Annotated in this window: 59 protein-coding genes (1 of these 59 cut by a window edge); 33 read left to right on the top strand and 26 right to left on the bottom strand. The window is 67.7% G+C overall.

Annotated features, from left to right (window positions below; translation table 11 throughout):
* Positions 1-154, top strand: partial view of a hypothetical protein gene (locus PHQ87_RS00580; RefSeq protein ID WP_300230135.1) — the final stretch only. It extends 569 nt beyond the left edge of the window; 154 of the gene's 723 nt are visible here — the last part of the coding sequence; the start codon falls outside the window, past its left edge; its stop codon occupies positions 152-154.
* 4 nt (positions 155-158) lie between these two features.
* Here PHQ87_RS00580 and pdxH read toward each other — a convergent pair whose 3' ends face one another.
* Together pdxH and PHQ87_RS00570 are read right to left on the bottom strand one after the other, a co-directional pair.
* Entirely contained in the window at positions 159-794 is a 636-nt protein-coding gene (gene pdxH / locus PHQ87_RS00575; RefSeq protein ID WP_300230129.1) for a pyridoxamine 5'-phosphate oxidase, read from the bottom strand.
* A gap of 20 nt (positions 795-814) precedes the next feature.
* Positions 815-1375 carry a gamma-glutamylcyclotransferase gene (locus PHQ87_RS00570; protein ID WP_300230127.1) on the bottom strand — a complete coding sequence of 187 codons (561 nt, stop codon included), beginning with the start codon at positions 1373-1375 and terminating at the stop codon, positions 815-817.
* A 209-nt stretch (positions 1376-1584) separates the two neighbouring features.
* On the opposite strand from PHQ87_RS00570, the gene PHQ87_RS00565 reads away from it, so the two are divergent.
* From PHQ87_RS00565 to PHQ87_RS00555, 3 genes are all read left to right on the top strand, one after another.
* Positions 1585-2139 (top strand): OmpA family protein, encoded by a 555-nt coding sequence (locus tag PHQ87_RS00565; RefSeq protein ID WP_300230124.1) that lies wholly within the window; start codon positions 1585-1587, stop codon positions 2137-2139.
* A 69-nt stretch (positions 2140-2208) separates the two neighbouring features.
* Positions 2209-3870: a L,D-transpeptidase family protein gene (locus PHQ87_RS00560; RefSeq protein WP_300230122.1), complete on the top strand. Its 1662-nt coding sequence runs from the start codon at positions 2209-2211 to the stop codon at positions 3868-3870.
* An 89-nt stretch (positions 3871-3959) separates the two neighbouring features.
* Positions 3960-4418 carry a DUF882 domain-containing protein gene (locus PHQ87_RS00555; RefSeq protein ID WP_300230133.1) on the top strand — a complete coding sequence of 153 codons (459 nt, stop codon included), beginning with the start codon at positions 3960-3962 and terminating at the stop codon, positions 4416-4418.
* A 19-nt stretch (positions 4419-4437) separates the two neighbouring features.
* Here PHQ87_RS00555 and gloA read toward each other — a convergent pair whose 3' ends face one another.
* The 7 genes from gloA to PHQ87_RS00520 all read right to left on the bottom strand — a co-directional run bounded on the left by gloA (position 4438) and on the right by PHQ87_RS00520 (position 7681).
* A complete protein-coding gene (gloA, locus tag PHQ87_RS00550; protein WP_300230120.1) occupies positions 4438-4854 on the bottom strand; it encodes a lactoylglutathione lyase in 417 nt (138 codons plus the stop codon).
* Between the two features lie 125 nt (positions 4855-4979).
* Positions 4980-5354, bottom strand: coding sequence for a DUF1428 domain-containing protein (locus PHQ87_RS00545; protein WP_300230119.1), 375 nt, complete (start codon positions 5352-5354; stop codon positions 4980-4982).
* A 10-nt stretch (positions 5355-5364) separates the two neighbouring features.
* Positions 5365-5811 (bottom strand): SRPBCC family protein, encoded by a 447-nt coding sequence (locus tag PHQ87_RS00540; RefSeq protein ID WP_300230117.1) that lies wholly within the window; start codon positions 5809-5811, stop codon positions 5365-5367.
* Positions 5812-5856: 45 nt separating this feature from the next.
* Entirely contained in the window at positions 5857-6243 is a 387-nt protein-coding gene (locus PHQ87_RS00535) for a VOC family protein (protein ID WP_300230115.1), read from the bottom strand.
* Positions 6240-6707 carry an SRPBCC domain-containing protein gene (locus PHQ87_RS00530; RefSeq protein WP_300230113.1) on the bottom strand — a complete coding sequence of 156 codons (468 nt, stop codon included), beginning with the start codon at positions 6705-6707 and terminating at the stop codon, positions 6240-6242. The genes PHQ87_RS00535 and PHQ87_RS00530 overlap by 4 nt, the downstream gene beginning before the upstream one ends.
* Positions 6708-6726: 19 nt before the next feature.
* Positions 6727-7149 carry an SRPBCC family protein gene (locus PHQ87_RS00525; protein ID WP_300230111.1) on the bottom strand — a complete coding sequence of 141 codons (423 nt, stop codon included), beginning with the start codon at positions 7147-7149 and terminating at the stop codon, positions 6727-6729.
* Between the two features lie 28 nt (positions 7150-7177).
* Positions 7178-7681, bottom strand: a complete 504-nt coding sequence (locus PHQ87_RS00520; RefSeq protein WP_300230109.1) for a VOC family protein — start codon at positions 7679-7681, stop codon at positions 7178-7180.
* A 116-nt stretch (positions 7682-7797) separates the two neighbouring features.
* On the opposite strand from PHQ87_RS00520, the gene PHQ87_RS00515 reads away from it, so the two are divergent.
* Complete coding sequence (locus PHQ87_RS00515) at positions 7798-8442, top strand: TetR/AcrR family transcriptional regulator (RefSeq protein WP_300230108.1); 645 nt, start codon at positions 7798-7800, stop codon at positions 8440-8442.
* 14 nt (positions 8443-8456) lie between these two features.
* On the opposite strand, the gene PHQ87_RS00510 is transcribed toward PHQ87_RS00515, so the two are convergent.
* Positions 8457-9041, bottom strand: a complete 585-nt coding sequence (locus PHQ87_RS00510; RefSeq protein WP_300230106.1) for a thioredoxin fold domain-containing protein — start codon at positions 9039-9041, stop codon at positions 8457-8459.
* A gap of 80 nt (positions 9042-9121) precedes the next feature.
* Entirely contained in the window at positions 9122-9565 is a 444-nt protein-coding gene (locus PHQ87_RS00505; RefSeq protein WP_300230104.1) for an RcnB family protein, read from the bottom strand.
* Positions 9566-9701: 136 nt separating this feature from the next.
* Between PHQ87_RS00505 and PHQ87_RS00500 the strand changes: the two genes are divergently transcribed.
* Positions 9702-11003 (top strand): leucine-rich repeat-containing protein kinase family protein, encoded by a 1302-nt coding sequence (locus PHQ87_RS00500; protein WP_300230102.1) that lies wholly within the window; start codon positions 9702-9704, stop codon positions 11001-11003.
* Here PHQ87_RS00500 and PHQ87_RS00495 read toward each other — a convergent pair.
* From PHQ87_RS00495 to PHQ87_RS00485, 3 genes are all read right to left on the bottom strand, one after another.
* Positions 10987-11823 (bottom strand): hypothetical protein, encoded by an 837-nt coding sequence (locus PHQ87_RS00495; protein WP_300230100.1) that lies wholly within the window; start codon positions 11821-11823, stop codon positions 10987-10989. The genes PHQ87_RS00500 and PHQ87_RS00495 overlap by 17 nt on opposite strands.
* 251 nt (positions 11824-12074) lie before the next feature.
* On the bottom strand, positions 12075-12617 hold the full coding sequence (locus PHQ87_RS00490; RefSeq protein ID WP_300230098.1) for an outer membrane beta-barrel protein: 543 nt from the start codon (positions 12615-12617) through the stop codon (positions 12075-12077).
* Between the two features lie 147 nt (positions 12618-12764).
* Positions 12765-14279, bottom strand: a complete 1515-nt coding sequence (locus PHQ87_RS00485) for a protein adenylyltransferase SelO (protein WP_300230097.1) — start codon at positions 14277-14279, stop codon at positions 12765-12767.
* 93 nt (positions 14280-14372) lie between these two features.
* On the opposite strand from PHQ87_RS00485, the gene PHQ87_RS00480 reads away from it, so the two are divergent.
* Entirely contained in the window at positions 14373-15140 is a 768-nt protein-coding gene (locus tag PHQ87_RS00480; protein ID WP_300230095.1) for a DTW domain-containing protein, read from the top strand.
* A gap of 12 nt (positions 15141-15152) precedes the next feature.
* Here PHQ87_RS00480 and PHQ87_RS00475 read toward each other — a convergent pair whose 3' ends face one another.
* From PHQ87_RS00475 to PHQ87_RS00465, 3 genes are read right to left on the bottom strand one after another with little or no spacing between them, the layout of a single operon-like run.
* On the bottom strand, positions 15153-15788 hold the full coding sequence (locus tag PHQ87_RS00475) for an MSMEG_1061 family FMN-dependent PPOX-type flavoprotein (protein ID WP_300230093.1): 636 nt from the start codon (positions 15786-15788) through the stop codon (positions 15153-15155).
* Complete coding sequence (locus PHQ87_RS00470) at positions 15785-16108, bottom strand: DUF2322 family protein (RefSeq protein ID WP_300230091.1); 324 nt, start codon at positions 16106-16108, stop codon at positions 15785-15787. Before PHQ87_RS00470 ends, PHQ87_RS00475 begins: the two co-directional genes overlap by 4 nt.
* On the bottom strand, positions 16105-16512 hold the full coding sequence (locus PHQ87_RS00465; protein ID WP_300230089.1) for a DOPA 4,5-dioxygenase family protein: 408 nt from the start codon (positions 16510-16512) through the stop codon (positions 16105-16107). Before PHQ87_RS00465 ends, PHQ87_RS00470 begins: the two co-directional genes overlap by 4 nt.
* Before the next feature lie 69 nt (positions 16513-16581).
* Between PHQ87_RS00465 and PHQ87_RS00460 the strand changes: the two genes are divergently transcribed.
* From PHQ87_RS00460 to PHQ87_RS00450, 3 genes are all read left to right on the top strand, one after another.
* The gene (locus PHQ87_RS00460) at positions 16582-17484 is read left to right on the top strand and encodes a DUF3014 domain-containing protein (protein ID WP_300230087.1); all 903 of its coding nucleotides are present in this window, start codon (positions 16582-16584) and stop codon (positions 17482-17484) included.
* Positions 17485-17631: 147 nt separating this feature from the next.
* A complete protein-coding gene (locus PHQ87_RS00455) occupies positions 17632-17958 on the top strand; it encodes a BON domain-containing protein (RefSeq protein WP_300230085.1) in 327 nt (108 codons plus the stop codon).
* Between the two features lie 127 nt (positions 17959-18085).
* The gene (locus PHQ87_RS00450) at positions 18086-18469 is read left to right on the top strand and encodes a response regulator (RefSeq protein WP_300230083.1); all 384 of its coding nucleotides are present in this window, start codon (positions 18086-18088) and stop codon (positions 18467-18469) included.
* A gap of 46 nt (positions 18470-18515) precedes the next feature.
* On the opposite strand, the gene PHQ87_RS00445 is transcribed toward PHQ87_RS00450, so the two are convergent.
* Positions 18516-19148, bottom strand: a complete 633-nt coding sequence (locus PHQ87_RS00445; RefSeq protein WP_300230081.1) for a response regulator transcription factor — start codon at positions 19146-19148, stop codon at positions 18516-18518.
* Positions 19149-19199: 51 nt separating this feature from the next.
* On the opposite strand from PHQ87_RS00445, the gene PHQ87_RS00440 reads away from it, so the two are divergent.
* Positions 19200-20552 (top strand): CHASE3 domain-containing protein, encoded by a 1353-nt coding sequence (locus tag PHQ87_RS00440; protein WP_300230079.1) that lies wholly within the window; start codon positions 19200-19202, stop codon positions 20550-20552.
* Between the two features lie 157 nt (positions 20553-20709).
* Positions 20710-21114: a hypothetical protein gene (locus tag PHQ87_RS00435; protein ID WP_300230077.1), complete on the top strand. Its 405-nt coding sequence runs from the start codon at positions 20710-20712 to the stop codon at positions 21112-21114.
* A gap of 156 nt (positions 21115-21270) precedes the next feature.
* On the opposite strand, the gene PHQ87_RS00430 is transcribed toward PHQ87_RS00435, so the two are convergent.
* The gene (locus PHQ87_RS00430) at positions 21271-21483 is read right to left on the bottom strand and encodes a SlyX family protein (RefSeq protein WP_300230076.1); all 213 of its coding nucleotides are present in this window, start codon (positions 21481-21483) and stop codon (positions 21271-21273) included.
* Positions 21480-21890: a peptide-methionine (R)-S-oxide reductase MsrB gene (msrB, locus tag PHQ87_RS00425; protein ID WP_300230073.1), complete on the bottom strand. Its 411-nt coding sequence runs from the start codon at positions 21888-21890 to the stop codon at positions 21480-21482. The genes PHQ87_RS00430 and msrB overlap by 4 nt, the downstream gene beginning before the upstream one ends.
* A 231-nt stretch (positions 21891-22121) precedes the next feature.
* Between msrB and PHQ87_RS00420 the strand changes: the two genes are divergently transcribed.
* From PHQ87_RS00420 to PHQ87_RS00380, 9 genes are all read left to right on the top strand, one after another.
* Positions 22122-23765 (top strand): 3-(methylthio)propionyl-CoA ligase, encoded by a 1644-nt coding sequence (locus PHQ87_RS00420; RefSeq protein WP_300230071.1) that lies wholly within the window; start codon positions 22122-22124, stop codon positions 23763-23765.
* 16 nt (positions 23766-23781) lie between these two features.
* A complete protein-coding gene (locus tag PHQ87_RS00415; protein ID WP_300230069.1) occupies positions 23782-25023 on the top strand; it encodes an ABC transporter substrate-binding protein in 1242 nt (413 codons plus the stop codon).
* Between the two features lie 124 nt (positions 25024-25147).
* Positions 25148-26380 (top strand): branched-chain amino acid ABC transporter substrate-binding protein, encoded by a 1233-nt coding sequence (locus PHQ87_RS00410; RefSeq protein ID WP_300230067.1) that lies wholly within the window; start codon positions 25148-25150, stop codon positions 26378-26380.
* 112 nt (positions 26381-26492) lie between these two features.
* On the top strand, positions 26493-27512 hold the full coding sequence (locus tag PHQ87_RS00405) for a branched-chain amino acid ABC transporter permease (protein ID WP_300230065.1): 1020 nt from the start codon (positions 26493-26495) through the stop codon (positions 27510-27512).
* Between the two features lie 6 nt (positions 27513-27518).
* Entirely contained in the window at positions 27519-28814 is a 1296-nt protein-coding gene (locus tag PHQ87_RS00400) for a branched-chain amino acid ABC transporter permease (RefSeq protein WP_300230063.1), read from the top strand.
* Complete coding sequence (locus PHQ87_RS00395) at positions 28811-29656, top strand: ABC transporter ATP-binding protein (RefSeq protein ID WP_300230061.1); 846 nt, start codon at positions 28811-28813, stop codon at positions 29654-29656. Before PHQ87_RS00400 ends, PHQ87_RS00395 begins: the two co-directional genes overlap by 4 nt.
* A gap of 11 nt (positions 29657-29667) precedes the next feature.
* Positions 29668-30363, top strand: coding sequence for an ABC transporter ATP-binding protein (locus PHQ87_RS00390; RefSeq protein ID WP_300230059.1), 696 nt, complete (start codon positions 29668-29670; stop codon positions 30361-30363).
* Between the two features lie 126 nt (positions 30364-30489).
* A complete protein-coding gene (locus PHQ87_RS00385; RefSeq protein WP_300230057.1) occupies positions 30490-32601 on the top strand; it encodes a 3-hydroxyacyl-CoA dehydrogenase NAD-binding domain-containing protein in 2112 nt (703 codons plus the stop codon).
* A gap of 37 nt (positions 32602-32638) precedes the next feature.
* Entirely contained in the window at positions 32639-33814 is a 1176-nt protein-coding gene (locus PHQ87_RS00380; RefSeq protein WP_300230055.1) for an acetyl-CoA C-acyltransferase, read from the top strand.
* Positions 33815-33901: 87 nt separating this feature from the next.
* Here PHQ87_RS00380 and PHQ87_RS00375 read toward each other — a convergent pair whose 3' ends face one another.
* Positions 33902-35098: an MFS transporter gene (locus tag PHQ87_RS00375; RefSeq protein ID WP_300230053.1), complete on the bottom strand. Its 1197-nt coding sequence runs from the start codon at positions 35096-35098 to the stop codon at positions 33902-33904.
* A 90-nt stretch (positions 35099-35188) separates the two neighbouring features.
* A complete protein-coding gene (locus PHQ87_RS00370) occupies positions 35189-35644 on the bottom strand; it encodes a MarR family transcriptional regulator (RefSeq protein WP_300230051.1) in 456 nt (151 codons plus the stop codon).
* A 167-nt stretch (positions 35645-35811) separates the two neighbouring features.
* On the opposite strand from PHQ87_RS00370, the gene PHQ87_RS00365 reads away from it, so the two are divergent.
* The 8 genes from PHQ87_RS00365 to PHQ87_RS00330 all read left to right on the top strand — a co-directional run bounded on the left by PHQ87_RS00365 (position 35812) and on the right by PHQ87_RS00330 (position 44164).
* Positions 35812-37641: an acyl-CoA dehydrogenase gene (locus tag PHQ87_RS00365; protein WP_300230049.1), complete on the top strand. Its 1830-nt coding sequence runs from the start codon at positions 35812-35814 to the stop codon at positions 37639-37641.
* A 23-nt stretch (positions 37642-37664) separates the two neighbouring features.
* Positions 37665-38456 carry an SDR family oxidoreductase gene (locus tag PHQ87_RS00360; RefSeq protein WP_300230047.1) on the top strand — a complete coding sequence of 264 codons (792 nt, stop codon included), beginning with the start codon at positions 37665-37667 and terminating at the stop codon, positions 38454-38456.
* Positions 38457-38489: 33 nt separating this feature from the next.
* Complete coding sequence (locus PHQ87_RS00355) at positions 38490-38918, top strand: PaaI family thioesterase (RefSeq protein WP_300230045.1); 429 nt, start codon at positions 38490-38492, stop codon at positions 38916-38918.
* 30 nt (positions 38919-38948) lie between these two features.
* Positions 38949-39965, top strand: coding sequence for an NADP-dependent oxidoreductase (locus PHQ87_RS00350; protein ID WP_300230043.1), 1017 nt, complete (start codon positions 38949-38951; stop codon positions 39963-39965).
* A 124-nt stretch (positions 39966-40089) separates the two neighbouring features.
* A complete protein-coding gene (locus PHQ87_RS00345) occupies positions 40090-40515 on the top strand; it encodes a GNAT family N-acetyltransferase (RefSeq protein ID WP_300230041.1) in 426 nt (141 codons plus the stop codon).
* Positions 40516-40544: 29 nt separating this feature from the next.
* Positions 40545-41450, top strand: a complete 906-nt coding sequence (locus PHQ87_RS00340) for an SDR family oxidoreductase (protein ID WP_300230039.1) — start codon at positions 40545-40547, stop codon at positions 41448-41450.
* Between the two features lie 117 nt (positions 41451-41567).
* Complete coding sequence (locus tag PHQ87_RS00335) at positions 41568-42782, top strand: multidrug effflux MFS transporter (RefSeq protein WP_300230037.1); 1215 nt, start codon at positions 41568-41570, stop codon at positions 42780-42782.
* 53 nt (positions 42783-42835) lie between these two features.
* The gene (locus PHQ87_RS00330; protein WP_300230131.1) at positions 42836-44164 is read left to right on the top strand and encodes an MFS transporter; all 1329 of its coding nucleotides are present in this window, start codon (positions 42836-42838) and stop codon (positions 44162-44164) included.
* Between the two features lie 6 nt (positions 44165-44170).
* Here PHQ87_RS00330 and PHQ87_RS00325 read toward each other — a convergent pair whose 3' ends face one another.
* A complete protein-coding gene (locus PHQ87_RS00325) occupies positions 44171-45238 on the bottom strand; it encodes a DUF72 domain-containing protein (protein WP_300230035.1) in 1068 nt (355 codons plus the stop codon).
* A gap of 104 nt (positions 45239-45342) precedes the next feature.
* Here PHQ87_RS00325 and PHQ87_RS00320 point away from each other — a divergent pair, with 104 nt between their 5' ends.
* Both PHQ87_RS00320 and PHQ87_RS00315 read left to right on the top strand, forming a co-directional pair.
* Entirely contained in the window at positions 45343-47715 is a 2373-nt protein-coding gene (locus PHQ87_RS00320) for a Tex family protein (RefSeq protein ID WP_300230033.1), read from the top strand.
* Between the two features lie 25 nt (positions 47716-47740).
* Entirely contained in the window at positions 47741-48817 is a 1077-nt protein-coding gene (locus tag PHQ87_RS00315) for a phospholipase (RefSeq protein WP_300230031.1), read from the top strand.
* 31 nt (positions 48818-48848) lie between these two features.
* On the opposite strand, the gene PHQ87_RS00310 is transcribed toward PHQ87_RS00315, so the two are convergent.
* The 3 genes from PHQ87_RS00310 to PHQ87_RS00300 all read right to left on the bottom strand — a co-directional run bounded on the left by PHQ87_RS00310 (position 48849) and on the right by PHQ87_RS00300 (position 51133).
* Positions 48849-49463: a c-type cytochrome gene (locus PHQ87_RS00310; RefSeq protein ID WP_300230029.1), complete on the bottom strand. Its 615-nt coding sequence runs from the start codon at positions 49461-49463 to the stop codon at positions 48849-48851.
* Between the two features lie 66 nt (positions 49464-49529).
* A complete protein-coding gene (locus tag PHQ87_RS00305; RefSeq protein WP_300230027.1) occupies positions 49530-50810 on the bottom strand; it encodes an NAD(P)/FAD-dependent oxidoreductase in 1281 nt (426 codons plus the stop codon).
* Positions 50811-50827: 17 nt separating this feature from the next.
* Positions 50828-51133, bottom strand: coding sequence for a c-type cytochrome (locus PHQ87_RS00300; RefSeq protein ID WP_300230025.1), 306 nt, complete (start codon positions 51131-51133; stop codon positions 50828-50830).
* A gap of 329 nt (positions 51134-51462) precedes the next feature.
* Between PHQ87_RS00300 and soxC the strand changes: the two genes are divergently transcribed.
* The gene (gene soxC, locus PHQ87_RS00295) at positions 51463-52812 is read left to right on the top strand and encodes a sulfite dehydrogenase (protein ID WP_300230023.1); all 1350 of its coding nucleotides are present in this window, start codon (positions 51463-51465) and stop codon (positions 52810-52812) included.
* Positions 52813-52820: 8 nt separating this feature from the next.
* On the top strand, positions 52821-53909 hold the full coding sequence (locus PHQ87_RS00290; protein WP_300230021.1) for a c-type cytochrome: 1089 nt from the start codon (positions 52821-52823) through the stop codon (positions 53907-53909).
* Positions 53910-54040 lie beyond the last annotated feature (131 nt).

Here is a 54040-nt window from a genome sequence, read left to right as displayed (position 1 = left end):
CGAGTTCGGCAAGATCGTCGCCCGGCTCGACCTGCTGGCCGAGGTGACGTCCGAGAAGTACCGCCGCGCGGTGGTCAGCTACGTGCAGAGCTTCGTGGGCGGCACGCTGCTGCAGTTCCTGCCGGTGGAGGTGCTGACGAGCGCCGTGCCCTGAGCGATCACGGCGCCAGGCGCTCGCGCAGCCAACGGCCATCGGGCTGCAGGGCGTAGCGCAGTCGGTCGTGCAGGCGGCTCTTGCGGCCTTGCCAGAACTGCCAGTTGTCGGGCTTGAGGCGGTAGCCGCCCCAGTGCGGTGGGCGGGGAGGGTTGAGGAGGAACTGCGCGCCGTACTTGGCGGCATTGGCCACCAGCACCGCCCGGCTCTCGATCACCTCGCTCTGCGGGCTGGCCCAGGCGCCGATGCGGCTGTCCAATGGGCGGCTGTGGAAGTAGGCGTCGCTTTCCTCCGGGCTCACCTTTTCCACCAGTCCTTCGATGCGCACCACGCGCTCCAGCTCCACCCAGTGGAACTGCAGGGCGGCGTAGGGGTTGCCGGCCAACTGGCGGCCCTTCTGGCTCTGGTAGTTGGTGTACCAGACGATGCCGCGTTCGTCATAGCCCTTGATGAGCACCACGCGGGTGGTGGGTCTGAGGTCGGCACCGACGGTGGCCACGGTCATGGCATTGGGCTCGGGCACCTCGGACTGGATGGCTTCCTGCAGCCACTGGTCAAACTGCCGGAGCGGGTCGGCATGCGAGGCCGATTCGCTCAGTTCGGCCTTTTCGTAGCTCTTGCGGAGGTCGGCGATGTTCATCGTGTCAGTATAGGGGCGGGTCACAGATGATCGGCCAGGCGCAGCAGATGGGCCAGGGCGTGGTCTTCGATGCCGTGGGAGCGCAGCCCGTGCAAGGTCTGGCGGGCGTAGTCCAGCGTGCTGCCGTAGCGCCCCTTCGCGTGGGCGAAGATGTCGCGGTACTGCGCATCGCTCAGGGGGCCGGTGTAGTTGGGGCTGCGCCGGGACAGCGTGAACGCCAGCCCCCGCACCGGCCCTTGCGGTGTGTGGCACAGCAGCCATTTGGGGTCGTAGACCGGGTTGGGCATCTCGCGCTCCCACAGCGCGGGCATAGCGGCTTCGACCTGGTCGTGGGGCAGGCGCAGTGCCACGCCGTCGCAGCAGCCGCCATGCATGAGCGCGAACACCAGACCGGGGCGATCGGCGGTGCCACGGTTGACGCGGCTCCACATGTGCAGGCAGCGGTGGTAGCCGTGGACCCGGGCCGGGCGGTGTTCGGCCGCCTCAAACTCGGGCCGCCAGACCAGCGAGGCATAGCCGAACACCCACAGGTCGGCCTTGGGCCCGAAGGACCGCCATTGCGCCAGGGTCTGCGCCATCATGGCGGCGCCATTGCGTTCGGCAGGTTCCCACGAGGTGTAACGCAATGGGCGCGGGGCAGGTGGCGCAGGGACAGAATCAGGGCGGGCCATCTAAAATCAAGGATTGCATGTGCGGATCGCGCCATTCTTGCGCATCGCCCGCAGCGGCGCCAGCCGCCCGGTCATTGACCGGCAACACACCCGACACCACCCTCCGGAGCCATTCCACCATGTCTTCCCAAGATAACGATCAGGACACCCGCGCCGTTGCCGTCGTGCTGATTTCCGCCATTCTGCTGGCCATCGGTCTGGCCGTCGGTACAGGCATCCAGAAGTCGCGTGCCGGTGCCGGCCCATCCGCGGCCGCCACGCCGGCGCCTGCCGCCGAGGCCTCGGCGGCGCCCGCGACGGAGGCGGCGGTCGCTGCGCCGGTGGGCGCCGCCGCCGATGACGACGACGCCAGCATCGTCGTTGAAAACGGCGTGGTCAAGTTCTACTTTGCTTCCGGCAAGGCCGATCTGGCGCCGGGCGCTGCCGAGGCCCTGAGCGATGCCGTTGCCGCGGCCAAGGCGGGCAAGAAGCTGGTGCTGTCGGGCTTCCACGACGCCACCGGCAACCCGGCCATGAACGCCGAACTCGCCAAGAAGCGCGCCCTGGCCCTGCGCGATGCCCTGGTGGCGGTGGGGGTGGCCGAATCGTCGATCGTGATGAGCAAGCCCGAGCAGACCACCGGCTCCGGCGACGATGCCCAGGCCCGGCGCGTGGAAGTCGAGATCGTTGACTGAAGGGGGGCGCTTCCTGTCACACAGCCCGGCCCCACCGGGCTTCGTCGCGTTTGGCGGGCGTGAGGCCCGATGGGCCTCGCCGCAGCGGTGGTGTGGCCGGGTGCGGGGGTGCTGATGCGTCGGTGGCTGTGGTGCTGTGGCCTGTTGTGGTGCCTGGTGCCCGCGGGTGCCGCCCTGGCCGCCGCGGAGCCGGTATGGTTCGATGCGGGGCGCCCCACAGGCCAGGCGCTGGAGGCGGTTTCACTGCTGCGCGCTGCCGACACCCAAGGGCTGGATCCGGCGGAGTACGGTGCGGACAGCCTGGCGGCCGAGATCGGGCGGGCGGCGCAGGTGGCGGCGGGCCTGGATGATGAAGCCGTGTCCCGGCTGGACCAGCGCCTGTCCGACGCGATGGTGCGCTACCTGGAGCATCTTCGCCATGGCCGCGTGAACCCCCGGCAGGTCCAGGCCGCGTTCCGGCCGGCACGCCAGGCGGTGTTCGATGCGCCAGGCGCATTGCGCCAGGCGCTGGCCGCCGGCGATCTGGCACAGGCCGTGGCCAGGGCCGAGCCGGCCTTGCACCCGTATCAGCAGCTTCGCCAGGCGCTGCGGCACTACCGCAGCCTGCAGGGTCACGAGGCCTGGCAACAGGCCCTGCCGCCCCTGCCATCGCGCGGTACACGCGGTCCGGGCAAACTGGATCCGGGCGCGCGGTACGCGGGGGTCCCGCTGCTGGCCCGGCGGCTGGCGGCCCTGGGTGACCTGCCGGCGGCGCTGGCGTTGCGTTACCAGCCCGGGCACGCCACGGGCCAGGCCGACCGGTATGACGACGACCTGGTGGAGGCCGTGCGACGGTTCCAGCGCCGTCATGGTCTGGAGGTCGATGGGGTGGTGGGCCGCCAGACCCTGGCGCAACTGGCGGTGGCGCCCGACGAACGGGCCGTGCAGATCGGGCTGGCGCTTGAGCGCCTGCGCTGGCTTCCGCTGCAGCAGGCCCGCCGGATGGTGGTGGTGAACATCCCCGAATTCGTGTTGCGGGCCTACGAGCAGACCGGTCGTGACATCCAGGTCAGGGCGGAGATGCGGGTCATCGTCGGCAAGGCCATGCGCCATGACACGCCGCTGTTTGACGAGGACATGCGCTTCATCGAGTTCAGCCCCTACTGGAACGTGCCACGCTCCATTGCGGCGGCCGAGACCGTGCCCCGTCTGCGCCGCGACCCGGGCTATCTTGACCGCCTCGGGTTCGAGATCGTTCAGCGTGACGGTGCGGTGCACCGCAGCGTGAGCGATGCGCTGCTGGACGACGTGCTGGCCGGGCGTGCCTTGCTGCGTCAGCGTCCGGGGCCCGAGAATGCGCTGGGCGACATCAAGTTCGTGTTTCCCAACCGCGATCACATCTTCCTGCACCACACGCCCAGTGTCGGCCTGTTCCAGCGTGCCCAGCGCGATTTCAGCCACGGCTGTATCCGCGTGGAAGACCCCCTGGCCCTGGCCCTGTTCGTGATGCAGGAGATGCCCGACTGGACCGAGGAACGCATCGTCGCTGCCATGCGCAAGGGCCAGTCGCAGACCGTGCGCCTGAGCGAACCCTTGCCGGTGGTGATCACGTACATCACGACCCTGGTCAAAAATGGCGAGATCTATTTCTTTGACGATATCTACGGCCACGACCGTACGTTGCGGGCCGCCCTGGAGGCGCGCCGCGGCAAGGCCAGGGCCACGGATGGAGGGTCTTCATGGCGGGTCTGAAGCATGCGCGCATGTCCCGCCGGCGCTGGCTGTCGGCTGCCGCCGGGACGGTGGCCGCGGCAACCCTGCCGCCCTCGGTGGCACGGGCCATGGCCGCACCGTCGCCGCGCCGTCTGGCGCTCCATCACACCCACACGCACGAAGACATCGATCTGGTGTATGCCATCGGCCATGAGTACGACCCGTGGGCGCTGGGTGAGCTGGGCGGGTTTCTGCGCGATCACCGGAGCGGCGACATCGGCCGCATGGACCCGCGCCTGTACGACCTGTTGCACCAGATCCACCGTGTCCTGGGCAACACCCGTCCCTTCGAGATCATCTCGGGCTACCGTTCACCGGCCACCAACGAGATGCTGCGCGCCGCGCCCGGTGGTGGCGTGGCCAAACGCAGCCTGCACATGGACGGACGCGCCGTGGATGTGCGCCTGCCCGGCACGCGGCTGACCGATCTTCGCGCGGCGGCGCTGTCACTGCGCGCCGGCGGCGTCGGCTACTACCCGCGCGAGCAGTTCGTTCACATCGACACCGGGCCCGTGCGCAGTTGGTGAACCGGCAGGCCGGTGGGGGTCAGCGCAGGCCTTTGCCGCCCGCCTGATCGTCGTCGCGCTGGATGAGCTCGATCTTGTAGCCGTCCGGGTCCGTGACGAAGGCAATGACGGTCGAGCCGCCCTTGACCGGGCCGGCCTCGCGCGTGACGTTGCCACCCGCGGCCTTGATCTTCTCGCAGGCGGCGTAGGCGTCGGGCACGCCGATGGCGATGTGGCCGTAGGCGGTGCCCATCTCGTACTGCTCGGTGCCCCAGTTGTAGGTCAGCTCGATCTCGGCCTGGCCCGGGTTGCCGCCGTCGAAGCCCAGGAAGGCCAGCGAGTACTTGTACTCGGGGTTCTCGGAGGTGCGCAGCAACTGCATGCCCAGCACCTGGGTGTAGAAGTCGATCGAGCGCTGCAGGTTGCCCACGCGCAGCATGGTGTGAAGGAGTCGCATCGTGGTGAAGTCCTTGTGTGTCGAAGTGGAACGGAGGAATTATCCGCCGCCACCCCGGCTGCCTGCAGGCACATGGGTACTGCCGCAGGGCCGTGACGTCACCACGCCGGCTGTGGATGGGTGCGCTACGACGGGCTGCCCCAGCCCCATTCGACCATCCCGGTGAAACCACCCCAGAACATGCGCGAGCCATCGAAGGGCATGTCTTCGGGTTTGGTGCAGGTGATGCGCGGGTCCTGCATGACCAGCGCGTTGATGCGGTCGCGTTCGGCGCGCGAGGCGTAGACGATCCACGCGAACACGACCACCTCGTCGTCCTTGAGCTGCACGGACTGCGGGAACGAGGTGAGCTTGCCGGGCTGCACGTCGTTGGCCACGCATTCGAAATACTGCAGGGCGCCGTGTTCCAGCCAGACCTTGCCTGCGTTGTCCGCGATCGCGCGGTACTCATCGAGTCTGCCGCGGGGCACCGGCAAGACGAATCCATCGACGTAGTGCATGAGGGGCTCCTTATCCGGTGATGTCGGGTTCGACGAGGTGGGCAAGTTGCATGAGCGACTCCTGCCAGCCGAGGTAGCAGGCCTCGGTGGGGATGGGCTCGGGGATGCCGGACTGTTCGATGTGGATCTCGGTGCCGCAGGAGACCGCGCGCAGCTTCACGCTCACGTGCATCTCGCCGGGCAGGTTCGGGTCGTCGAAGCGGTCGGTGTATTCGACGAGTTCACCGGGCCTGAGCGCCAGGTACTCGCCGCCGAACGAATGGCGCTGGCCGTTCGAGAAGTTTTCGAACGACATCCTGAAGCGGCCGCCAACCTTGCCATCGTGCTCGTGCACGTGGCAGACGAAACCATAGGGCGGCAACCACTTGGCCATGGCCGCGCCATCGGTGAAGGCGCGGAAGACGTTGTCGGGCGTGGTGCGCAGCACGCGGTGTAGGCGCACGGTTCCGGTGGACATGGGGTTCTCCTCGGCAAGGGGTGGTTCAAGGACGGGTGCTGGCGCTCAGGCCATCGAATGCAGCCCGATGCAGTTGCCCTCGGTGTCCACGACCAGTGCGCAGAAACCGTAGGGGCCGATGGCGAACTTGGGCTTGTGGATCCGGCCGCCGGCCGCTTCCACGCGGGATTGCTGCACCGCGCAGTCCTCACAGCCGAAGTAGACCAGCGTGCCGCCACCGCCGGGCGGGACGCCCTCCATGCGCACCAGCATGCCGCCGGCGCCGGGGGCGTTCATTTCCGTGGGAAAGCTCAGCATGTCCATGCTGCTGGCCTCGCCTTCGGGGGCGGCCAGCGGCTCCAGCGTGCACTGGAACACGGTCTCGTAGAAGCGGCGGGCGCGAGCCATGTCCTGCACGTAGATTTCGAACCAGACGATGGGATTGGGTTTCATGGTGTGGCCTCCGGTGGGGGGTGGGTGGTGATCGTGTCGTTCAGGACCCGGGTCAGGCGGTCGAGGTTCTGCTCGTTGGCCGGGTCGACGCGATGCCTGACGGCGTCTGCGGTCTGGGCGTCGTCAAAGGTCTGATCCCACTCCAGCAGCGTGCCGCCGCCGACGGGTGTCAGGCTGATCGTCAGCGTGAAAAAGGGCTGGCCATCGTGGCGGACGACGACCCGCCGGTCGGGTTCCAGTGATTCGAAGCGGTTGCTGTTGGCGTAGTCGGTGCCGTCCGGCCCGTGCATGACGAACGTCCAGCGGCCACCGGGCCGGAATTCGAAGGTCTCGAACGTGTTGGTGAAGCCCGCAGGCCCCCACCAGCGCGCCAGCAGCTCGGGCGCGGCGAACGCACCGTAGATGGCCTGTGGCGTGAAGGGCAGGGTGCGGGATGTGCTCAGGGTGCGCTCGTCGTGCCGCATGGCTGGCTCCCGGAGAGGATCACGTCCCGGCCGTGACACGGCCTTCGACGTAGCGGGCGAAGTGGTCGAGGATGGCCTGCCAGCCCTCGCGCTGCATCTCCGGGGGATAGACGTTCTCGGCCTCGAAGGTCTCGCGCACGGTGGTGTCGCTGCCCGAGGGATGGAACTCGACACGCACCCGCCGCCCGTCGTCCATCGTGTACTCGACGAGCCGCCCGGGTTCGATGCGGGTGTAGGTGGCCACGAAGTCGAAGCCTTCGCTGCCGTCGCGCGCCTCCATGCGGGCCATGAGCCGGCCGCCCTCGCGCAGATCGACACTGGCGCGGGGTGTGTGCCAGTCGGGCGAGGCGGCGTTCCACTGCTCGATGGCGCGCGGATCGTTCCAGGCGGCCCAGGCCTGCGCCACGGGGGCTTTGACACGGGTTTCGACGGTGATGTCCATGTGGGTCTCCTTGCCGTTGGTGGGTGGGTCAGCGCCCGTCATAGGCCGCCTGCAACGCGGCGATGTCGAGCTTCTTCATCTTCATGAGTGCCTGCATGGCGCGCTGCGACGCGGCGTGGTCGGGCGAGTTCATCATTTGCTCCCAGTCGCGCGGGGTGACCTGCCATGACAGGCCAAAGCGGTCGGTGAGCCAGCCGCACTGCTGTGCGGCGGGGTCGCCGCCGGCGGTCAGTGCATCCCAGTAGTGGTCGATCTCGGCCTGGCTGTCGCAGTGGATCATCAGCGACACCGCGGGGGTGAAGCTGAAGTGCGGGCCGCCGTTGAGGGCCAGCATGTCCTGGCCGTCGAGCGTGAAGGACAACGTCATGACCGAGCCGGCTGGCTTGCCATGCTCTTCCTTGCCCGCTTCGCCGTAGTGCGTCACGCTGAGGATGCGCGAGTGGGGAAAGACGCTGACATAGAAGCGGGCGGCTTCTTCCGCCTGGGTGTCGAACCACAGGCAGGGCTGTATGCGCGAAACGATCCGGGCCATGGTGGGTCCCCATGCTTGTGGACGATGTACACATCCTAGGGGCTAAAATGGACGCTGTCCACATCGTTTGTCCGATGAGGCGTAATTTTTTGTTTTCCGCTCGCTGAATCCCCACCATGGCCACGGCCCGCCGTCCCCAGGCGCGATCGACCTACCACCACGGCGATCTGCGCGCCGCACTGGTCAACGCCGGTCTGGCGCTGGCGCGCGAGGGCGGCCCCAAGGCCGTGGTCCTGCGCGAGGCCACGCGCCGTGCCGGCGTGGCGCCGAACGCGGCGTACCGCCACTTCTCCAGCCACCAGGCGCTGTTTGAGGCCGTGCGCGCCGCGGCCCTGGGCAAGCTGGCCGAGGTGATCGAGCGCGAGCTCAAGCGCGCGGAGGCGGAGCCGGACCTGGCGGCCCGGTCGCGGGCGATGCTGGCCGCGGTGGGGCGGGGATACCTGTCCTTCGCGCAGGCCGAGACGGGCTGGTTCCTTACCGCGTTTGCGTCCGGCGCCTTTGACGTCCAGATGCCGGCGGACCCGGCGCGGACGGCCGAGAAGGGGCTCAACCCGTTCGAGCTGCTGAGCTATGCACTGGACGAGATGGTGAAGGCCGGCGTGCTGCCACCCGAGCGACGACCGGGTGCCGAGTTCCTGGCCTGGTCAACGGTGCACGGTATGGCGCTGCTGATGATCGACGGGCCGCTGCGACACGCGCCCGTGGCGATGCGCCAGGCCCTGGGCGCCCGGCTCCTGCACATGGTCGAGACCGGCATCTGAGCGCCGGCGACCGGTCACAGGCCGATCAGCCTGGCCAGCGCCTCGGTGCCCATCGAGCCGGCCTGCGTCACGACCTCGCCGCTCTGGCGATGGCGCGTCACGATGAACGGCACGGCATCGGCGCCCAGGTCGTTGAGCAACTGGGTGTTGGCGCGGATGGCCTGCTCGATGTCGTCGGGGATGCTCGACGAAGCCGAGGTGCCGCCGGCGCCCGAGAGCAGTGACTGCTCATGGGCCGTCATGGCTTGGACGGGCGAGGCCGCCTGCAGGATGGCCGCACCCTGGGGCAGGCTCTTGGGGCCGAGCAGCGACACCGGCAGCCAGACGAAGCGGGCGCGATCCATGAGGGGCTGGGAGGATTCCCACAGGTGCGCGCAGTGCGGGCATTGCGGGTCGAACAGCACATAGACCACCTGGGCGCTCATCAGCGCACCGGCCGTGAAACCCCTGCCGCGGGCGGCCACCGCCTCCACGGCGTCGGCACGGGCAATGGCCTGGGATGGCGCCGTCGCGGAGGCTGAGGCCGATTCACCGGCATCGCGCGAGCAGGCGGCCAGGCCCAGTGCGAGGGCCAGGGCAAGGAGTCGGGTCGTTTTCATGTGTGACGTCGTCTGAGAGGAATGTGTCTCGGGCCATCATGCTGCCACGAACCCGGCTGGCCTGCCCCGGGTGGCCCGCCTCAGCGGCCGATCACCACGTTGATGATGAGGCCGTAGCCGTTCACCAGCACGTAGTCGGGGCCGACCTGCACCCAGTGGTGGCGGGCGGGTGGTGGCGGCAGCCGGTGGATGCGGTAGTCGGTCACGAAGTAGTTCTGGTGGCGCAGGTACCCGGGCAGGCGTGCACCCTTGCGGAATTCGGGGCCACGCGCGTTGTAGTGGTAGGGCGGCGGTGGAGGCCGGTGTCCCGGAGCGGCCTGCGGATGGCGCGGGGGTGGCGGTGGCACCGGACGGTGGATCTGTGCCGGCGGACGCGGCGGTTGATGGGGCGCATGTCCGGGGGGCCGACGGTTCGGTCCCGGATGCGGTGGCGGTCCGCCGTGCGGGCCTTGTGCCATGGCAGACAGGGCCGTGCCGCCCAGCGCGGTGACGACCAGCGTTCGGATCAGGTGTCGGCGTTGCATGGAGAACTCCTCTGGGTGTTGGTGAGCCTTCATGTTGCGCCCCGGACGTGTCCCGCTTGTAAATCTGCAGCGATGTGCGTGCAAAGAACGTTGCAAACTGGCAGGCATCGGCGCGGGCATTGGCGACAATGACCGCATGCCCACGCACACACTCGAACAATTGCGCACCGGACAATTGGCCGGCGCGCGCCGGCTGGATCTCTCGGCCGGCCTGACCCGGTTTCCGCGCGAGATCTTCGAACTGGCCGACAGCCTGGAGGTGCTCAACCTCAGCGGCAACCGGCTGTCGGAACTGCCGGACGACCTCGGCCGCCTGCGGCGCCTGCGCATCATCTTCTGCTCGGACAACGATTTCACCCATCTGCCCGAATGCCTGGGCGACTGCCCTGCGCTGGAGATGGTGGGCTTCAAGGCGAACCGGATCGATGTCGTGCCGGCGCAGGCCCTGCCGGCCCGGCTGCGCTGGCTGATCCTGACCGACAACCGGCTGACGCAACTGCCGGTCGCTCTGGGTGAGCGGGCGGCCCTGCAAAAACTCATGCTGGCCGGCAACCGCCTGCAGGCCCTGCCGGATTCTCTGGCCGACGCCCGCCGGCTGGAGCTGTTGCGGCTGTCCGCCAATGCGCTGCCCCGACTGCCTGCCTGGCTGACCGAATTGCCACGCCTGAGCTGGCTGGCCCTGTCGGGCAATCCGCTGGGCTGGCCGTGCCCGGAGACACCCGCGCTGCCGGTGGTGCCCTGGCACCATCTGGTGGTGGAAGACCGTCTGGGCGGGGGGGCCTCGGGTGACATCTACCGGGTGCGCGAGGCGGGCACCGGGCAGCGGTCGTGGGCACTCAAACTGTTCAAGGGGGCGGTGACCAGCGATGGGCGGCCCGAGGACGAATGGCGGGCCAGCCTGATCGCCGGCCATCATCCGGCCTTGGTCACGCCGGCGGCGCAGATGCAGGGCCATCCCGACGGGATGCAGGGCGTGCTCATGCCCCTGCTGCCGGCCGGACATGTGGCCCTGGCCAGCCCGCCCAGTTTCGAGAGCTGCACGCGCGATGTGTACGCCCCGGGTCAGTTGTTCGATGGACAGGCCGTGCGTGGGTGGCTCGGGGCGATGGCCGCCGCGCTCGCCCACCTGCATGCCCGCAGCGTCATGCACGGCGACTTCTACGCGCACAACATCCACGTTTCACCGGATTCGGGCGAGGCGGTGCTGGGCGACTTCGGCGCCGCCACGGTGCTGCCAACCGGCCAAGCGCCCGTGGCCGATGCCCTGCGGGCACTGGAGGTGCGGGCGTTCGGCTGCCTGATGGACGAGCTGCTGCAGCGCCTGGCGCCGTCCGATGCGGCGTGGGCCACACGCCTGCAGCCCTGGGTCGAAGCCTGTCTGGACGCGGTGCCCTCGCGTCGGCCGTCGATGCGGGAGCTGGCTACGGTGCTGGGTTGAACAAACCGATGTCCAGGCCGGCGGCCATCAGTGCATTGCGCGCGGGGGCCAGTGCCTCGCGGATGGTGGGCACTTCGCCCCAGGTGCTGACGATGCCCGGGTAGTCACGGTTGGCCTGGGCGATCAGGTCGCGCTGGCCCTCGACGCCCGCCAGGGTCTGGCCAAAGCGCTGCTCCACCTGGTTGATCTCGGCGCGGTGGCGATCGATCATCTCGGCCACCTGGCGTGCTTCGTCGATGCCGACCTGCGAGGGATCGTCGTACAGGCCGAACACGGTGGACTCCATGAGGCGCCGTTTGCGCAGGCCGGCTTCCAGATCGGCTGCGTAGCCCCAGCAGTTGTAGCGCAACTGGTACCAGGCCTCGGCACGGTGGCCGGCGGCCAGTGCTGCCATCAGCGGGTGCGCTTCGGTCAGGGTCTGGGTGCCGCGGCTGAATGTCAGTGACACCAGGGCCAGCCGCTCGTCGGAGTACGGCAGCTCGAACCGGTTGGCATGAATTTCGTGTTCGCGCGACGAGGCCACCAGCAGGCGATTGGCTTCGGCTTCGGTCAGTACCTTGTCGAAAGCCAGTGCCTGCAGCGTGCGCGCACCCGTGGGCGCTTCGTCGATGCGCCGCAGGTGGGCCCAGCCTTCGGTCGTCAGGTCAATGCCGGCATCGCGCCAGATGGCGCTGTTGTTGTTGCGCTGGAAACTGTAGCCCCAGCCGATGACAGCACGGCCACCGACGCTTTGCACGCGTCGATGCAGAACGCCGGATTCGGCTATGAGCAGGCGCAGCCGACGCGCATACTGCTCGGCTGTGAGAAGCTTGTATCGCATGTGTGGGGGCGGCAGGCCAGCGCGTGTGCTGCCCGCGACCGGATTCAGAAAAAAGGCCCAAGCCTTTGATACCTGATGTTAGCCCGATTGCATGCTGCGCTGCAGCATAGGTGCGTCGAACAGGTATCCGTCTGCCCATGAATCTGGGGAAAAGTGTTTGCAAATCAAGAGCAGATGGCGAGTTTAGGGGTTTTCCCTGATGTGGGTCGCCGCCAACGGGCGGAGCGCGGTCGCGGCCGCGTGCCGCCCGATCAGAAGCGGTAGCCGACACTCAGGGTGTAGCCCTCGAGCCGCGCGCCGCCCTTGTTGTAGTAGTTCATGTAGTCGGCGCTGAACGTCAGGTGCTTGCCCGGGATCAATCGCAGGCCACCGCCGTAGGACACGTCGCTGTCGTGCGTCGAGCCCAGCCCCTTGAACTGCAATTCGCTGCGGGCCTGGCCGATGCGGCCGTAGAGCTCGACCGGACCGAGCCCGAAGCGACCGCCCACGTACAGGCCCAGGATCTGGTTGATCTTGGCGCGGCCGTTGAGGATTTCGCTGCCGCTGCTGCGGAACCGGTCGTCGGCCAGATGGCCGGCCGCCAGACCTTCGAAGGTCAGGCCGGCGAAGGGTGAGACGCCGATGACGGCGCGGCCCATGGACGGGCTGGCCTTGGCCGAGATGCCCAGCAGCGGGACGTTGAGCCTGGCGGACATGGCGGCATAGCCCAGTTCGCCGTAAACGGTCTGCGCCTGGGCGCCGAGGGATGCGAGACAGAGGCTGGCGAGGGCGGTGATCGAAGAGAGCTTGTTCATGGGCCGGAGTCTATCGACGGTGTGCCGGTGCGGCGGCATTGGGTACTGCAATGTGTGTCTTCTTTCGATTTGTCACACATGGGTGGGGTGTCCACCGGACGACGTACCGATGGGGTGCGCCCCGCGGCGGTGCCGGGGGCGTTCGTTTCATGTGCCGCAGAAGGTCCGGTAGCCCTCGGTCTGCTCGGCGCTGCCGGGCAGGGCGCACAGCGCGTCCTCGGGGCGCTCGTCGTAGGGGCGCGTGACCACCGCCAGCAGGCGCTCGAACGGGCGCAGGTCCATCGACCCGGTGGCAGCGTCCAGCGCGTTCTCGACCAGGTGGTTGCGCGGGATGTAGAGCGGGTTGGCCGCATCCATCGCATCGGCCACGTCGGCCGGCGGCGTGCCCTGGTCCTGCAGGCGCTGCCGCCAGCGGGCCAGCCAGCTCGCCAGTTCGGCGCCACCCGCGCCGAACAGCGGCGCGAGCGGGTTCACCGCGGGCGAGCGCAGGGCGTCCGACAGGCGCCGGAAGCCGAGGGTGAAATCGACGTGGTGGCGGTGCAGCAGCGCCAGGTAGTCGTTCAGCAGCGCCCGGTCGGCCTCATCGTTGCCGGCGGTCCCGGTGCTGCCCTGCAGGCCGATCTTGCGGCGGTGGATGCGCAGCCACTCGCGGTCGAAGGCAGGGCCGAAGGCATCCAGCACCTCGGTGGCCCGCGCGACGGCCGTGTCTTCGTCGGTGTCGATCAGTGGCAGCAGCGTCTCGGCCAGGCGGGCCAGGTTCCACTGCGCGATGCCCGGCTGGTTGCCGAAGGCGTAGCGGCCGTGGTGGTCAATGGAGCTGAACACGGTGGCCGGGTCGTAGGCCTCGAGGAAGGCGCAGGGACCGTAGTCGATGGTCTCGCCCGAGATGGTCATGTTGTCGGTGTTCATCACGCCGTGGATGAAGCCCACGCCCATCCACTGCGCCACCAGCCGGGCCTGGCGCTCGCACACGGCGCGCAGCAGCGCCAGGTGGCGGCCGTCCTGTGCCCGCAGCTCGGGGTCGTGGCGCGCGATGGCGTAGTCGGCCAGGCGCCGCACACGCTCATGGTCGCCGCGCGCGGCGAAGAACTGGAAGGTGCCCACGCGCAGGTGGCTCGCGGCCACGCGCGTGAGGATGGCGCCGTGCAGGGGCTGGTCGCGGAAGATCGTCTCGCCCGTGGCCACCGCCGCCAGCGCGCGCGTGGTCGGAATGCCCAGCGCGTGCATGGCCTCGCCCATCAGGTATTCGCGCAGCACGGGGCCCACGGCGGCCTTGCCGTCGCCACCACGCGAAAACGGCGTGCGCCCCGAGCCTTTGAAGGCGATGTCGCGGCGCCGCCCGTGGCGGTCGATCACCTCGCCCAGCAGCAGCGCACGCCCATCGCCCAACTGGGGCGAGAAGCCGCCGAACTGGTGGCCGGCATAGGCCTGGGCAACCGGCTGGGCGCCGTCGGGTATGGCGTTGCCCGCCAGGCAGGCCAGCCCGGCGTCGGAGGCGAGGGCATCGCCGTCGAGGCCGAGATCTGCCGCCAGGGCACGGTTGAACTGCAGCCAGCGCGGCGCGGGCGAGCGAGCCGGTTGCCAGGGCACGGACATGTCTTCAAGGTCGCGGGCGTAGGTGTTGTCGAAGGCAAACAGGGGGCGGGTGTCGTGCGGGCTCACGCGGGGCTCTTCCAGGCAGGGGGTGGAAGCCTGATTGTCCCGGGAATGTCCGGGACAGGCCGGCCGACGACCCAGATCGCCTACAGTCCCGGCATGGACATACCTTTCGACGGCCACGCGGTGGCCGCCTTGCGGGCCGAGCGGCTGGCCGCCAGCAGCAAGCCCTTCGTGGCGCGGGGCGGCGCCGCTGGGCGCTGCACGCGGTGCCGCCTGCCGCCGGCACACTGCATCTGCGACCTGAGACCGGCCCCGGCCCTGGACAGCCGCGCCGGCATGTGCCTGCTCATGGGCGACATCGAGGCGCTCAAACCGAGCAACACGGGTTGGCTGATTGCCGACCTCGTGCCCGACACCTGGGCGTTTGCCTGGTCACGCACGCGTGTCGATGACCGGCTGCTGGCCCTGCTGGACGACCCGCAGTGGCAGCCCTATGTGGTGTTTCCGGGCGAGTTCGTGACGCCGCCACGGGTGGTGACGGACCAGGTGGATGGCGATGCCCTGGCGCAGGCCGGCCGCCGGCCGCTGTTCGTCCTGCTGGACGGCACCTGGACCGAGGCGCGCAAGATGTTCAACAAGAGCCCCTACCTGGCGCGCTTCCACGTGCTCAGCCTGCAACCCGGCCGGGCATCGGGCTACCGCCTGCGGCGCTCGGTGCGCGAGGACCATTTCTGCACCGCCGAGGTGGCCGCGTTCTGCCTGGCACTGGCCGGTGAAGCCCATGCCGGCGAACTGCTGGCGACCTGGCTGGATGTGTTCAGCACGCACTACCTCGATGCCAAGCGCCACCTGCGCCCAAGCCGCGATACCGAAGCGGACAGGCGCCTGCGGTCGCTGGTGCAGGCGCCTGCCTTGCCGGCCTGAAAAGCCCGGTTGTCAGAGCATCTGGCGGTTGCGCGCGACGACCTCGGCCTGTGTCTCCGCGGCGACCTCCTCGCCGCGGAACTGGCGGATCTGGTCACGCATCATCTCGGTCATGCTCGGCAGCGAGGCGCGGTCGATCTGGGCCGACGCGTCCCAGAGCCTGGCGCGCATCAGCGACTTGGCGCAGTGCAGGTAGCAGCTTTGCACCTGCACGCGCATCACCAGCTTGGGTATCCGCTGGGGCTCGGCGGCCATCTGGCGCAAGGCCTCGTCGGCCGACAACCAGGCGCGGCCGTTCACGCGCAGGGTCTCGTCCAGGCCGGGGACCAGGAACAGCAGGCCCACCGGGGCACCCGGTTCGCCGTGGCTGACGATGTTCTCCAGCGTGTCCAGACGGTTGTTGCCGGGTGAATCGGGCAGTACCAGCGTATGCGGGTCCAGCACCTTCACGAAACCGGGGGTGCCGCCACGCGGCGAGGCGTCGGTCTCGCCAGCGGTGTTGGCGCTGGCCACGACGAGAAACGGCGCCAGCCCGATCAGCCGCGTCGCGTGCGCATCGAGTTCGGGCATTTCCTTCTTGGCCGAGCGCTCGCGCACCGGATCGTACAGCGCGCGCAGGGCCGCTCGTGTGGTGACGAGATCGCTCATGCAGATCGCTCTACCAACTGCACACCATGGCTGGCCGTGCCCTGGGCCCAGGCCAGCAGCCGGTCGATGTTGGGGTGTTTGCCGGGGTGGGCGCGGGCGTCCTGGGTGTGTTCGGCATACCAGTCCAGCCCCAGCGCGGCAGCCGCGGGCGTGATGCGCCCGCCATGCCGGGCGGCCAGGGCGTGGTAGACGGCGAGCGAACCGGCCTGGCCGGGCCGGTTCTCGATGGTGGCCACCACCTGGCCGGCCTCATCGGTCAGGTGCAGGGCGCTCAGGTGGGCGACGGCGGGCAGCGAGGCGAGACGGTCGGCAAAATTCATGGATGCTGTGGCAGGTTGTCGTGGTCGGAAAAGCCCTTGAAGCCGCTCAAGTCCAGGGGGCGGATGGCGCCCATCCAGATGGCGTGGTCGCGGTGGTCGCGCAGGGCATTGCCGGTGTTCGGATGGATGAAGACGGTCAGCCCGCCGCGGTGCAGCGCCAGCCAGGGGATCACCCCGGCGACGAGGTCGTTGCCGAAGGAAAGCTGGCAGCTCCAGTCCGGGTGCGGTCCGACGGGCCGCTCGTGGACCCGGCCCATCACCAGGGGAAAGCGTGCGGCGGCCGCCTCGCACAGGGCGCGTGCCCGGGCCAGGGTGTGGGCGTCGAAGTAGACGTGGGCATGCCAGCCGGCGATGCGCAGTTCATCGGCGGGCGTCAGGAGGGAAGGTGAATCGGTTGAGGACATAGCGGCGCATGATGGCATGAAATGGGCGGGCGTGACGGGCGCTGCGTGTGGGTTTAGGATGATGGCCATATGTCCAAGGAACCACATGGCTTGCCCCCACGAGCGGCTGCAGAACCGTCGATGACCCTGATGGCCGCGCTGGCTGCCTTGCTGCTGGTCGCCGCCTACTGGGGTTGGCCCTACCTGCAAAGAGCGATGGCGCCCGCACCGGTGCCGGAGCCGGTGACCGCACCGGAAGTGGCTGAGGTGCCGGCGGCTGACGAGGCGGCCGAGGGCGCCGCCACCGCCGCGCCGCCCGCCGGTCCCGAGCACCCCATCGGGCCCGAGGCGGCGGGCGATGAGCCGCCCCTTGCGCCGGTGCACAACCTGGACGACGCCGACCCCCTGATGCGCGAGCAACTGGCCCAGTTGCTCAGCCGCCGGGATGTGCTGGATTTCTTCCAGCTCGATGGCGTGGTACGGCGCATCGTGGTGACCGTCGACAACCTCGGCCGCCCGCAGGCGCCGGCCCGGATCTGGCCGGTCAACCCGACGCCGGGGCGCTTCACCACGGACAAGCGCGCCGACGGCATCGAAACCATCCACCCCGACAACAGCCGGCGCTACGCGCCCTGGGTGAGAATGATCGAGTCGGTGGACGTGGAGCGGGCGTTCCAGGCCTACCGCCGCCTGTACCCGCTGTTCCAGCAGGCCTATGAGGAACTGGGCTATCCGGGGCGCTATTTCAACGACCGCCTGGTGCAGGTGCTGGACCTGCTCATCGCCACCCCGGTGCACGACGAACCGCTGGCGGTGACACTGGTGGAGGTCAAGGGGCCGGTGCGTTCGTTGCGCCCCTGGGTGCGCTATGAGTTCGCCGACCCGGCCCTGGCATCGCTGTCGGCCGGCCAGCGGATGCTGCTGCGCATGGGCCCGGACCACCAGCGACGGCTGCAGGCCAGGATGCAGGAGATCCGGCGCCTGGTCGACTGATCGCGTCCCGGCATGACGCGGCGCCTGTCGGCCTTGTCCGACACGCCGGCGCGCTGCCCGCCGACAGGGCGGCCGCTGCCCTGGACCTACAGTGAAGCTGCTGCTGCAAGGCAGCCAGGCTTCACCGCAACCGTTCAGGAGAATTTCATGAAATCCACGCCCGTTTCCCGCGCCCTCGTTGCCGTTGCCATGGCGAGCGCCGCGCTGTTCACCACGGCTGGCTGTGCGGTGGTGCGCGACCAGCAAAGCGTCGGTGCCTACATCGACGATGCCACCCTCACCACCCGGGTGAAGGCCAAGTTCGCGGAAGACCGGACGGTCAGCGCCATGGCCATCGGCGTGGAAACGCTCAACGGCGTGGTGCAACTGGCAGGTTTTGCCAAGAGCGCCGAAGAGCGCATGCTGGCCGAGCGCCTGGCGCGGGACATCCGAGGCGTCAAGGACGTCCGCAATGACATCATCGTGCGCAACTGACGATCCATGGCCCCTGCCGCTGGTCAGTGGCGTCCTGCACGCAGGCAGCGGCGAAAATCCTAGAATGGGCGCGTTGCCGCAACCGCCGGCCCGCGGTCGGCGGACCGAGAGCGAGCAAGCCCCATTGATGCCCAAACTGAAGACTTTTCTCGTTGAGGACAGCCCGGTCATCCGGTTCAACCTGGTCGCGGCGCTGGAAGACCTGGCGCCAGTCGAGATCGTGGGATTTGCCGAGTCGGCCAGCGAGGCCCGGCATCAACTGGACGCCATGCTCGCCGCCAACGGCTGCGACCTGGTGATCATCGATGTCTTCCTCAAGGATGGCTCGGGCCTGGATGTGCTGCGCCAACTGGGTGGGCAGGGCGTGCGGTTGCGGTCGGTGGTGCTGACCAATTACGCCACGCCGGAGATCCGTGCCGAGTGCCTGCAACTGGGCGCGGCCCGGGTGTTCGACAAGTCGCGCGATATCGATGCCCTGGTCAGCTATTGCATCGATCTCGCGGCGGCCTGACTGGCGGCCACCACCGGTGCCGAGTACCGGTCCCGGTCGGCAGCGCCTACTGGATCAGCCCGTTTTTCAGGGCGTAATAGGTCAGATCGCTGTTGGTGCTGAGCGAGAGCTTGTCCAGCACGCGGGAACGGTAGGTGCTGACCGTCTTGACGCTCAGGAACATCTGCTCGGCGATGTGGCCCACGGTTTCACCCTGGGCCAGACGCAGGAACACCTGCAGCTCACGCTCGCTCAGGCTTTCGTGCGGCAACTGGTCACCGGTGCCGAGCACGCTGTCGGCCAGCAGCTCGGCCACCTGGGGCGTGATGTAGCGCCGCCCGAGTGCCACGGTGCGGATGGCGCTGGCGATGTCGTCCGGATCGCACTCCTTGTTCAGGTAGCCGCTGGCGCCCAGGCGCAGCAAGGTGGTGGCGTAGTGGGTTTCGGGGAAACCACTGAGAATCAGCACGGGCAGGTCCGGGTAGCGCGCGCGGATGGCTGCCAGGGCGTCGACGCCATTCTGGTCGGGCATGGACAGGTCCATCAGCAGGACGTCGATGTCGCCCTGGCGTGCGATCTCCAGCGCATCCTTGCCCGTGCAGCCCTCGGCGGCCACGCGCAGGTCCACCTGCTCGGACAGGAACTGGCACAGCCCGGTGCGGACAATGGCGTGATCGTCGACGATTCCGATGCGGATCATGGTGGCACCTGACGGGAGGGTGTCTTTGTCGCAGCAGTATAAGGTGGGCACATGAAATGGAGTCTGAACGCCATGGCCAAGTGGGCCTCGGGCCGGTTCATCGGACCGGTGGCGATCTCGCTGGCCGTGCTGGTGCTGGTCGTGAGCGAGCTGGGGTTCCACCGGCAGCAGGGCATCAGCGTGAACCGGGAGGCCAGCATCGAGGCCCAGATGATCGTTGGTGACCTGAGCCGGGCACTGCTGTTCATGGAGAGTGCGGAGCGCGGCTACATGCTGACCGATCGCCACGACTACCTGGCTCCCTACCTGGAGCAGGAACGCAGCTTCCAGCAGATCCTGGCCAGCGCGGAGCACATCGCCGCTGGCAACGAGCACCTGCGCGAGAAGCTGTCCCAGCTGGTCGAGCTGGCCAGGCAGAAGCACTCCGAGATGCGGACCGTTCTCGAGCGTTTCGATGCCGGTGATCGCGACGGGGCGATCGAGCTGACGCTGACCGATATGGGGCGGGAGATGATGGTGCAGATCAGCACCCTGGCCGAGCAGGTCATCCGGGAAGAGAGCCATGGCTACACGCAAACCAGCCTGGACCGCGACCGGGTGTTGCGCGCCAGCCGGGTGGGTATCTGGGTGCTGGTGATCGTGTGCGTGGTCGGGGCCGTGTCCCTGATGCGCTTGAGCCGCAACCGGGAGGCGGAGCGCCGTGTCGCGATGCTGCAGCTCCATGCCGAGCGCGACCGGCTCGATGAAGAGGTCGTGCGGCGAACCGCCGAGACGATCGAGCTGGCGCGCCACATGGAGCGCGTGCGCGAAGACGAGCGCGCCCGCCTGGCGCGGGAGCTGCACGACGAACTGGGCGGGCTGCTGACCGCGGCCAAGCTCGATCTGGCGCGGATTCGCAAGCGCATCCATGACGACACCGGCACCAAGCAGCAACTGGTGGATCACCTGGGCCAGACGCTGGATGCCGGCATCGCGCTCAAGCGCCGGATCATCGAGGACCTGTGGCCTTCGTCGCTGTCGAACCTGGGCCTCAGGCGCACGCTGCAGATCCAGTGTGCCGAGTTTTCCCAGCGTGCCGAGCTGCCGGTGGATGCCGTGGTGGACGAGGTCACGCTGGCGCCGGAGCGGGCGCTGGCGGTGTACCGGCTGGTGCAGGAAGCGCTGACCAATGTGGCCAAGTACGCGCAGGCCAGCCGCGTGCGCGTCGTGCTGCGCCGCCTGCACGACCAGGTGGAAGTGCTGGTCGAAGACGATGGCAAGGGCTTCGACGTCGACGCCACGCTGCTGTCCGGGGGGCATGGTTTGCAGGGTATGCGGTTTCGAATCCGTGCCTGTGGCGGTGATGTGGTCATCCGCTCGTCGCCGTCCCGGGGCACCACCGTACGGGCGGTGCTGCCCGTGTGACCGGCGGCGGTGTCGGCCTCGTCCTACACGCCGCGGCGGCGCCGTCGGACGGCCACCCGGGGGCAGCCATCCTACGATGGGACATGTTCGGAGGTCCGCGGCGGGGCTTCGCTCCGGAAAGGCCCGCCGCGGACCCGATCGCAGGAGGACCACGACGATGATGAACGCGCTGACACGACCACTTTGTGCCCTGGTCTGGGCGTTGCCCCTGGCCTCCGCCCTGGCCGCGGACGACCGTGCCGGGATCGAGGCGCGCTACCAGGCCGACCGCCGGGCCTGTCTGGAACAGGTCGATGCGGACTCGCGCAGGGCCTGTCTGCGCGATGCCGGCGCCGTGCGACAGGAGTCCCTGCGCGGCCTGCGTGATGCCGGGGTGGACGAAGCCCAGCGCCAGCGCAATGCCATCGCCCGGTGTGCCGTGCACAAGGGCGCGCTCGATCGGGCCATGTGCGAACGCATGGCCCTCGGAGAAGGCGTTTCCAGCGGCAGCGTCGAAGGCGGCGGGGTGCTTCGCCAGCTCGAGGTCGAGATCGACCCCGAGCCCGCGCGCGACCCGCGCTGAACAGCCATCCTGCCCGGAGGAGGCCCGTCATGGACCACTGGGACTATCTGTCGCTGGCCTTGCTCTCCCTGCTGGCCGTGGGGGGAGCGGTCTGGCTGTTTGGCGCACTGGCCGACATGCTTGACCAGCCGGACTGAAGGCATCCCGGGGCCAGCCTCAGTAGTGCGGTGGCAGCTCGTCGCGCAGGCTGCGGAAGGTCGGCTGGTCCTGGTCCTGCTGGTACCGCAGCGCCACGAGTTCGCGCGTCAGCAGGTCGATGCGCTCCTGCTGTTGCGCCACCAGCGTGTTGAGCGTATCGAGCAGGTCTTCGGCGTAGCTGAGCTTGATCTCCAGCTGGGTCAGCCGCTCGTCGGTGCGGTCGGGGTTCATTCGGGTTGCTGCTCCAGTGCGGCCGAGTTCATGCAGTAGCGCAAACCGGTGGGCGCCGGGCCGTCTTCGAACACGTGGCCCAGGTGGGCGCCGCACTGGCTGCACACCGTTTCCGTGCGCACCATGCCGTGGCTGCGGTCCACGATCTCGGTGATGGCGCCCGGCACGGCCTGCCAGAAACTGGGCCAGCCGCACCCGGCATCGAACTTGGTGCCGGCGTCGAACAGGTGGTTGCCGCAGCAGATGCAGTGGTAACGGCCGCCGGTCCAGACCTGCTCGTACCGGCCGGTGAACGGGCGCTCGGTATGGGCGCGGCGGGTGACGTCGAAGGCACCGGGTTCGGCGCCCTTGGCCGCCAGAATGGCACGCCATTCGGCGCCGCTCTTGTGGATGGGAAAGTCGCTCATGGGGGCTCCTGTCGTGGCCGAACCTGTTCGCCCCGGCGGGGCCGACGCCACCTGGCTATTGTCCACGGGGTGGCTCCCCGGGGGCGGCGATCCGTCGCATCCTTGACGATCCGGATGGGAAGGCGCGGCCGATTGGTGCATGATGTCGGGTTATGGAGCGAACGGTCGTTCGTTTTTCCAGTCGGGTCCGCTCTGGCAACCCCATTTCATTCATCGACAGGAGATACGCCCATGCAGGGACAAATGCAAAGCCAGCCATTGCTGATTTCGTCGCTCATCGTCCACGCCGAGCGCCATCACGGGAGCACGGAAATCGTCTCGCGCCGGGTCGAGGGTGACATCCATCGCGCGACCTGGCGCAGCGTATCCCGCCGCTCGCGCCAGATTGCCAATGCGCTGGATGCCTTGCACCTGGGGTTTGGTGAACGCGTGGGCACGCTGGCCTGGAATGGTTACCGCCACCTGGAGCTGTACTTCGGCGTCAGTGGCTCGGGGCGCGTGCTGCACACCCTGAACCCGCGCCTGCACCCGGAACAACTGGTGTGGATCATCAACCACGCCGACGACCGCGCGCTGTGCTTTGACATGACGTTCCTGCCGCTGGTGCAGGCGGTCTGGAGCAAATGCCCGGGCGTCAAGCACTGGGTTGCCTTGTGCGACGCCGATGCGCTGCCCGCCGACAGCGGCATCCCGGGGCTGCAGAGCTACGAGACCTGGATCGGGGCCTACGGCGACACCTACATCTGGCCCGAGTTCGACGAGAACACCGCCTCGAGCATGTGCTACACCAGCGGCACCACCGGCAACCCGAAGGGGGCCGTGTATTCGCACCGCTCCACCGTGCTGCACGCCTACGGTGCGGCGCTGCCCGACGCGCTGGGCTGCTCGGCGCGCGATGCCGTGCTGCCGGTGGTGCCCATGTTCCATGTCAATGCCTGGGGCCTGCCGTATTCGGCGGCGGCGGTGGGCTGCAAGCTGGTGTTCCCGGGCCCGGCGCTGGACGGCAAATCGGTCTACGACCTGATCGAGGGCGAGCAGGTGACCATGGCCGCCGGCGTCCCCACGGTGTGGCAGATGCTGCTGGGCCACGTGCAGTCCAACCAGTTGACGTTCTCCTCGCTCAAGCGCACGGTGATCGGCGGCGCGGCCTGCCCGCCGGCCATGATCTCGGCCTTCCGCGACGGGTGCGGTGTCGAGGTTCTGCACGCCTGGGGCATGACCGAGATGTCGCCGCTGGGCACGGTGTGCACGCTCAAGAACGCGCAACTGGCCCTGTCCCCGGAGGAACAGAACGGGATCCGGCTCAAGCAGGGGCGCTCGATCTTCGGCGTGGACATGAAGATCGTCGATGGCGAGGGCAAGGAACTGCCCTGGGACGGCAAGACCTTCGGCGACCTGCTGGTGCGCGGCCCGTGGATCATTGCCAGCTACTTCAAGGGCGAGGGCGGCGATCCGCTGCAGTACGACGAGGCCGGCCGGGGCTGGTTCCCGACCGGCGACGTGGCCACCATCGACGCCGACGGCTTCATGCAGATCACCGACCGCAGCAAGGACGTGATCAAGTCCGGCGGCGAATGGATCAGCTCCATCGACATCGAGAACATCGCCATGGCGCACCCGGCGGTGGCGATGGCGGCCTGCATCGGCATGAAGCATCCCAAGTGGGACGAGCGCCCCATCGTGGCGGTGGTCAGGAAGCCCGGCGCCGAACTCACGCGCGAGGCGTTGCTCGCCTTCTATGAGGGCAAGATCGCCAAGTGGCAGATTCCCGACGATGTGGTGTTCGTCGACGCCATTCCGCTGGGGGCCACCGGCAAGATGCAGAAGATGACCCTGCGCCAGCAACTGGCCGACTACCGGCTGCCGGGCATCTGACCGGCGGTACCGGGTGATGGGCGGCTGGTCGCGTCGCGATGCCCTGGCGGGCCTGCTGGCCGCCGGCGGCCATGGACTGCTGGGCGCGGCCGGCGCGGGGCCGGCGGCACCCGCGCTGGTGCGCATGGCCTTCATCGACCCGCTGTCCGGTCCGTCGGCCGACATCGGCCGCAACAGTCTGCGCAGCTGGCAGTACATGGCCCGGCAACTGCCGGGGCCGGATGCCCGGGTGCGTTTCCTGGTCGCCGGCTTCGACAACAAGGGCTCGCCGCAGGAAAGCATCAACGCCCTGAAGGCGGCGATTGACCAGGGCTTTCGCTACGTTGTGCAGGGCAACGGATCGGCGGCGGCCATGGCGCTGTCCTCGGCCATCCAGCGCCACAATGCCCGGTTTCCCGACCGCGCCGTGCTGCTGATCAACTACGCGGCGATGGATCCGGCCCTGACGGCCGAGCGCTGCAGCTACTGGCATTTCCGCATCGACGCCGACACGGCCATGAAGATGCGTGCCCTGACCCGCTACATGGCCGCACAGCCGGGCCTGGAGCGGGTGTTCCTGATCAACCAGGACTACGCGCACGGGAAGCAGTTCGCGCGCTATTTCAAGCAGGAAAGCCTCGCCTTGCCCTGGTCGGTGCAGATCGTCGGTGACGTGTTGCACGCGCCATTCGTGCTGAAGGATTTCACCAGCCATGTCCGCCGGATCCGCGATGCCGGGGCGCAGGCGGTCGTCACCGGCAACTGGGGTGACGACCTGCGACGGCTGCTGATGGCGATGCAGGACGAGGCGCTGTGGCTGCCGGTTTTCGCCTATTACCCGGCCCTGGCCGGCGCGCCGACGGTGCTTGCCGCCTCCGGGGAACGTCTGCCGGTGTACCAGGTGTCCACCAGCCATGGCAGCCGGCCGGAGGAGGTGGAGCGCCTGGCCAGGGGATTTCGCCAGGCCTACGGGGAGGATCTGGTGATCATGGCGGCCTATGACGGCATCCAGATGCTGCTGCACGCCATGGCGCAGACGGGCTCGACCGACTCCGCGGTGGTGGCGGCGCGGCTGGAGGGCATGATCTTCCGCGGCTTCGATGGTCCGGTGGCGATGCGGGCGGTCGACCACCAGCTCCAGAAGGGCGTTTACATATCGCGCTGGCAGAAGGTCGGGGGCAGCGGTGCCGAAGGGACCGGCTACGCGTTCGTCCCCGTGCAGCACCTGCCCGCCGCCGCGCTGACATCGGCACCCGGTTGCCAGATGGAGCGGCCCTGACCCGGTGACCGCTACCGATGTGCGAGCGCCAGTCGCCTGTGTGATATGTGCTAGGGCATTCCCTGAGGGCAGGCTCACGTGTGCGGGGTACCCTGACACTTTCGCCACACAGGAGACATGTACCATGCGCCTTGCTTTGAAAACCATCGCCGTCGCCTCCCTGGCGATGAGCCTGTCGGCTGCCTATGCGCAAAAGGGTGAAACGGTCAAGATCGCGCTGATTGATCCGCAGACCGGCCTGATGGGGCCGCTGGGCCAGAACCAGATGCGCAGCTGGCAGTTTTTTGCCGACGAGTTCAGCAAAAACAACCCCGCCGGGGTGAAGTTCGAGCTGGTTGCCTTCGACAACAAGCTCAGCCCGGCCGAAAGCCTGACCGCCTTCAATGCCGCGCTCGACCAGGGCGTGCGTTACTTCGCCCAGGGCAACGGATCGTCGGTGGCGGGCGCGCTGATCGACGCCATCAACAAGCACAACGCGCGCAACCCGGGCAAGGAAGTGCTGTTCCTGAATTACGCTGCGGTGGACCCGGATTTCACCAACAGCAAGTGCAGCTACTGGCACTTCCGCTTCGATGCCGACACCTCGATGAAGATCGAGGCCATGACCACCTTCATGAAGGACCAGAAGGACGTCAAGAAGGTCTACCTGCTCAACCAGAACTACTCGCATGGCCACCAGGTGGCCAAGTTCGCCAAGGAAGCGCTGGCCCGTAAGCGCCCTGACGTGCAGATCGCCGGTGAAGACCTGCACCCCCTGGCCCAGGTGCGCGATTTCGCTCCCTACATTGCCAAGATCAAGGCATCGGGTGCCGACACCGTGATCACCGGCAACTGGGGGTCGGACCTGGCGCTGCTGATCAAGGCGGCCAACGAGGGCGGCTACGAGGGCAAGTTCTACACCTACTACACCGGTGTGACCGGTACCCCCACCGCGCTCGGTACCGGTGGAGCCGGTCGCGTGTACCAGGTGGCCTACTCGCACTACAACATGGGCGGCCAGATGGGCAAGTGGATGGCCGATTTCAAGGCCAAGTACAACGACGACATGTTCACCGGCGCGGTTCCCTCGGCCTACAACGTGCTGACGCAAGCCATGGCCAAGGCCAAGTCCACCGATCCGGTCAAGGTCGCCGCGGCCATGGAAGGCCTGAAGGTCAACAACTACAACGGCGAGGTCGAGATGCGCAAGACCGACCACCAGTTGCAGCAGGTGCTGTACCTGACGGTCTGGCAGAAGGCCGATGCCAAGTATCCCTACAGCCCCGAAAATACGGGCATGACACTGGCGCCGGTGAAGGAGTTCCCCTCCTACGTCTCCAGCACCCCGACCAGTTGCCAGATGAAGCGCCCGGGCTGAGGTGCGGGTATCGAGGGGCGGGTGCGTCCTGCCCTGCGGATGACATCGTTCCCCGGCACGGTGTCATTTTTTTTGCCGAAGGCTGGTTCGCCAGCCAGGGAAAGGTCGGTTCATGGAGTTTTTCATCATCTCCATGCTCAACGGCGTCAGCTACGGACTGCTGCTGTTCATGTTGAGCTCGGGGCTGACCCTCATCTTCAGCATGATGGGGGTCCTCAATTTCGCCCATGCCAGCTTCTATATGGTGGGGGCCTATGTCGGTTACACGGTGTCGAAGCACATCGGGTTCTGGCCCGCGCTGGTGGTGGCACCGCTGGTGGTGGGGGCGCTGGGAGCTCTGTTCGAGCGGCTGACGCTGCGCAAGGTCCACAAGTTCGGCCATGTGCCCGAACTGCTGGTGACGTTCGGCCTGTCCTACATCGTTCTGGAGCTGGTGCAGCTTGTCTGGGGGCGCACGGCGGTGGAGTTTCCGCCGCCGCAGGCGCTGCGCGGCCCGGCGTTCACGCTGGTGCACCACGCCAATGACTCGCTCGAGCTGGTCTGGGGCGCCGCGCAGGCAGCCTGCGGTGCCGAGGGGGTGCTGTGTTCGCCATTTCCGGCCACGCGCGGCTTCATGATGCTGGTGGCGGTGCTGATGCTGGTGGCGCTGTGGCTGCTGCTGACGCGCACCCGGATCGGTCTGGTGATCCAGGCGGCGCTGACGCATCCCGAGATGGTCGAGTCGCTCGGCCACAACGTGCCGCGCGTGTTCATGCTGGTGTTCGGCGCGGGGACGGCGCTGGCGGGGCTGGCCGGGGTGATCGGCGGCAGCACCTTCGTGACCGAGCCGGCCATGGCGGCCACCGTGGGGTCCGTGATCTTCGTGGTGGTGGTGGTCGGCGGCATGGGCTCGCTGCCTGGCGCCTTCCTGGCGTCCCTGCTGATCGGCGTGATCCAGACCTTCGCCGTCGGGCTGGACCACTCGTTCGTGAGCCTCGTGCAGCAGATGGGCGTGCCGCTGTCAGAGGGCCTGGCCAGCAACCCGGTGCTGCGGCTGACGCTGTCGCAGGTGGCGCCGATCCTGCCGTACCTGTTCCTGGTGCTGATCCTGATCTTCCGGCCCAAGGGGCTGCTGGGCACGCGGGAGGGATGACCGCTCATGGCAACGACAACACACTACGAATTCAAACCCTGGAACGTCGGCCGCTGGATCATCTGGTCGCTGTTTGCACTGCTGCTGCTGGTGGCACCCAAGGTCTTCGGCAGCAATCTGGCGGTGACCATGCTGTCGCAGATGGGCATCGCCATCGTCGCCTGCCTGTCCTACAACATCCTGCTGGGGCAGGGGGGCATGCTCAGCTTCGGGCACGCGGTGTACTCGGGCCTGGGCTCGTACATGGCCATCCATGCGCTGAACATGGTGTCCAACGGCGAGCTGCCGGTGCCGGTCAGCCTGATTCCGCTGGTGGGTGGCGTGGCCGGCCTGTTCTTCGCCATGTTGCTGGGGTATGTGACGACCAAGAAGGCCGGTACGCCCTTCGCAATGATCACCCTGGGCCTGGCCGAGCTGGTGTTTGCGATGTCGCTGATGTTCTCGGAGTTCTTCGGTGGCGAGGCCGGGGTGTCGGCCGACCGGATGGCCGGCGAGCCGTTCATGGGCATCACCTACGGGCCGGCGATCCAGGTGTACTACCTGATCGCCGTCTATACCTTTGTCAGCGTGGCGCTGATGTACGCGTTCACCCGCACGCCGCTGGGGCGCATGCTCAATGCCGTGCGCGACAACCCCGAACGTGTCGAGTTCATCGGCTACAACACGCAGATGGTGCGTTACCTGGCGTTCATGATTGCGGGCTTCTTCGCCGGCATCGCGGGCGGGCTGGGCGCCATCAACTTCGAGATCGTCACCGCCGAAGTCGTGGGCACGGTGCGCTCGGGCGGCTACCTGCTGTTCACCTTCCTGGGCGGCGCGACCTTCTTTTTCGGGCCGATCATCGGCGGCGTGCTCATGGTCTTCGCCGCGGTGCTGTTGTCCGAGCTGACCAAGGCCTGGCTGCTGTACCTGGGGCTGATCTTTCTGTTCATGGTGATGTACGCGCCGGGGGGGATCGCCAGCCTGATCATGATGAACCTGCGCGTCGCCGCGTTCGGCCGTCTGCGCGAGATCTGGGTGTCCTACCTGGCCCTGGGCGTGTCGGCGCTGCTGGTGCTGCTCGGCGCCGGGGCCGCGATCGAGATGATCTACCACCTGCAGCTCGATGCGGCCATGGGGGATGTCGTGACCTACCTGGGGGCACCGATGAATGTGCGCTCGGCCAGCAGCTGGTTTGGCGTGGTGTTCGTGACCCTGACCTGCCTGGGTGTGTTCGAGCTGGCACGCCGGCAGTTCATGGTCCAGTGGTCGGATATCCAGGCCGACATCGAGAAGGAAATCAAGCGCAGGGAGACGCAATGACGGCAGCAACCGCATTCCGCACGGCCCCGGTGGCCGATGGGCAGACCACCGTCCCGGACGCCCAGGGCAGGCTCGCGCTGGAGCTGCGCGACCTGCGCAAGAGCTTCGGCAAGACGGAGATCATCCGCGGCGTCAACCTGGCGGTGCGCGCGGGCGAGCGGGTGGCGATCATCGGACCCAATGGCGCCGGCAAGTCGACCCTGTTCAACCTGATTTCGGGCCGCTTCGCACCCAGCAGCGGCGAGGTCGTTCTCAACGGTACCCGCATCGACGGAAAGAAGCCCTACGAGATCAACCGCCTGGGGCTCTCGCGCAGTTTCCAGATCACCAACATCTTTCCCAAGCTCAGCGTGTTCGAGAACCTGCGCTGCGGTGTGCTCTGGAGCCTGGGCTACCGCTACACGCTGTTCCGTTTTCTGGCCGGCATGGACGATGTCAACGAACGGGCCGATGAACTGCTGAGCATGATCCGGCTGGAGAAAAAGCGCGACACGCTGGCCATGAACCTGACCTACGCCGAGCAGCGCGCGCTGGAGATCGGCATCACCATCGCCGGTGGTGCCAGCGTGGTCCTGCTGGACGAGCCGACCGCGGGCATGAGCCGGAGCGAGACCGGCCGCTTCATCGACCTGATCCGGGAGGTGACGCAGGGCAAGACGCTGCTGACGGTGGAACACGACATGGGTGTGGTGTTCGGCCTGGCCGACAAGATCGCGGTGGTGGTCTATGGCGAAGTGATCGCCTTCGACACACCCGAGGCCGTGCGGGCCAACCCGAAGGTACAGGAGGCCTACCTGGGGTCGGTGCTGGCCGAGCAGCAGGCGGCCGGGGCAGGGCATTGAGGAGCACCGGCATGCTGAGAATCCACAACCTGCACGCCTATTACGGCAAAAGCCATGTGCTGCATGGTGTCACCTTCGATGTGCGCGAGGGGGAGATCGTCGCCCTGCTCGGGCGCAATGGCTCGGGTCGTTCCACCACCGCCAAGGCGATCATGGGGTTGGTTGACTGCGAGGGCGTGATCGACTGGAAGGGGCGCGACATCCGCGGCCACAAACCCTTCGAGGTGGCGCACCTGGGTATCGGCTATGTGCCCGAAAGCCGGGACATTTTTCCCAAGCTCACGGTGCACCAGAACCTGATGCTGGGACAGAAGGGCCGGGGCAAGGCCTCGCGCTGGGGTTTCGACGACATGTACGCGATGTTCCCGCGCCTGAAGGAGCGCCAGCACACCGAGGCCGGGGTGCTCTCCGGCGGTGAGCAGCAGATGCTCACGCTGTGCCGCACGCTGATGGGCGACCCGGACCTGGTCATCATCGACGAACCCACGGAGGGCCTGGCGCCCAAGATCGTCGAGCTGGTGGGTGAGTACCTGCAAAAGCTCAAGGCCCGGGGCATTTCGGTGCTGTTGATCGAGCAGAAGCTGACGATTGCCATGAACATCTCGGACCGGGCGCTGGTCATGGGTCATGGCAGTATCGTGTTCGAGGGCACGCCTGACAGCCTGCGGGCCGACCCCTACATTCGCAAGGAGTGGCTGGAGGTCTGAGCGCTTCTGGCGGCGTTGACCTGTACGTGACAATGGGCGCTTGTCGCCAGGCACATTTTTTCTAAAATCGCACGATCGTTCGTTTTTTCGAACGGTGCCTGCACCGATTCAAACCGAGGAAATTCCATGACCGCTGAGTACCAGGTCCACGGTGACGTGGCCGTCATCACCTTGAACAACCCGCCGGTCAACGGCCTGGGGCTGGACACCCGCCGCGCGATCGTCGCCGGCCTGGAGCAGGCCGAGGAGGACCCGGCCGTCAAGGCCATCGTGCTGACCGGTTCCGGCAAGGCGTTTTCCGGTGGCGCCGATATCCGCGAATTCGGCACGCCCAAGTCGATCCAGGAGCCCAACCTGCTGTCGGTCATTGCCCGGGTGGAAAAGACCACCAAGCCGGTGGTGGCCGCCGTGCACAGTGTGGCCATGGGCGGCGGCCTGGAGCTGGCGCTGGGCGCTCACTACCGCATTGCCGCGCCGGGCGCCAGCATCGCGCTGCCCGAGGTCAAGCTGGGGCTGATCCCCGGTGCCGGCGGCACGCAGCGCCTGCCGCGCGTGCTGGGTGTCGAGGCCGCGCTGAACATGATCGTCAGCGGCGAGCCGGTCAAGAGCGAGCTGCTGGCGCAACTGCCGGGCCAGAAGCTGTTCGACAGGATGGCCGCATCGGTGGAGTCTTTGCTGGAGGAGGCACAGGCGCTGGCACGCGAAGTGGCCGCCCGGCACGCTGCCGACGGCACGCCCTTCCCGCTGGTGCGCGATCTGCCGTGCCGGCACAAGGATGGCGATGCCTACTTCCAGTTCGCGCGCAACATGGTCAAGGGCATGGCGAAGAACTTCCCGGCGCCCCTCAAGTGCGTGGACGCGGTGGAGGCGGCCACGCGCAGGAAGTTTGCCGAAGGCATGAGCTTCGAGCGCGAGATCTTCATCAACCTGATGTGGACACCGGAGTGCCGCGCGCTGCGCCACCTGTTCACGGCCGAGCGTGCCGCCAGCAAGATTCCCGACGTGCCGGCCGACACGCCCCGGCGCGAGATCCGCCGGGTCGCGGTGATCGGTGCCGGCACCATGGGTGGCGGCATTTCGATGAACTTCCTCAATGCCGGCATCCCGGTCACGATCCTGGAAACCAGCCAGGAGGCGCTGGACCGTGGCATTGGCGTGATGCGCAAGAACTACGAGGCGCAGGTCGGGAAAGGCAAGCTCAAGCAGGACAAGTACGAGCAGCGCATGGCCCTGCTGTCGAGCACACTGAGCTACGACGACATCAAGGACGCCGACCTGGTGATCGAGGCGGTGTTCGAGGAACTGGGCGTCAAGGAAAGCGTGTTCCGCCGGCTCGACGAGGTGATGAAGCCCGGCGCCATCCTGGCGTCCAACACCTCGACGCTGGACCTGAACAAGATCGCTGCCTTCACCCGGCGGCCGCAGGACGTGGTGGGCCTGCACTTCTTCAGTCCTGCCAACGTGATGAAACTGCTGGAGGTCGTGCGCGGCGAGGCCACGGCCAAGGACGTGATGGCCACCGTGATGGCCGTCGCGAAGAAGATCAAGAAGGTGGCCGTGGTCTCCGGTGTGTGCGACGGCTTCATCGGCAACCGCATGATCGAGCAGTACTCGCGCCAGGCCGGCTTCCTGCTCGACGAGGGCTGCACGCCCGAGCAGGTGGACAAGGCGATCGAGAAGTTCGGTTTCGCCATGGGGCCGTTCCGCATGGGCGACCTGGCCGGCAACGACATCGGCTGGGCGATCCGCAAGCGCCGTTATCAGGAATACCCGGAACTCAAGTACAGCAAGACCGCCGACCTGCTGTGCGAGCAGGGGCGCTTCGGCCAGAAGGTCGGCAAGGGCTGGTACGACTACGTGCCGGGCAAGCGCGACGCCATTCCGAATGCCGAGGTGGTGCAGATGATCGAGGCGCACCGCCAGGCGCTGGGCATCACGCCGCGCAAGATCTCCGACGAGGAGATCGTGCAGCGCCTGGTGTTCAGTCTGGTCAACGAGGCCGCCCACATCCTGGAGGAGGGCATAGCCAACAAGGCCAGCGACATCGACGTGGTCTACATCTTCGGCTACGGCTTCCCGGTGCACCGCGGTGGCCCGCTGAACTATGCGAACGAGGTGGGGCTGTTCAACGTGGTGCAGGCCATGAAGCGCTTCCAGCGCAACCCGCTGGACGATGCGCCGTTCTGGGAGCCCGCGCCGCTGCTGGCCCGCCTCGCGGCCGAAGGCCAGACCTTCTGATCGATGACCGCACGCACCAAGATTTGAGGAACCCATCATGACCAACGCCGTCATCGTTTCCACCGCCCGCACGCCCCTGGCCAAGAGCTGGAAGGGCGCCTTCAACATGACCCATGGCGCCACGCTGGGCGGCCATGTGGTCCAGCATGCCGTGCAGCGCGCCGGCATCGACCCGGCCGAGGTCGAGGACGTGATCATGGGTTGCGCCAACCCGGAGGGCGCGACTGGCGCCAACATCGCGCGCCAGATCGCGCTCAAGGCCGGTTTGCCCATCACCGTCTCGGGCATGACCGTCAACCGCTTCTGCTCATCGGGTCTGCAGACCATTGCGCTGGCCTCGCAGCGCATCATCGCCGGCGAAGGCGAGGTGTTCGTGGCCGGCGGCGTGGAAAGCATCTCGTGCGTGCAGCAGGAGATGAACCAGCACATGCTCAAGGACCTCGCGCTGGAAAAGCAGAAACCCGCGATCTACTGGAACATGCTGCAGACCGCCGAGCAGGTGGCCCAGCGCTACCGCATCGGCCGCGACGCCATGGACGAGTACGGCGCCGCGAGCCAGCAAAAGGCCACGGCGGCGCTCGAGGCCGGCCTGTTCAAGGACGAGATCGCGCCCATCACCGTGACCGCCGGCGTGGCGGACAAGCACCTGGGTCTGATCACCAGACAGGTGACGGTCGAGCACGACGAGGGCATCCGCCCGGGCACCACCTTCGAGACCATCCACGGCCTGCGCTCGGCGCTGCCGGGCGGCCTGGTCTCGGCCGGCAACGCCAGCCAGTTCAGCGACGGCGCGGGCGCCTGCGTGGTGGTGAGCGAGGACTACGCCAGCCGCAAGGGTCTCAAGCCCCTGGGCCGCTTCCTGGGCTTCGCCGTCGCCGGCTGCGAGCCCGACGAAATGGGCATCGGCCCGGTGTTCGCCGTGCCCAAGGTGCTGGCGCGCCTGGGCCTGAAGATGGATGACATCGACCTGTGGGAGCTGAACGAAGCCTTCGCGGTGCAGGTGATCTACTGCCGCGACAAGCTGGGTATTCCGGGCGACCGCCTGAACGTCAACGGAGGGGCCATCGCCGTTGGACATCCCTACGGTGTCTCGGGCCAGCGCCTGACGGGCCATGCGCTCATCGAAGGCAAACGCCGCGGTGCCAGGCGCGTGTGCGTGACGATGTGCATCGGCGGCGGCATGGGCGCCGCCGGGGTCTTCGAGGTGCTGTAAGCGCGGCGGCCACCAGCAGTCCTTCACCGGAATGCCCCGCCCGGACCGTCAGGTCGGCGCGGGGCGTTCTGTTTTTGCCGGACCGGATCAGTGTGCGGTGCGCGGGTGCCGCTTGAACAGCACGGCCACCACGATGCAGGCCAGCACCACGCTGCTGCAGAAGCAGCCCAGCGCCACGTTCATGCCCCAGCGGTCGGCGATCCAGCCGATGCCGAGCATGGGCAGCATGGATCCCAGATAGCCGACGACGAGGTAGGTGGACAGCAGGCCCGAGCGGTTGTGGTCGGAGGCGACCTTGTTGATCATGGTCATGCCCGAGAGCATGGTCAGGGCGTGACCGAGCGCGGTGAGCAGCACGCCGGCAAAGAACAGCGTGGACGAGGTGGCCACCAGGTTGACCATCAGCAGCGCGTTGCTCGCGGCAATTGCCAGCAGGCCGGCAAACCCGCACCAGCGCACCGGCAGGCGGCGCACCATGAGCTGGAAGGTGGCCGACACGAACAGGATCAGGGCCACGGCCGTGCCACTGACCACGGGGCCATGCCAGGGCACCATCTTGTCGAGGAACAGCGGCAGCATCGAGGCGTACAGGCCGAACACGCCGAAGGCCACGAAGGGCATGGCGCACGTCAGCACGAACACGCCGGAGTCGGCGGCGCCGGGCCAGGTGAGCCGGGGAACGATGTCGGCCTTGGCCAGCGGGCGGTGGGCGACGGCGTCATCACCCTGCGGCAGTTGGATCTTGCGCAGGCCAACGATGCCCAGCAGCGCCAGTGCCAGCGAGGGGATGTAGGTGGTGACCAGGGGCCAGGGCACCCACTGGCCCATGATGCCGCCGATCAGCGGTCCGATGCCGAAGCCGAGGGCGATCAGCGTGCTGCTGAGCAGGGCCATGCGGCCGCGCTTCTCGCGCGGCACCACCTGCGTGAAACCCAGCGAGGCGCTGGTGGTGATCATGCTGGACGAGGCACCCACGATGAAACGGCCCACCGTCAGGGACACGGCATTCCACGCCAGCATGGAGATCAGCGTGCCGACCCAGGCCGCCGCGAGCGCCCACACCATGGTGGGCCGGAAACCCAGCAGGTCCGGCAGGCGGCCGAAGAACAGCAGGGCGCTCAACGCGCCAGCCATGTAGATCACATAGATCAGCGACACCTCGATCGTCTGCAGCTGCCATGCCTCCCGGTACAGCCCGTACAGCGGGCTGATGAGCGCCGTGCCCATCACACCCACGGTCATGGCAAAGCTCAGCAGGGCGAGGGAGCGGAAACTGGACGACATGGCTAGCGGTCAATCTGCGCAGGTGCAGACGGTGCGGGGGAAGGGGGAGAAAGGAAGAGGAGGGGGTCGGGCCTGACTGGGGGGATGCGGTCAGCCCATGGCCTGGAAGCGTTGCGAGATCTTCTGCAGCGCCCGCTGGGTGGCGGCGAACTCCTCGGGCGTCAGGTCCGCCAGGATCGTGCGTTCGATGTCCAGGCTTTTCGCCAGGATGCTGGTGACCGTGGCATGCCCCTGCGGCGTGAGCGCGATGAGCTTGCCGCGTCGGTCCTGCGGGTCCTGCTGCCAGTCGACCAGACCACTCTTGCGCAGGTAAGCGAGCACGCGCACGAGCGAGCTGGTATCCAGGTACAGCGCATGGGCGAGGTCCTTCTGGCGCATGGGTTCGCCGTGGTCGTACAGCGCGATCAGCGGTGAACGGGTGGCATCACTCAGACCTTCGTCCTTGAAGGCCATGTCGATCTGCCGGCGCCACTGGCGGTACACGCTGCCCACCAGCAGGCCGAAGCGCGTGCGGCGGTGCTGGGGGGCAGAGGCGGTGGTGGTCATGGTCGGGATTGGCGGGACAGGTCCGGTATTGTGCGCAGGCAGCGGCAAGTTGTTTGCATGCAAACCAATTGACCCGCGGCCTGTCCCGGGTATCCGCACCGGAAAGGTGCGGCGGTCGTCGCCCAAAGGACAGGCGGGCACGCGCGCGCGCTTTGATAATTTGCGGCATGTCCACATCCCTGCGCTCCACCCTCGACTTCCTGCTCCACGACTGGCTCCGGGCCGAGGCACTCGCCGCGCGCGAACGCTACGCCGACCACTCGCGCGAGACCTTTGGCGCGGTGCTGGACACCTGCGAGCGCATCGCACGTGAAAAATTCGCGCCCTTCAACCGTCTCGTGGACACCCAGGAGCCGCAGTTCGACGGCGAGAAGGTGATCCTGCCGCAAGCGACGCACGACGCCCGCCGGGCCTACGCCGAGTCGGGCATGCTCAGCGCGGCGCAGGACTATGACATGGGTGGCATGCAGTTGCCGTTCGTGGTCGAGTCCGCGGCCAACAGTTTCTTTGCCAAGGCCTCGGTCAGCATCGGCGCCAACCTGCTGACCACGGGCAATGCCAACCTGCTGATGGCACATGGCACCGAACGGCAGCGGCAGGTGTTCGCGCGCAACGAATACAACGGGCGTTTCACCGGGACCATGTGCCTGTCCGAACCGCAGGCCGGCTCCAGCCTGAGCGATGTGGCCACGCGGGCCGTGCCCGACGGGGATGGATCGGCCGACGACCCGCTCGGTCCACGCTACCGGCTGCACGGCCACAAGATGTGGATCTCCTCGGGCGACCACGAGATGGCCGAGAACATCGTGCACCTGGTGCTGGCCAAGATCCCGGATGCCGACGGCAGGCTGGTGCCGGGCGTCAGGGGCATATCGCTGTTCATCGTGCCCAAGCACCTGGTGGACACCGAGGGCCGGCTCACCGGCGAGCGCAACGACGTGGCGCTGGCGGGCCTGAACCACAAGCTGGGCTGGCGCGGCACCACCAACACGCTGCTCAACTTCGGTGAGGGCCGCTACCCGGTGCGCGGCGGTGCCGGCGCCATCGGTTACCTCGTGGGGCGCCCGGGCGACGGCCTGCGCTGCATGTTCCACATGATGAACGAGGCGCGCATCGCCATCGGCATGGCGGCGACGATGCTCGGCTATGCCGGGTTCGAGGCCAGCCTCGACTATGCGAAGAACCGCCCGCAGGGCCGCCCGCTCGGTATGGGCGGCAAGGACGCGGGTGCGCCGCCCGTGCGCATCATCGAGCACGCCGACGTCAAACGCATGCTGCTGGCGCAGAAGAGCTACTGCGAGGGCGCCCTGGCGCTGGGCCTGTACGGTGCCCTGCTGGTGGACGAGCAGCGCACGGGCACGCCCGAGGCGGCCGATGAGGCGCGGCTGCTGCTGGAGGTGCTCACCCCCGTCATCAAGAGCTGGCCCAGCGAGTTCTGCCTGGAGGCCAATTCGCTGGCGATCCAGATCCACGGCGGTTATGGTTACACGCGCGACTTTCCGGTCGAGCAGTACTGGCGCGACAACCGGCTGAACATGATCCACGAGGGCACGCACGGTATCCAGGCGATGGACCTGCTGGGCCGCAAGGTGGTGATGGAGGGCGGCCGCGGACTGCAGTTGCTGGCCGGCCGCATCCACCGCACCATCGAGCGCGCCATCCAGGTGCCCGAGCTGGCCGCCTGCGCCAACGCGCTCGGGCAGGCCTTGCAGGACGTGGGCGCCGCGACCCAGGCGGCCTGGGCCACCGGCGATCCGCAGGCGGCGCTGGCCAATGCCGTACCCTACATGCAGGCCTTCGGCCACACCGTGCTGGCCTGGATCTGGCTCGACGTGGCGCTGGCGGCCATCGCGCTGCCGGCGTCGCCCGCGCGCCAGGGACGGCTGGCGGCCGCGCGCTACTTCTTCCACTATGAGTTGCCACGCATCGGCGCCTGGCTCAAGGTGGTGCGCGAGCGCGACCTCACCTGCGCCACCCTGCCCGAGAATGCGTTCTGATCACCATCGACAAGGAGACATACATGACCCGTACCATTCAGCAGCTTTTTGACCTCAAGGGCAAGACGGCCCTGGTGACCGGCGGTTCGCGCGGTCTGGGCCTGCAGATGGCGCACGCCCTCGGGGAGGCCGGTGCCCGTCTCGTCATCAGCTCGCGCAAGGCCGAGGATCTGGAGCAGGCGACGGCCGAGCTGCAGGCGGCGGGCATCGACGCGCGCTGGATCGCCGCCGACTGCCAGCACGAGGACCAGATCCGGCGCCTGGCTGCCGAGACGCTGGAGCGCGTCGGGGACGTGGACATCCTGGTCAACAACGCGGGCGCGGCCTGGGGCGCGCCGGCCGAAGACCATCCGCTGGAGGCCTGGGACAAGGTGCTGAACCTGAACGTGCGCAGCTACTTCCTGCTCAGCCAGCTCATCGCCAAGGGCAGCATGATTCCGCGCCAGCGGGGCAGCATCATCAACACCGCGTCCATCGCGGGTCTCGGTGGCAACCCCCGGGGCATGAACACCATCGCCTACAACACCTCCAAGGGCGCGGTGATCAACTTCACCCGTGCGCTGGCGGCGGAGTGGGGCGACCGTGGCATCCGCGTCAACGCCATCTGCCCGGGCTTCTTCCCGAGCAAGATGACCAAGGGCACGCTGGCGGCCATGGGCGAGGACCAACTGGCCGCGCACGCCCCGCTGGGGCGCCTGGGCGATGACGAGGACCTCAAGGGCATCACCGTGCTCTACGCCTCGGACGCCGGCAAGCACATCACCGGACAGTGGCTGGCCGTCGATGGCGGCGTGTCGATCATCACCGGAGGGTGAGCAGCCGGGCCCGCGAGGCTGTATCGTTCACCCATGAACTTTGAAGTACACATTCCTTTCGTCGAGCTGCTGGGCTTCGAGCTGCGGAAGTTCGAGGGCGGTGAGGCCGAGATCGCCTTCGCGCCCCGGCCCGAACACGAGAACTCGTTCAGCGTGGTGCACGGCGGTGCCAGCATGACCCTGCTGGACGTGGCCATGGCCCACGCGGCGCGTTCCGTCGAGCCGGGCATGGGCTGCGTCACCATCGAAATGAAGACCAGCTTCATGCGTCCCGCGCAGGGCGCGTTGCTGGCGCGGGGCCGGCTGCTGCACCGCACGGCCACCATGGCTTTCACCGAAGGCCGCATTGTCGACGCGCAGGGCCGCCTGTGTGCCCATGCCACGGGCACGTTCAAGTACGTGCCCCGGCTGCCGGTCGGCGGACGCAAGACACAGCCGCTCAATACGATCAGGACCGACTGAACATCCCGTAGAACCCACCGGAGCCCAACGATGCCAACCAACCGCCAGATCCTGCTCGACAACCGCCCCCAGGGCGAGGCCACCGCCGACAACTTCAAGCTCGTGAGCAGCGAAACCCCGGCCCTGCAGGAAGGCCAGGTGCTGGTGCGCCACCATTTCCTCAGCCTCGATCCCTACATGCGCGGGCGCATGAACGACAGCAAGAGCTATGCGGCATGCCAGCCGCTGGGCGAGGTGATGATCGGTGGCACGGTGGGCGAGGTGGTCGAGTCGCGGCACCCGAAGTTCCAGCCCGGCGACAAGGTGGTGGGCATGGGGGGCTGGCAGGAGTGGAGCGTGGTCGACGCCAGCCAGCCCGGCGCGCTGCGCAAGGTGGACACCACCCATGTGCCGCTGTCGTACTACCTGGGCGCCGTCGGCATGCCGGGTGTCACGGCCTGGTACGGCCTGGTGAAGATCATCGCGCCCCAGGCGGGCGACACGGTGGTGGTCAGTGCCGCGACGGGGGCGGTCGGCAGCGCGTTTGCAGCGCTGGCCAAGGCGCGCGGCTGCCGCGTGGTGGGCATTGCCGGTGGCCCCGAGAAGTGCCAGTACGCGGTGCAGGAACTGGGCTACGACGCCTGTGTGGACTACCGCCAGCACAAGGACGCGTATTCGCTGGCCAAGGCACTCAAGGATGTCTGCCCCAAGGGCATCGACGGCTATTTCGAAAACGTCGGCGGCATGGTGATGGACGCCGTCATGCTGCGCATGAACGCCTTCGGGCGCATCGCGCTGTGCGGCATGATCGCCGGTTACGACGGCCAGCCGCTGCCCATGACCAACCCGTCGCTGATTCTCATCAGCCGGCTCAAGCTCGAGGGCTTCATCGTCAGCGAGCACATGGAAGTCTGGCCCGAGGCGCTGGCCGAGCTGGGTGGCCTGGTGGCGCAGGGCAAGCTGCGGCCGCGCGAGACCATCGCACAGGGCATCGAATCGGCGCCCGAGGCCTTCCTGGGTCTGCTCAAGGGCAGGAACCTGGGCAAGCAGCTCGTGAAGCTGATCTGAGTGACATCGTGTATCGGCGGCAGCGGCATTCTTTCGACGAAATCCGGGAACGACCCCTTTGAACGGCCTTTCTGATCACGATGCCGGTACCGGGCTTGCCTGGCGCTGCCTGCCTTTTCATGCCATGTCGGCCGATACGCTGTACCGGCTGCTGCGATTGCGCTCGGAGGTGTTCGTGGTCGAGCAGCGCTGCGTGTTCCTGGACCTGGATGGGCTCGATGCCGGTTGCCTGCATGTGCTGGGCGAAGCGCCGGACGGCGAGGGTGGCGTGAGGCTGCTGGCCTCGACGCGGCTGGTGCCGGCGGGGCGCGGGTTTGCCGAGGCCAGCATCGGCCGGGTGGCGACGGCGCCGTCGGTGCGGGGCAGCGGACTCGGCCATGCGCTCATGGCGACCTCCATCCGCATGCTGCATGCGCTCTGGGGCGTGCAACCCATCCGCATCGGTGCGCAGGCCCATCTCGAAGCTTTCTACAACCGGCACGGTTTCATCTCGGACAACAAGCCGTACGTCGAGGATGGCATCCCGCACATCGAGATGATCCGCCCCTGAAGGCGACCACCACCGAGGAGACCACAGGCATGATTTCGGATTTCAAGGGCAAGACGGCGGTGCTCACCGGGGCCGGCTCCGGCTTCGGTCTGGCATGCGCACGCATTGGCGCGCGGCTGGGCATGAACCTCGTGCTGGTGGACGTGCAGCAGGACGCGCTCGATGCCGCGGCCGCCGAGATGCAGGCCGCCGGCGCACCGGTGCTCGCGCAGTGTGTGGATGTGTCCGACGCCGCACAGATGGAGGCGCTGGCGCAGGCGGTGCAGGCGCGTTTCGGTGCGCCGCATGTCGTGTTCAACAACGCGGGCGTGGGTTCCGGTGGCCTGATCTGGGAAAACTCGGTGCGCGACTGGGCGTGGGTGCTCGGCGTCAACGTCTGGGGGGTGATCCACGGCGTGCGGCTGTTCACGCCCATGATGCTCGCCGCCGCCCAGGCCGATCCGGCCTACCGCGGGCACATCGTCAACACCGCCAGCATGGCGGGACTGCTCACGCCGCCGAACATGGGCGTGTACAACGTGAGCAAGCACGCGGTGGTGAGCCTGAGCGAAACGCTGTACCAGGATCTGCGGCTGGTCACCGACCAGGTGAGCGCGAGCGTGCTGTGCCCTTATTTTGTCGCCACCGGCATCGGCCAAAGCCAGCGCAACAGGCCGGCCGAGCTGGCGGGCGAGCCGGCCACGAAGAGCCAGCTCATCAGCCAGGCCATGCTCGACAAGGCGGTCAGCGCGGGCAAGATCAGCGCCGCCGAGGTGGCGCAGAAGGTGTTCGATGCCATGCGGGACGACCGCTTCTACATCTACAGCCACCCCCAGGCCCTGGGCAACGCACGTGCACGCTTCGATGCGATCGTGGCGGGCGTGAACCCGCCCGATCCTTTCGCCGAGCGACCCGAGATCGGCGCCGCCCTGCGGGCCCAGTTGCGGGGCACCTGACACACCGGGCAGGACGTGTGGATCGCGTGGGCCATGCCCGCGCAAAAACCTAGCGCCAACGAAGGCTGAAGACAAGGTGCGGCCGCCATGCAGCGCGGTGCGCGCGACAATCGCCTGATGCCTATTCACCGCCACTTTTCCCTGGCCCTGGTTCTGGGTCTGCTGTCCGCGATCGGTCCGTTTGCCATCGACATGTACCTGCCGGCCCTGCCCGATATCGGGCGCAGCCTGAGGGCCGATGTGGGTACCGTGCAACTGAGCCTGACGGCGTTCTTCATCTCGCTGGGCCTGGGCCAGTTGCTCTATGGTCCCGTTTCCGACATGGTCGGGCGCAAGCCGCCGCTGTACTTCGGTCTGGGCCTGTTCACGCTCGCCAGCGTGGGTTGTGCACTGGCCACGGACATCCAGATGCTGATCGCCCTGCGCTTCCTGCAGGGCCTGGGCGCGGCCGCTGGCGGGGTCATTCCCAGGGCCATCGTGCGTGACCTGCACACGGGCACGGAAGCCGCGCGGCTGATGTCGCTGCTGATGCTGGTGTTCAGCGTTTCGCCCATCCTGGCCCCGCTGACCGGCAGCGTGGTGATCGCGATCACCGGCTGGCGTGGCGTGTTCTGGGTGGTTGCACTGGCCGCCGTGGCCGGCATGCTGATGTTGCGCGGTGCGGTGGCCGAAACGCGCAGCGAGGGACTGCGCATGGGCAGCAGCCTGGGCGGTGCGCTGCGCAGCTATGGGCTGCTGCTGCGCGATGCGCATTACCTGGGCCTGGTGTTCATTGGTGCCGCGACCATGTCCGGCTTCTTTGTGTACCTGGCAGGCTCGGCCTTCGTGATGATCAACCACTACGGCCTGACACCCACGCAGTACAGCCTGGCCTTTTCGCTCAATTCGGTGGCCTTCATCGGTGCCGCGCAGTTCACGAGCCCTCTGGGTCGGCGCATCGGGTTGCCCCGGCTGGTGAAGTTCGCCACGACCGCCTCGGGCCTGCTGATGGCGACACTGCTGTCTTTCTATCTGCTCGGTGGCGACCGGCTGGTGGTGCTGATCGTGCTGTTTTTCGTCTCCAGTGCCTTCATGGGACTGGTGGTCCCCACGACATCGGTGCTGGCGCTGGACGCGCACGGCGCGATCGCGGGAACGGCATCGGCCCTGATGGGAACCCTGCAGATGCTGTGCGGTGCCGTGGCCATGGGTGTGGTGGGTCTGTTTGCCAATGGCGAGCCTCTGCCCATGGTGGCGGGCATGGCCACCTGTGCGCTGACCAGCATGACGCTGGCCTGGATCACCCTGGGTGGTCAGCCTCGACCGGGCCCGGCGCCCGAGGTGGTCCGTTGACCGCCGGCGACGGCCTGCCCCCGCCACAGCGCTGGCGGGCCGTGCTGGTCATCATGATGGGCCTGACGGTGGCCGTGCTCGATGGCAGCATCGTCAATCTGGCGCTGCCCGGCATTGCGCGTGAACTCAACGCCGGCGCCTCGGAGACGATCTGGGTGGTCAACGCCTACCAGATCGCCTCGCTGGTCCTGCTGCTGCCGCTGGCCTCGCTGGGTGACCGCTTCGGCTACCGGCGTGTGTACCTGGTGGGGATGGCACTGTTCGTGCTGGCCTCGGCGGCGGCCATGATGGCCACCTCGCTGACGGCGCTCACGTGGGCGCGGGCGCTGCAGGGGCTGGGTGCGGCCGGCATCATGAGCGTGAACACTGCCATGGTGCGGCTGATCTACCCGCGCGCGCGGCTGGGCCGTGGCATGGCCATCAATTCCGTGGTGGTGGCGACCTCGACCATGGCCGGCCCCGCGGTGGCGGCAGCCATCCTGTCGGTGGGCAACTGGCCCTGGCTGTTTGCACTGAATGTGCCTCTGGGCCTGTTCACGCTCTGGCTTGGGCGCCAGGCGCTGCCGTTCAATCCGCCCCGTGAGCATCCGGCGGCCGGACTCTCGGTGCTGGATGTGCTGCTCAACACCATCATGTTCACGCTGGTGTTCATTGGCGCCGACCAGTTGGGGGGGCGCGGCGAGAGCGCCAACGTGCCCCTGGGGCTGACGCTGCTGGGGGCTGGTGTGCTGGCCGGTGGGGTTCTCATGCGCCGCCAGTGGCACCTGCCGGCGCCGATGTTCCCGGTGGACCTGCTGCGCATCCCGGTCTTCGCACTGTCCATGACGGCGTCGCTGTGCGCGTTCTGTGCCCAGACATTGACCTTCGTGTCGCTGCCCTTCCTGCTGCTGGAGGTGCATGGCCGCAGCCACCTGTCGGCGGGTCTGCTGATGACGGCCTGGCCGCTGGCCGCGGTGGTGATGGCACCGGTCGTCGGGCGCCTGATCGGACGCTACGCCGATGGCTGGCTGGGCGGCATCGGCATGGTCGTGTTTGCCACGGGCCTGCTGCTGCTGGCCGTGCTGCCCGATCATCCTGCCGGCTGGGATGTTGCCTGGCGCATGGCGCTGTGCGGTGGCGGTTTTGCGCTGTTCCAGACGCCCAACAACCACACCATCGTCACCTCGGCGCCGCTGCACCGCAGCGGCGCTGCCAGCGGTTCGGTGGGCACCGCACGGCTCACCGGGCAATCTCTGGGGGCGGTGTTGCTGGCGGCCATCTACGCGGTGTGGGACCAGCACGATGGCCAGGGCGAAACCGTCGCGCTGTTGCTGGGTGCCGGCTGTGCCCTGCTGGCCGGTGTCAGCAGCACGCTGCGCGTGCGCGTGACACCTCCGCGCTGATGGAGATCAGCGCCCGGGTGCGCTCTCCGGGGGGCCGGCCAGTCGTTCGGCCAGGGCCCGGGCGGACAGTGGCGCGCAGCCTTCGGCCTTGTTGCTGATCGTCACATAGGCATTCTGTCCGGCGCCGGTGACACCGCGCACCGTGCGCGCGATCAGGGCCCGGGTTTCTTCGTCGATGTCGTGGATGCGGTCGTACGGGCTGTAGTCGCGTCGCGCATCCTCGTAGCCGTAGGCACCGTGCAGCGGGTTGAGGTTCCAGCGGCAGACCAGCGGACCGGGCCAGAGTGCCCGCAGCAGCGGCAACTGTTCGGCCATGCGCGGCATCTTGGCGTGCAGGCCCAGGCAATAGGTGACACCGGCGTCGCGCAGCACGCTGGCGAGTGCCGGTGCCACCGACGGGTGCAGCCACTCGGGGTCGCGCACTTCCACCGCGACCACGCCGTCCGGCGTGCTGCCGCGCACGTCGGGCAGGGCCTTGAGCATCAGGCGCAGCTGCTCCAGCAACTGCGGCAGGCGCTGCAACTGCAGGAAAGGCAGGGGACTGATCTGGAACACCAGTGCCCCCACCTTGTCGCCCAGGCCGGCCAGGGCGGGCGCGACGAAGGTCTGGACCGCCAGCGTCGGGTCGAGAAAGGCCGGGTTCGTCTGGCGGCCCCTGCCATCCTCGCCACGCACCTGGGCATCGGTCACGAGTGCCGGCGCCTTGACGACGAAGCGGAAATCGTCGGGCACCTGGGCGGCATGGCGCGCGAACTCGGCCTCGGTCAGTGGGCGGTAGAAGCCCCGGTCGATGCAGACGCTGCGCAGCAGCGGGTGCTGGGCGTAGGCGGTGAGCCCGCTTCGCGACAGCCTGCTCTCGGCATGCGCCGCATCCCAGACGATGCCGGCCCAGCCCGGGTAACTCCAGGACGAGGTGCCCAGGCGCAGCCGGGCCGGCAAGGCGGCGGCCAGTGCATGCAAGGCCTCGTCGTGGGCGGCGGGTTGTACCCCGCTGCCCGCGCGCCGCGGCGCGCGGGCCGGACCGGGCGGCTGGGTCGGGGGTGGCGGCGGGCAGCCAAACAGGTCGTCTTGCATCGGCTCGGGTGAGGAATCGGTAACGATGGTAGCGGCCACGGCTGTGGCAAACTCGGCCGCCTTGTTCCGTGAAGCAGGCGCCCGGGAGCGCCCGAGTCAACCGCATGCAGAAAATCATCGCGCAGATCGCGCAGGAAATCCGGATTCAGGAGCGGCAGGTGCTGGCCGCCGTGGAGCTGCTCGATGGGGGCGCCACCGTGCCCTTCATCGCCCGCTACCGCAAGGAAGTCACCGGCGGGCTGGACGATACCCAGTTGCGCGAACTGGAGTTCCGGCTGGGCTACCTGCGCGAGCTGGAGGATCGCCGCCAGGCCGTGCTCAAGGCCATCGACGAACAGGGCAAGCTGACCGACGCCCTGCGCCTGGCCATCGCCCAGGCGCCCACCAAGCAGGAGCTGGAGGACATCTATCAGCCCTTCAAGCTCAAGCGCCGTACCAAGGGCCAGATCGCGCGCGAGGCTGGCATCGAGCCGCTGGCCGACCGGCTGTTCGCCGACCCGACGCTGGATCCGCTGGCCGAGGCGGTCGCGTTCACCCGTCCGCCCGAGGTGCTGGACGATGGCAAGCCGGGGGCCGATTTCTCCACGCCGCACGCGGTGCTCGACGGGGTGCGCGACATCCTGTCCGAGCGCTGGGCCGAGGATGCCGCGCTGGTGCAGAACCTGCGGGAATGGCTGTGGTCCGAGGGCCTGCTCAAAAGTTCGCTGGTGGCCGGCAAGAACGAGAACGATCCCGAGGTGGCCAAGTTCCGCGACTACTTCGACTACGACGAGCCGATCGGCCGCGTGCCCTCGCACCGCGCGCTGGCGGTGTTCCGGGGCCGGGCGCTGGAAATTCTCGATGCCCGGCTGGTGCAGCCGGTGGAGCCCGAGCCGGGCAAACCCTCGCTGGCCGAGGGTCGCATCGCCGTGCACCTGGGCTGGAGCCACCAGGGCCGGCCGGCCGACGACCTGATCCGCAAGTGCGTGGCCTGGACCTGGCGCGTCAAGCTCAGCCTGTCCACCGAGCGCGACCTGTTCGCCCGTCTGCGCGAGGGTGCCGAGGCCGTGGCCATCAAGGTGTTCGCCGACAACCTGCGCGACCTGCTGCTGGCCGCGCCGGCCGGCCAGAAGGCCGTGATGGGGCTGGACCCGGGCATCCGCACCGGCGTCAAGGTGGCCGTCGTTGACGCCACCGGCAAGCTGCTGGAAACGGCTACCGTGTACCCGCACGAGCCGCGCCGCGACTGGGAAGGTTCGCTGCATACCCTGGGCGTGCTGTGCAAGAAGCACGGCGTGCAACTGGTCGCCATCGGCAATGGCACGGCGAGCCGCGAGACCGACAAGCTCGCCGGCGACCTGCTCAAGATGCTGGCCAGGGCCGGCATCGAGGGCGTCAAGAAGGTGGTGGTCAGCGAGGCCGGTGCTTCGGTGTACTCGGCCAGCGAATACGCGGCCCAGGAGATGCCCGACGTGGACGTGAGCCTGCGCGGTGCCGTGTCGATCGCGCGCCGCCTGCAGGATCCGCTGGCCGAGCTGGTGAAGATCGATCCCAAGAGCATCGGTGTCGGCCAGTACCAGCACGACGTGAACCAGAGCGCGCTGGCGCGCACGCTGGACGCCGTGGTCGAGGACTGCGTGAACGGCGTCGGCGTGGACCTGAACACCGCCAGTGTGCCGCTGCTCACCCGCGTGTCGGGCTTGTCGCCCAGCGTGGCCAAGGCCGTGGTGCGCTGGCGCGAGTCCCATGGGGCCTTCCGCAACCGGCAGCAACTGCTGGAAGTGACGGGCCTGGGGCCCAAGACCTTCGAGCAGGCCGCCGGCTTCCTGCGCATCCGCGACGGCGACAACCCGCTGGACATGACCGGCGTGCACCCCGAAACCTACCCCGTGGTCGAGCGCATCATCGAGCACACCGGCCAGCCGGTGGGTGGCCTCATGGGCCGGGCCGACATGCTCAAGACCCTGCGTCCCGAGCTGTTCGCCAACGAGAGGTTCGGGGTCATCACGGTCAAGGACATCCTCTCCGAACTGGAAAAACCCGGCCGCGATCCGCGTCCCGAGTTCCAGGTGGCGCGCTTCAACGAGGGCGTCGAGGACATTGCCGACCTGAAGGAGGGCATGGTGCTTGAGGGCACGGTGTCCAACGTCGCGCAGTTCGGCGCCTTCGTCGATCTGGGCGTGCACCAGGATGGCCTCATCCATGTGAGTCAGCTCAGCCACAAGTTCGTCAACGACGCGCGCGAGGTGGTCAAGACCGGCGACATCGTCAAGGTCAAGGTGCTGGAGGTAGACGTGGCGCGCAAGCGCATCAGCCTGAGCATGAAGCTCGATGCTCCGGCCGGGCGGCGCGAGGGAGGACGCGACGGGCGTCCCCGCTACGAAGCCCCGCGCGGCGGGCAGCGCGGTGCCCAGCCAGGCAGCGGGCGCTCAGGCGAGCAGCCGGCCTCGGCCATGGCCTCGGCGTTTGCCAAACTGCAGGGGCTGAACAAGCGCTGACGGGACGCCAGTCACGATGGCGGCCATGCAAGCGCTTCGTATCTATGCCGGCCCGCAAGCCCGCCGGCACCTGGAACAGCACGGCCTGGCGCCGGCCCACGTCGGCACGGTGCCCGGGGCGGCCGGTGGGCCCAAAGGGCTGATGCTGGGGCCGCTGGACCGGTTTCTGTTCGGCCAGTGGCTGCCGGGCTCGGTGCAGCCGGTGGATCTGGTGGGCGCCTCCATCGGTGCCTGGCGCATGGCCACCGCCTGCCTGCAGGCACCGGACGATGCCCTGGCCGCCCTGGAGCGTGAATACATCCATCAGCACATCGCGTTGCCGCCCGGTCAGCGCCGCCTGAGCGCAGACCAGATCAGCGCCGGCTTTGCCGACAACCTGCGGCGCTTCTACGGCGGCCGTACTGCCGAAGTGCTGGCGCACCCGCGCTACCGGTTGCATGTCGTCGCGTCCCGCGGCAGGCGGCTGCTGGCCAGGGATGGGCGCTGGCGGATGCCGCTGGGCTACCTGGGGGCCTATGTGGCCAATGCGGTCAGCCGCCGGGCCCTGGGGTGGTGGCTGGAGCGTGTGGTGTTCTCCGCGGCCGGGGCCCCCCTGCCTTTCGACGGGACCGACTTGCCCACCCGGCAGGTGCCGCTGACCGACGCCAACTTCATGCAGGCCCTGCAGGCCAGTTGCTCGATCCCCTTCGTGCTGCGGCCGGTGGGTGACATTGCGGGGGCGCCATCCGGCATGTACTGGGATGGCGGGATCACCGACTACCACCTGCACCTGCACTACCGGCACCGCAAGGATGCCCCCATCGTGCTTTACCCGCACTTCCAGCGTGCCGTTGTGCCCGGTTGGCTGGACAAGGCCTGGCGCCGCCGCCATCGCGCCACCCCGGCGCTGGACTGGATGGTGTTGCTGGCACCCGGCCCCGACTGGGTGCGCAAGCTGCCCAACGGCAAGCTGCCCGACCGCACCGACTTCTCGCGTTACGGCCAGGACGTGCAAGCCCGCGCCAGGGTCTGGAACACGGCCGTGGCCGAAGCGCAGCGTCTGGCGGACGAATGGGCGCACTGGCTGGAGCGGCCAGACCTGCGGCAAGTCCAGGACCTCTGAACACCCCACAGCGGCGGAGCGTGGGGGCTAGTTACTTGCTGCTGACGTACTCGGCCACGGCCGCCATTTCCAGCTCCGTCATCTTCTCCACCACGGCATGCATCACCGCGTTGTCGTTGGTGCGCTCGCGCTTGTGGAAGTTCTTGAGTTGGGTGTGGATGTAACCCGACAGCTGCCCCGCCAGACGCGGCAGCGTCGCCGATCCCAGGGCGGTCACGCCGTGGCAACTGACGCAGGCCGGCACGCCACTGAAACGGTTGCCGTTGTGATACAGGTAACTGCCCATGGCCGCCAGCGGCGGATCATTGGCCTCCTGCGGGCTTGTCTTCATCTGCTCGTAGTACCGGCCCAGGGCGAGCATCTCGTCGGGCGTGAGCTTGGCCACCATGTCTGCCATGGCAGTGCTCTTGCGCTGACCGGTCTGGAAAGCGGTCAACTGCTTGGCGATGTATTCGGCGTGCTGGCCGGCCAGACGCGGGAAAATCTCGCTGGTCGATTCGCCGTGCGCACCATGGCACAGGAAGCACGAGCCGTTGGCGATCTTCTTCGCACGCGCCTCGTCGGCCTGTGCCCAGACGCTGCTGGCCAGGCAAAGGGCGGCCGCGATGAGAAGGGGTTTCTTCAGGTTCACCGGATGAATATTCATTGCATGATCCTGGACTGATATTTGTGATCCAGAAAAAGCCCCGGCGCAGGCCGGGGCATTCGGGCATCAGGCCAGCGAATCTGCCCAGATGTTGCGGGCCCACGCCAGGGCGTAGCGTCCTTCCAGCTCGCTCGCGGCCGAGGACAGCCCGCCCGCGCCCTGCACCGGCAGCATGGTCTTCTTCTCGGCGTCGTAGCGGTGCACGCTCGACACGTGCACCACGTCCTCTTCCGTGACGAAGCTGTAGCAGGTGTTGGCGTAGATCGGCAACTGCGGCGGCTCCTTGCCTTGCAGCAGCGACACCACGGCCGCGGCGCAGGTCTTGCCGTGCTGGTTGGCCATGTGGCCCGACTTGGGCATGGCCGGCGCGATCTGGATCGAGTCGCCGAGCACGTGGATGTTCTTGGCGGCCTTGGCCTCGAAGGTCAGGAAGTCCACCTCGCACCAGCGCGCGTTGGCGGTGGCCAGGCCGGTCTTGACGGCAATGTCACCCGCGCGCATGGTGGGCAGCACGTTGGCCACGCTGGCCTTGAAGTCGTCGTTGAACTCGAACTTCAGCGTGTTGGTGGCCGCGTCCACATCCACCACCTTGTGCTTCGGACGGTACTCGATGATGTCCTTGTAGTGCTCGTTCCAGGCCTTGGTGAACAGGCCTTTCTTCGAGGTGATGTCGTCGTTGGCGTCGAAGATGACGACCTTGCTCTTGGGCTTGGCCTTCTTGAAGTAGTTGGCCACCATGCAGGCGCGCTCGTAAGGGCCGGGCGGGCAGCGATAGGGTGCCAGCGGGATCGACAGCGCATACACGCCGCCATCGGGCATGGCTTCGAGCTGCTTGCGCAGCGCCACGGTCTGCGGGCCGGCCTTCCACGCGTGCAGCACCTTGTCCTTGGCGCCTTCCTTGGCCATGCCGGGCAGGGTGTCCCACATGAAGTCGATGCCGGGCGAGAGGATCAGGCGGTCGTACGGCAGCTCGGCGCCGCCGGCCAGCTTGACAATGCGCTTCTCGGGGTCGATGCTGGCGGCCATGTCGCGCACCACCTTCACGCCATGGCGTTTGCTCAGATTGTCATAGGGCGTGGTGATGTCGGTGATGGTCTTGCTGCCCTGGAGCACGAGGTTGGAGATCGGGCAGGACACGAAGGCGGCGTTCGGCTCGACCAGGGTCACGTCGATGCTGTAGTCGGAGAACATCCGCACGTACTTGGCGGCCGTGGCGCCACCGTAGCCGCCGCCGATGACCACCACCTTGGCGCCACTGCCGCCACCCGTGGCGCAGCCACCGAGCAGACCCAGCCCGGCGACGGCCGAACCGGCGCCGAGCGTTTGAACGAATTGACGACGTTTCATGTTGGGGCTCCTCACGGTTATTTTTTCTGTCCGGCGAAGTAGGCGGCGATCTGGGTCAGCTGCTCGTCGGTGTAGCCTTTGGAGAGCTGGTGCATGATGGTCGCGGGCTTGCGGCCGGACTTGAAGTCGAGCAGTTTCTGCAGCAGGTCGTCCTTGTCCTTGCCTGCGAGCGCCTCCATGCCCGGCTGGGCGCGGCCGTCGGTTCCGTGGCAGTTGGCGCACGCGGCCGCCCATACCTTGACCTGGCTGACCTGAGCCTGGGCACCCAGGGCCGCGGCGCCCAGGGTGCAGGCCAGCAGCCATTGCTTTGTTCGGATCATCATCGTCTCCGTCGTGGTGGTGGAAAAAACGCAAAAACTGTAGCAGAACCGAGCATCTTAATTGATCAGTCATTGCGCATGCTTCGATGATTGATGCTAGCACCGCTGGTGCAGCGCCAGATACCGGAATAACCCCTAAGGGTATGAGCCCCCAGGTGCGGAACCTGCGCGAAGGAGCGTTCGAGCCTTCAGGGTTTTTGCTTATATGTATATGCGCAATCAATGATATATTTCGGTGCCATTCGCCAGCCATGGCCGTGACAGGCATTCCCGATGCGGTTCGCCATCGTGGCGTCGGGCTCCCACCAAGGCCAATACAAGGAAACCAGCAAGTGTCCAAAGACCTGAGCGACGTCATCGGGCGTGTCCTCCCGGCGCCCGAAAACCATTTGAGTGCGGAGCAACTGGAACAGGCGCGCAAGGCGCGCCGCCGCTTCATGGGCAAGGCCCTGGCCATGGGCGCCGGCGTGGCTGCCTCGGCCGCGGCGACCACGCGTGCCCTGGCGGCAGGCGATGAGGGCGAGGATGTGATCCTCCGGCTGCCCGAGCACAGCACCGGCCTGGGTCAGGCCGTGGCCACCGACCCATACGGCAAGCCCAGCAAATGGGAATCCAACCTGCAGCGCCGGCAGAGCCCGGGCCTGACCCGTGTGCCCCAGGCCTCGGTGAGCTTCACGCCGCTGCAGGGCCTGTTCGGCATCATCACGCCCAGCGGCCTGCACTTCGAGCGTCACCACCAGGGCTGGTGGGACATCGATCCGTCCAAGCACCGGCTGATGATCAATGGCATGGTCCAGCGCGAGCGCGTCTTCACCATGGACGACCTGATGCGCCTGCCCAGCGTCTCGCGCATCCATTTCATCGAGTGCGGCGCCAATTCGGCGCCCGAGTGGGGCAACGTGGCCCTGCCCTCGGTGCAGTACACGCACGGCATGGTGAGCTGTTCGGAATTCACGGGGGTCCTGCTGTCGACGTTGCTGGAGATGTGCGGCTACGACAAGAAGAAGGCCCGCTACGTGCTGGCCGAGGGTGCCGACGGCTCGTCGATGACGCGCACCATTGACATCGAACGCGCCATGGACGACTGCATCGTGGCCTGGGGCATGAATGGCGAGATGTTGCGCCCCGAGAACGGTTACCCGCTGCGCCTGGTGGTGCCGGGCGTGCAGGGCGTGAGCTGGGTCAAGTACCTGCGTCGTATCGAGGTGGGCGACCAGAAGTGGGCCACCAAGGACGAAGCCGTGCACTACATCGACCACATGCCCGATGGTACGCACCGCCAGTACACCGGTATCCAGGAGTGCAAGAGCGTGATCACCACGCCCTCGGGTGGCCAGATGCTGCTGGACAAGGGCTACTACAACGTCACCGGTCTGGCCTGGTCGGGCCGGGGCACCATCAAGCGCGTCGATGTGAGCGTCGATGGCGGCCGCAACTGGCGCACCGCGCGCCTGGAGGGGCCGGTCCTGCCGAAGGCGCTGACCCGCTTCAACATCGACTGGGTGTGGGACGGCAAGCCCGCCGTGCTGCAAAGCCGTGCCATCGACAGCACGGGCTATGTGCAGCCCAAGATCAATCAGCTTCGGGCCGTGCGCGGCACCCGCTCCATCTACCACCAGAACGCGATCCAGAGCTGGCTGGTGTCCGAGAACGGTGAAGTCTCCAACGTGCAGGTGTACTGATGATGACGATGACCTATCCCCGCCGCACCGTCGCCCGGCTTTGCGCCGCCACGCTTTTTGCGCTGGCGGCAGGCCCGGCCGCATGGGCCCAGGCGACGCCCTGGCACGACATTGGCCGCGATGCCACCCCGGCAGAGGTGAAAGCCTGGGACATCGATGTCCGCCCCGACTTCAAGGGCCTGCCCAAGGGCTCCGGCTCGGTGAGCATGGGCGAGGAAGTGTGGATCGGCAAATGCGCGGCCTGTCACGGTGATTTTGGCGAATCCAACGAGGTGTTCACGCCGATCGTGGGTGGCACCACCCAGGCGGACATCGAACGGGGCCGTGTGAAGAATCTGGAACTGGGTTCGACCTTTCCCCAGAAGACCACGATGATGAAGGTGGCCACGGTGTCGACCCTGTGGGACTACATCAACCGCGCCATGCCCTGGAATGCACCCAAGACGCTCTCGACCGACGAGGTCTACGGCGTGCTGGCCTACATCCTGAGCCTGGCGAATGTGGTGCCGCCGGACTACGTTCTGAGCGACCAGAACATCGCCGAGGTGCAAAAGCGCATGCCCAACCGCAACGGCATGGTGTTCCACGAGCCCCTGTGGAAGGTGAGCGGCAAGGGTGATGTGCAGAACGTCGCCTGCATGAAGGACTGCCCGGTCGATCCCAAGGTCAGGTCCTCGCTGCCCGAATTCGCGCGCGATGCGCACGGCAACATCCAGGAGCAGAACCGCGTGATCGGCCCGATCCGGGGTGCCGACACCACCCAGCCACCGCCATCGGCGCCGGTGGGCTCCGTGCCGCCACCCAAGGTCACCGTGGTGGCCGCTGCACCCGCCGGCGGGCGTGCGGATGCCAAGGCCCTGCTGGGCAGCAATGCCTGCACGGCCTGCCATGGCATCAATAGCAAGATCGTCGGCCCGGGTTTCAACGAGGTACTGGCCAAACACCAGGGCAAGGCCGACCTGGTGCCCTATCTGGTGGGCAAGATCCAGTCGGGTGGTTCGGGCCTCTACGGTGCCGTGCCGATGCCCCCGCAGCCGCAGATCAGCGAGGCCGATGCCAGAACCATCGCCGAATGGATCGCCGGTGGCGCCAAATAAATAGGCAAATACATCTGCATATCAGCAAGCAATCGTAAACCCCGATACCCTTACAACCAAGGAGACACTAGGCTGTGAACATGAACCTGAAATCCGCGATGGTGGCAGCTTCGGCTCTGCTGGTGGCCACG

This window comes from Hydrogenophaga sp. (assembly GCF_028698005.1).
GTDB lineage: Bacteria > Pseudomonadota > Gammaproteobacteria > Burkholderiales > Burkholderiaceae_C > Hydrogenophaga.
The sequence above is the reverse complement of the archived record's forward strand: the minus strand, read 5'-3'. Positions and strand labels throughout refer to the sequence as shown.

Coding starts and splice junctions, on each gene's coding strand:
- PHQ87_RS00490 (WP_300230098.1), bottom strand. CDS start 12,617: ATGAACAAGCTCTCTTCGATCACCGCCCTCGCCAGCCTCTGTCTCGCA.
- PHQ87_RS00315 (WP_300230031.1), top strand. CDS start 47,741: ATGCAAGCGCTTCGTATCTATGCCGGCCCGCAAGCCCGCCGGCACCTG.
- PHQ87_RS00565 (WP_300230124.1), top strand. CDS start 1,585: ATGTCTTCCCAAGATAACGATCAGGACACCCGCGCCGTTGCCGTCGTG.
- PHQ87_RS00465 (WP_300230089.1), bottom strand. CDS start 16,512: ATGTCCTCAACCGATTCACCTTCCCTCCTGACGCCCGCCGATGAACTG.
- PHQ87_RS00540 (WP_300230117.1), bottom strand. CDS start 5,811: ATGTCCACCGGAACCGTGCGCCTACACCGCGTGCTGCGCACCACGCCC.
- PHQ87_RS00360 (WP_300230047.1), top strand. CDS start 37,665: ATGACCCGTACCATTCAGCAGCTTTTTGACCTCAAGGGCAAGACGGCC.
- PHQ87_RS00395 (WP_300230061.1), top strand. CDS start 28,811: ATGACGGCAGCAACCGCATTCCGCACGGCCCCGGTGGCCGATGGGCAG.
- PHQ87_RS00400 (WP_300230063.1), top strand. CDS start 27,519: ATGGCAACGACAACACACTACGAATTCAAACCCTGGAACGTCGGCCGC.
- PHQ87_RS00320 (WP_300230033.1), top strand. CDS start 45,343: ATGCAGAAAATCATCGCGCAGATCGCGCAGGAAATCCGGATTCAGGAG.
- PHQ87_RS00350 (WP_300230043.1), top strand. CDS start 38,949: ATGCCAACCAACCGCCAGATCCTGCTCGACAACCGCCCCCAGGGCGAG.
- PHQ87_RS00330 (WP_300230131.1), top strand. CDS start 42,836: ATGATGGGCCTGACGGTGGCCGTGCTCGATGGCAGCATCGTCAATCTG.
- PHQ87_RS00515 (WP_300230108.1), top strand. CDS start 7,798: ATGGCCACGGCCCGCCGTCCCCAGGCGCGATCGACCTACCACCACGGC.
- msrB (WP_300230073.1), bottom strand. CDS start 21,890: ATGAGCGACTTTCCCATCCACAAGAGCGGCGCCGAATGGCGTGCCATT.
- PHQ87_RS00500 (WP_300230102.1), top strand. CDS start 9,702: ATGCCCACGCACACACTCGAACAATTGCGCACCGGACAATTGGCCGGC.
- PHQ87_RS00305 (WP_300230027.1), bottom strand. CDS start 50,810: ATGAAACGTCGTCAATTCGTTCAAACGCTCGGCGCCGGTTCGGCCGTC.
- PHQ87_RS00525 (WP_300230111.1), bottom strand. CDS start 7,149: ATGGACATCACCGTCGAAACCCGTGTCAAAGCCCCCGTGGCGCAGGCC.
- PHQ87_RS00440 (WP_300230079.1), top strand. CDS start 19,200: ATGAAATGGAGTCTGAACGCCATGGCCAAGTGGGCCTCGGGCCGGTTC.
- PHQ87_RS00555 (WP_300230133.1), top strand. CDS start 3,960: ATGGCCGCACCGTCGCCGCGCCGTCTGGCGCTCCATCACACCCACACG.
- gloA (WP_300230120.1), bottom strand. CDS start 4,854: ATGCGACTCCTTCACACCATGCTGCGCGTGGGCAACCTGCAGCGCTCG.
- PHQ87_RS00445 (WP_300230081.1), bottom strand. CDS start 19,148: ATGATCCGCATCGGAATCGTCGACGATCACGCCATTGTCCGCACCGGG.
- PHQ87_RS00460 (WP_300230087.1), top strand. CDS start 16,582: ATGTCCAAGGAACCACATGGCTTGCCCCCACGAGCGGCTGCAGAACCG.
- PHQ87_RS00325 (WP_300230035.1), bottom strand. CDS start 45,238: ATGCAAGACGACCTGTTTGGCTGCCCGCCGCCACCCCCGACCCAGCCG.
- PHQ87_RS00535 (WP_300230115.1), bottom strand. CDS start 6,243: ATGAAACCCAATCCCATCGTCTGGTTCGAAATCTACGTGCAGGACATG.
- PHQ87_RS00475 (WP_300230093.1), bottom strand. CDS start 15,788: ATGAGCGATCTCGTCACCACACGAGCGGCCCTGCGCGCGCTGTACGAT.
- PHQ87_RS00530 (WP_300230113.1), bottom strand. CDS start 6,707: ATGCGGCACGACGAGCGCACCCTGAGCACATCCCGCACCCTGCCCTTC.
- PHQ87_RS00545 (WP_300230119.1), bottom strand. CDS start 5,354: ATGCACTACGTCGATGGATTCGTCTTGCCGGTGCCCCGCGGCAGACTC.
- PHQ87_RS00385 (WP_300230057.1), top strand. CDS start 30,490: ATGACCGCTGAGTACCAGGTCCACGGTGACGTGGCCGTCATCACCTTG.
- PHQ87_RS00570 (WP_300230127.1), bottom strand. CDS start 1,375: ATGATGGCGCAGACCCTGGCGCAATGGCGGTCCTTCGGGCCCAAGGCC.
- PHQ87_RS00560 (WP_300230122.1), top strand. CDS start 2,209: ATGGGCCTCGCCGCAGCGGTGGTGTGGCCGGGTGCGGGGGTGCTGATG.
- PHQ87_RS00340 (WP_300230039.1), top strand. CDS start 40,545: ATGATTTCGGATTTCAAGGGCAAGACGGCGGTGCTCACCGGGGCCGGC.
- PHQ87_RS00345 (WP_300230041.1), top strand. CDS start 40,090: ATGTCGGCCGATACGCTGTACCGGCTGCTGCGATTGCGCTCGGAGGTG.
- PHQ87_RS00365 (WP_300230049.1), top strand. CDS start 35,812: ATGTCCACATCCCTGCGCTCCACCCTCGACTTCCTGCTCCACGACTGG.
- PHQ87_RS00300 (WP_300230025.1), bottom strand. CDS start 51,133: ATGATGATCCGAACAAAGCAATGGCTGCTGGCCTGCACCCTGGGCGCC.
- PHQ87_RS00480 (WP_300230095.1), top strand. CDS start 14,373: ATGGACATACCTTTCGACGGCCACGCGGTGGCCGCCTTGCGGGCCGAG.
- PHQ87_RS00355 (WP_300230045.1), top strand. CDS start 38,490: ATGAACTTTGAAGTACACATTCCTTTCGTCGAGCTGCTGGGCTTCGAG.
- PHQ87_RS00335 (WP_300230037.1), top strand. CDS start 41,568: ATGCCTATTCACCGCCACTTTTCCCTGGCCCTGGTTCTGGGTCTGCTG.
- PHQ87_RS00375 (WP_300230053.1), bottom strand. CDS start 35,098: ATGTCGTCCAGTTTCCGCTCCCTCGCCCTGCTGAGCTTTGCCATGACC.
- PHQ87_RS00470 (WP_300230091.1), bottom strand. CDS start 16,108: ATGAATTTTGCCGACCGTCTCGCCTCGCTGCCCGCCGTCGCCCACCTG.
- PHQ87_RS00520 (WP_300230109.1), bottom strand. CDS start 7,681: ATGGCCCGGATCGTTTCGCGCATACAGCCCTGCCTGTGGTTCGACACC.
- PHQ87_RS00435 (WP_300230077.1), top strand. CDS start 20,710: ATGATGAACGCGCTGACACGACCACTTTGTGCCCTGGTCTGGGCGTTG.
- PHQ87_RS00310 (WP_300230029.1), bottom strand. CDS start 49,463: ATGAATATTCATCCGGTGAACCTGAAGAAACCCCTTCTCATCGCGGCC.
- PHQ87_RS00450 (WP_300230083.1), top strand. CDS start 18,086: ATGCCCAAACTGAAGACTTTTCTCGTTGAGGACAGCCCGGTCATCCGG.
- PHQ87_RS00390 (WP_300230059.1), top strand. CDS start 29,668: ATGCTGAGAATCCACAACCTGCACGCCTATTACGGCAAAAGCCATGTG.
- PHQ87_RS00370 (WP_300230051.1), bottom strand. CDS start 35,644: ATGACCACCACCGCCTCTGCCCCCCAGCACCGCCGCACGCGCTTCGGC.
- PHQ87_RS00290 (WP_300230021.1), top strand. CDS start 52,821: ATGACCTATCCCCGCCGCACCGTCGCCCGGCTTTGCGCCGCCACGCTT.
- PHQ87_RS00410 (WP_300230067.1), top strand. CDS start 25,148: ATGCGCCTTGCTTTGAAAACCATCGCCGTCGCCTCCCTGGCGATGAGC.
- PHQ87_RS00405 (WP_300230065.1), top strand. CDS start 26,493: ATGGAGTTTTTCATCATCTCCATGCTCAACGGCGTCAGCTACGGACTG.
- PHQ87_RS00380 (WP_300230055.1), top strand. CDS start 32,639: ATGACCAACGCCGTCATCGTTTCCACCGCCCGCACGCCCCTGGCCAAG.
- PHQ87_RS00510 (WP_300230106.1), bottom strand. CDS start 9,041: ATGAAAACGACCCGACTCCTTGCCCTGGCCCTCGCACTGGGCCTGGCC.
- PHQ87_RS00455 (WP_300230085.1), top strand. CDS start 17,632: ATGAAATCCACGCCCGTTTCCCGCGCCCTCGTTGCCGTTGCCATGGCG.
- pdxH (WP_300230129.1), bottom strand. CDS start 794: ATGAACATCGCCGACCTCCGCAAGAGCTACGAAAAGGCCGAACTGAGC.
- PHQ87_RS00415 (WP_300230069.1), top strand. CDS start 23,782: ATGGGCGGCTGGTCGCGTCGCGATGCCCTGGCGGGCCTGCTGGCCGCC.
- PHQ87_RS00430 (WP_300230076.1), bottom strand. CDS start 21,483: ATGAACCCCGACCGCACCGACGAGCGGCTGACCCAGCTGGAGATCAAG.
- PHQ87_RS00495 (WP_300230100.1), bottom strand. CDS start 11,823: ATGCGATACAAGCTTCTCACAGCCGAGCAGTATGCGCGTCGGCTGCGC.
- PHQ87_RS00505 (WP_300230104.1), bottom strand. CDS start 9,565: ATGCAACGCCGACACCTGATCCGAACGCTGGTCGTCACCGCGCTGGGC.
- PHQ87_RS00420 (WP_300230071.1), top strand. CDS start 22,122: ATGCAGGGACAAATGCAAAGCCAGCCATTGCTGATTTCGTCGCTCATC.